The sequence below is a fragment of the Saccharicrinis sp. 156 genome, from assembly GCF_050589685.1.
In the GTDB taxonomy this organism is placed as follows: Bacteria; Bacteroidota; Bacteroidia; order Bacteroidales; family Marinilabiliaceae; genus Saccharicrinis.
In genome coordinates this window covers 1-57,671 of sequence record NZ_JBNGOS010000015.1, presented here as the reverse complement: position 1 = coordinate 57,671, position 57,671 = coordinate 1, and the positions used below count along the sequence as shown (strand labels likewise).

At 40.7% G+C, this 57,671-nt stretch carries 35 protein-coding genes (1 of these 35 running past the window's edge); all 35 read left to right on the top strand.

Annotated elements, in window-relative coordinates; all coding sequences use genetic code 11:
- Nucleotides 1-1,863, top strand: partial view of a T9SS type A sorting domain-containing protein gene (locus tag ACRD64_RS11285; RefSeq protein WP_430933458.1) — the 3' portion only. Its footprint begins 411 nt before the window's first position; 1,863 of the gene's 2,274 nt are visible here — the last part of the coding sequence; the start codon falls outside the window, past its left edge; the stop codon is at nucleotides 1,861-1,863.
- A 9-nt stretch (nucleotides 1,864-1,872) separates the two neighbouring features.
- The gene (locus ACRD64_RS11280; RefSeq protein ID WP_430933457.1) at nucleotides 1,873-4,149 is read left to right on the top strand and encodes a T9SS type A sorting domain-containing protein; all 2,277 of its coding nucleotides are present in this window, start codon (nucleotides 1,873-1,875) and stop codon (nucleotides 4,147-4,149) included.
- 95 nt (nucleotides 4,150-4,244) lie between these two features.
- The gene (locus ACRD64_RS11275; protein ID WP_430933456.1) at nucleotides 4,245-6,611 is read left to right on the top strand and encodes a right-handed parallel beta-helix repeat-containing protein; all 2,367 of its coding nucleotides are present in this window, start codon (nucleotides 4,245-4,247) and stop codon (nucleotides 6,609-6,611) included.
- Between the two features lie 36 nt (nucleotides 6,612-6,647).
- Nucleotides 6,648-8,318: a GH39 family glycosyl hydrolase gene (locus ACRD64_RS11270; protein ID WP_430933455.1), complete on the top strand. Its 1,671-nt coding sequence runs from the start codon at nucleotides 6,648-6,650 to the stop codon at nucleotides 8,316-8,318.
- 17 nt (nucleotides 8,319-8,335) lie between these two features.
- A complete protein-coding gene (locus tag ACRD64_RS11265; protein ID WP_430933454.1) occupies nucleotides 8,336-9,151 on the top strand; it encodes a DUF1961 family protein in 816 nt (271 codons plus the stop codon).
- 192 nt (nucleotides 9,152-9,343) lie between these two features.
- Nucleotides 9,344-10,729, top strand: coding sequence for an alpha-L-fucosidase (locus ACRD64_RS11260; protein ID WP_430933453.1), 1,386 nt, complete (start codon nucleotides 9,344-9,346; stop codon nucleotides 10,727-10,729).
- A 226-nt stretch (nucleotides 10,730-10,955) separates the two neighbouring features.
- Nucleotides 10,956-14,438, top strand: a complete 3,483-nt coding sequence (locus ACRD64_RS11255; RefSeq protein ID WP_430933452.1) for an alginate lyase family protein — start codon at nucleotides 10,956-10,958, stop codon at nucleotides 14,436-14,438.
- 3 nt (nucleotides 14,439-14,441) lie between these two features.
- Nucleotides 14,442-16,094: an FAD-dependent oxidoreductase gene (locus ACRD64_RS11250; protein WP_430933451.1), complete on the top strand. Its 1,653-nt coding sequence runs from the start codon at nucleotides 14,442-14,444 to the stop codon at nucleotides 16,092-16,094.
- A 3-nt stretch (nucleotides 16,095-16,097) separates the two neighbouring features.
- Nucleotides 16,098-16,682, top strand: coding sequence for an SGNH/GDSL hydrolase family protein (locus ACRD64_RS11245; protein WP_430933450.1), 585 nt, complete (start codon nucleotides 16,098-16,100; stop codon nucleotides 16,680-16,682).
- Nucleotides 16,679-16,849 (top strand): hypothetical protein, encoded by a 171-nt coding sequence (locus tag ACRD64_RS11240; RefSeq protein WP_430933449.1) that lies wholly within the window; start codon nucleotides 16,679-16,681, stop codon nucleotides 16,847-16,849. Before ACRD64_RS11245 ends, ACRD64_RS11240 begins: the two co-directional genes overlap by 4 nt.
- Before the next feature lie 4 nt (nucleotides 16,850-16,853).
- The gene (locus ACRD64_RS11235) at nucleotides 16,854-18,428 is read left to right on the top strand and encodes a glycoside hydrolase family 43 protein (protein WP_430933448.1); all 1,575 of its coding nucleotides are present in this window, start codon (nucleotides 16,854-16,856) and stop codon (nucleotides 18,426-18,428) included.
- A gap of 116 nt (nucleotides 18,429-18,544) precedes the next feature.
- Complete coding sequence (locus ACRD64_RS11230; RefSeq protein WP_430933447.1) at nucleotides 18,545-19,498, top strand: family 43 glycosylhydrolase; 954 nt, start codon at nucleotides 18,545-18,547, stop codon at nucleotides 19,496-19,498.
- A gap of 19 nt (nucleotides 19,499-19,517) precedes the next feature.
- Complete coding sequence (locus ACRD64_RS11225) at nucleotides 19,518-22,997, top strand: hypothetical protein (RefSeq protein WP_430933446.1); 3,480 nt, start codon at nucleotides 19,518-19,520, stop codon at nucleotides 22,995-22,997.
- 102 nt (nucleotides 22,998-23,099) lie between these two features.
- Nucleotides 23,100-23,231 (top strand): hypothetical protein, encoded by a 132-nt coding sequence (locus ACRD64_RS11220; protein WP_430933445.1) that lies wholly within the window; start codon nucleotides 23,100-23,102, stop codon nucleotides 23,229-23,231.
- A gap of 263 nt (nucleotides 23,232-23,494) precedes the next feature.
- Nucleotides 23,495-26,206, top strand: a complete 2,712-nt coding sequence (locus tag ACRD64_RS11215) for a glycoside hydrolase family 3 C-terminal domain-containing protein (RefSeq protein ID WP_430933444.1) — start codon at nucleotides 23,495-23,497, stop codon at nucleotides 26,204-26,206.
- A 237-nt stretch (nucleotides 26,207-26,443) separates the two neighbouring features.
- Entirely contained in the window at nucleotides 26,444-27,868 is a 1,425-nt protein-coding gene (locus ACRD64_RS11210; RefSeq protein WP_430933443.1) for a glycoside hydrolase family 30 protein, read from the top strand.
- 10 nt (nucleotides 27,869-27,878) lie between these two features.
- Nucleotides 27,879-28,976, top strand: coding sequence for a glycoside hydrolase family protein (locus ACRD64_RS11205; RefSeq protein WP_430933442.1), 1,098 nt, complete (start codon nucleotides 27,879-27,881; stop codon nucleotides 28,974-28,976).
- A 37-nt stretch (nucleotides 28,977-29,013) separates the two neighbouring features.
- Nucleotides 29,014-31,650: a TIM-barrel domain-containing protein gene (locus ACRD64_RS11200; RefSeq protein WP_430933441.1), complete on the top strand. Its 2,637-nt coding sequence runs from the start codon at nucleotides 29,014-29,016 to the stop codon at nucleotides 31,648-31,650.
- A gap of 258 nt (nucleotides 31,651-31,908) precedes the next feature.
- Complete coding sequence (locus tag ACRD64_RS11195) at nucleotides 31,909-33,897, top strand: glycoside hydrolase family 97 N-terminal domain-containing protein (RefSeq protein WP_430933440.1); 1,989 nt, start codon at nucleotides 31,909-31,911, stop codon at nucleotides 33,895-33,897.
- Nucleotides 33,898-33,923: 26 nt separating this feature from the next.
- Complete coding sequence (locus ACRD64_RS11190) at nucleotides 33,924-35,276, top strand: right-handed parallel beta-helix repeat-containing protein (RefSeq protein ID WP_430933438.1); 1,353 nt, start codon at nucleotides 33,924-33,926, stop codon at nucleotides 35,274-35,276.
- Nucleotides 35,277-35,306: 30 nt separating this feature from the next.
- Nucleotides 35,307-38,057 carry a hypothetical protein gene (locus ACRD64_RS11185; RefSeq protein WP_430933437.1) on the top strand — a complete coding sequence of 917 codons (2,751 nt, stop codon included), beginning with the start codon at nucleotides 35,307-35,309 and terminating at the stop codon, nucleotides 38,055-38,057.
- Between the two features lie 74 nt (nucleotides 38,058-38,131).
- On the top strand, nucleotides 38,132-39,592 hold the full coding sequence (locus tag ACRD64_RS11180; protein WP_430933436.1) for a sulfatase-like hydrolase/transferase: 1,461 nt from the start codon (nucleotides 38,132-38,134) through the stop codon (nucleotides 39,590-39,592).
- 53 nt (nucleotides 39,593-39,645) lie between these two features.
- Nucleotides 39,646-41,244 carry a sialate O-acetylesterase gene (locus ACRD64_RS11175; protein WP_430933435.1) on the top strand — a complete coding sequence of 533 codons (1,599 nt, stop codon included), beginning with the start codon at nucleotides 39,646-39,648 and terminating at the stop codon, nucleotides 41,242-41,244.
- 48 nt (nucleotides 41,245-41,292) lie between these two features.
- Nucleotides 41,293-41,958, top strand: a complete 666-nt coding sequence (locus ACRD64_RS11170; RefSeq protein ID WP_430933434.1) for a DUF6250 domain-containing protein — start codon at nucleotides 41,293-41,295, stop codon at nucleotides 41,956-41,958.
- A gap of 191 nt (nucleotides 41,959-42,149) precedes the next feature.
- Nucleotides 42,150-43,592 carry a sulfatase-like hydrolase/transferase gene (locus tag ACRD64_RS11165; protein ID WP_430933433.1) on the top strand — a complete coding sequence of 481 codons (1,443 nt, stop codon included), beginning with the start codon at nucleotides 42,150-42,152 and terminating at the stop codon, nucleotides 43,590-43,592.
- 46 nt (nucleotides 43,593-43,638) lie between these two features.
- On the top strand, nucleotides 43,639-44,769 hold the full coding sequence (locus ACRD64_RS11160) for a glycoside hydrolase family protein (protein ID WP_430933432.1): 1,131 nt from the start codon (nucleotides 43,639-43,641) through the stop codon (nucleotides 44,767-44,769).
- Nucleotides 44,770-44,781: 12 nt separating this feature from the next.
- Entirely contained in the window at nucleotides 44,782-46,590 is a 1,809-nt protein-coding gene (locus tag ACRD64_RS11155) for an arylsulfatase (RefSeq protein WP_430933431.1), read from the top strand.
- A 1-nt stretch (nucleotide 46,591) separates the two neighbouring features.
- The gene (locus tag ACRD64_RS11150; RefSeq protein ID WP_430933430.1) at nucleotides 46,592-48,589 is read left to right on the top strand and encodes a NosD domain-containing protein; all 1,998 of its coding nucleotides are present in this window, start codon (nucleotides 46,592-46,594) and stop codon (nucleotides 48,587-48,589) included.
- A gap of 57 nt (nucleotides 48,590-48,646) precedes the next feature.
- Complete coding sequence (locus tag ACRD64_RS11145; protein WP_430933429.1) at nucleotides 48,647-49,141, top strand: hypothetical protein; 495 nt, start codon at nucleotides 48,647-48,649, stop codon at nucleotides 49,139-49,141.
- 74 nt (nucleotides 49,142-49,215) lie between these two features.
- Nucleotides 49,216-50,016 carry an SGNH/GDSL hydrolase family protein gene (locus ACRD64_RS11140; RefSeq protein ID WP_430933428.1) on the top strand — a complete coding sequence of 267 codons (801 nt, stop codon included), beginning with the start codon at nucleotides 49,216-49,218 and terminating at the stop codon, nucleotides 50,014-50,016.
- A gap of 3 nt (nucleotides 50,017-50,019) precedes the next feature.
- Nucleotides 50,020-51,561 carry a sulfatase-like hydrolase/transferase gene (locus tag ACRD64_RS11135; RefSeq protein WP_430933427.1) on the top strand — a complete coding sequence of 514 codons (1,542 nt, stop codon included), beginning with the start codon at nucleotides 50,020-50,022 and terminating at the stop codon, nucleotides 51,559-51,561.
- A 105-nt stretch (nucleotides 51,562-51,666) separates the two neighbouring features.
- The gene (locus tag ACRD64_RS11130) at nucleotides 51,667-53,271 is read left to right on the top strand and encodes a sulfatase family protein (protein ID WP_430933426.1); all 1,605 of its coding nucleotides are present in this window, start codon (nucleotides 51,667-51,669) and stop codon (nucleotides 53,269-53,271) included.
- Nucleotides 53,272-53,287: 16 nt separating this feature from the next.
- Entirely contained in the window at nucleotides 53,288-54,568 is a 1,281-nt protein-coding gene (locus ACRD64_RS11125) for a bile acid:sodium symporter family protein (RefSeq protein ID WP_430933424.1), read from the top strand.
- A gap of 20 nt (nucleotides 54,569-54,588) precedes the next feature.
- The gene (locus tag ACRD64_RS11120; RefSeq protein WP_430933423.1) at nucleotides 54,589-55,473 is read left to right on the top strand and encodes an alpha/beta hydrolase; all 885 of its coding nucleotides are present in this window, start codon (nucleotides 54,589-54,591) and stop codon (nucleotides 55,471-55,473) included.
- Between the two features lie 1,378 nt (nucleotides 55,474-56,851).
- Nucleotides 56,852-57,610, top strand: coding sequence for a hypothetical protein (locus ACRD64_RS11115; RefSeq protein WP_430933422.1), 759 nt, complete (start codon nucleotides 56,852-56,854; stop codon nucleotides 57,608-57,610).
- Nucleotides 57,611-57,671: the final 61 nt, after the last annotated feature.

Sequence of the window (57,671 nt, the reverse complement as noted above, 5' to 3'; positions counted from 1 at the left end):
GGTTTATATGGTGGTAAACTATTGGATGCAGCAGAGATTATTCGGCATACTTATGATGGTTGGGAAGAGGAAGATATTAAGAAGTTCGAGGATATGTTGCTTTATCCAGGATATTCATCAACTACCGTTCCTGCAGGAGCCTATAATGCTAATAACTCGGGTAATGGTTCCTCTTTTTATTGGCGTACCTATTTTGGGGACCCGGGTAGAGCAGGAAATCAGGATGCTTCATGTTGGCGAACTGTGATGGCAATTGGTGTGTTTGTAAATAATGATACCATTTATGATAGAGGTTTGAATTATCTTACGCGACAACCTACCCGATCAGACGATGTGGCTAACGAATCCGGACCAAAGGCACAAGGTGATATTATTGAATCAGGAACACATTCTTATTTAACCCAATATAATTCATTAGGTTCTTCAAATCAAATACAAGACTATGGTTACGATGGTGCCATAGAGCACTATATCCGCCCTAGCGGACAATGTTTAGAAAGCTCAAGGGATCAAGTGCATAGTATTTTGGGTATTGGTTTATTGGCCAATGCCGCCGAAATAGCCTGGAGTCAGGGAGATAATATGTATGGTCATTTAGATAACCGTATATTAAAAGGTTACGAATTTACACTTAAGTATTGTTTGTCGTATTATAAATCTTTTGATGATCAACTAACACCTTGGGAACCAACGCTGGAAAATGGATTGTACGAGGAGATGGACGCCAGAACGGGTCGTTTCAGAACACATAAAATTAATCCCTATGTAAGTACCAATTATGATCGTTGGTCGAGAAATGGTCCATTGACCATGAATGTTATGGAAGCAACGTTGGCACATTACAAACAAAGAATGCAAGTGGATAGTGAGGATTATAAATGGTTGCAAAGAACCAGGGATTATGCTTTTGAAGAAGAAGGTTACGAATCATGGGAGGAAGATGGATTTATTGGCTGGGGAAGTTTAACTGATGTTAGAGTTGATTACTGTCCTGGAGATGCCATTCAAGGATTTGAGGAAGCTGTTACACCTGTTTATGGAATTACTGAAGTTCCTCAATTAATTGATTTAGAAAATTACGATTATCTGCCTTTAAGTGCCGGAGGTGGTAATGGGAAAAGTTATTATAAAGCTTCTTCGAATACGGTTGTGAATACTTACCGTCCAGAAGAAGATGTGTATGCCGATTTTAGTACAAATGATAAAGGTTATTACCTGGCTGATTTAAATAGCGGAGATTGGTACAACTATACAATATCGGTGCCTGAACAGGAAAACTATGACATCTACGTGCATTATCTGGCAAATAATAGCAATGCATCGGTTAAGATTGATTTTAATGGGGAGGAAGTGATATCCGCTTATGCTCTGCCTGAAAGTATACAGGAAGAAGCAGATACTGTTATTTGGAGTACGGAAAAAGTAGCTGAAGCTGTAGCGCTTAAACCATTGGTGCAATCTATGCGCCTGCATATTGTTAATGGAGATAATACGTTAAAGTTAGGTGATATTATTATTGTACGTGAAGGTACATCTGAATCTACTGTAAACTACTTGCTAAACCAACGAAGGGAAGCTTATGAAACGAATGATGATGTTGGAATTTTTACCCCAAGTATAAGAAAGAAAGTAAAGGTATACCCTAATCCAACGCAAGGATCTTTTAGGATTCAATTGCCGGAAACTAATGGGGCAAAAGACCTTGAAATAGGTGTATATAACCTGATAGGTAGGTGTGTAAAAAAGGTAGTGAATTATTCTGACCTTGATAATGTCGATATTAGTGAGTTACCAAAGGGTATTTATGTAATTAAAGTAAATGACGGTACTTACGATTATGTAAATAGAATTACCAAGTTATAAGAAAATAGGATGAATAAGTTTCTTACTGTATTAATATCGATCATATTAATATCCTTAACATCTGAGGTGATTGCTCGTGAGTTCGTTCACCCAGGTGTTTTTGTTACCCGTTCCGATCTGGATAGAATGAAATATGCCGTTAAGAACAAGATGGAGCCATGGTATTCATCTTACCAAAATCTAATGGCTGATACCAAGTCGAGTTTTAAATATGCTACACAAGGAGATCCCTCCTGGACAGAAGTTAAAAAGACCATTCCCAATGCAGTGCATAAACACGAGTATGAGGCAGATATTCAGGCTGCCTACCAAAATGCGCTGATGTGGTATATTACCGAAGATACCCGTCATGCGGAAAAAGCGATTGAAATTATTGAAACTTGGAGTAACCTGAAACATACCAGTGGAATACCTCTTTCTGCAGGTTTATATGGTGCGCCTATAATAAGAGCAGCTGAGATAATCCGGCATACTTATGACGGATGGTCAGAGGAGAGTATCAAGAAATTTGAAGATATGCTCGTATATCCAGGTTACTCTGCTACGGATGCTGCTTATGGGGCAGAAGGTACTTCTTCATCCGGAAAAGCAGATGTATCTTTTTATTGGAAAACCTATTATGGTGATCCTGCCCGTGCTGGAAATCAGGATGCATCGTGTTGGCAAACACAAATGGCCATGGGTATATTTCTTGATAATGAAAAGATATATGATAGGGGATTTAATTATCTGACTAGTCAGCCTACCAGAGATGACGATTTGCCAAATGCACCTGGACCAACACCTTCTGGTCCTAAAATAGAGGAAAGCTCTACCATTTACAAAACGGCATTTGAATATGGTACGCAATTAAATCAAATTAAGGATTATGGTTACAATGGTGCCATTGAACACTATATCTATGAAAATGGACAGTGTCAGGAAAGTTCCAGAGACCAAACCCATACCGTTTTAGGAATTGGACTTTTAACCAATGCGGCCGAAATAGCTTGGAGCCAGGGAGATGATATGTATGGTTTCTTGGATAACCGAATCTTGTTAGGATATGAGTTTTCATTAAAATATATATTATCGTATAACAAGGCTTTCGATGACCAGCCTACCCCATGGGAACCGACTGTGGAGAATGGTTTGTATATGGAAAAACTGGATCGTACAGGGCGTAATCTGGCACATAAAATTAATCCATATGTGGATCAGGATTTATCTGAAATCCAACGGAAAGACATGCTTTTTATGAATGTTTTCGAGACTCCGCTGGCGCATTATAAAACACGCCAATCGCTTCCAAGTGAAAAATATCTTTGGCTCGAACGTTCAAGAGATTATGTTATTGAAGAAACAGGAACATATGAAACAAGTGGTGGAGACGGAGTTGCTTTTCTGGGGTGGGGGGTATTAACCTCTCGTCGTATCGCTCATTGTCCCGGCGATCCGGTTCGGGATTTTAAAAATGGGGTTACACCCGATTTTAGTTTACCTGAATTGCCAGGATTGGTAAGTGCCGAAAACTTCGATTATTTTCCGGTGAATGCGGGTGGAGGAAATGGTAAAACTTATTTTAATACAGAAACGAATAAAACCAATTCTTACCGGCCTGAAGAAGATGTAAATATTGAGTATAGCGATCAAGATGAAGGTTATTATATTTCAGGGGTAAGCACAGGAGATTGGTATAACTATACCATCTCTTTACCTGAAACCGGAGATTATGATATCTACTTGCATTACCAGGCAAACAGCTCTTCAAAATTAAAATTGGAGTTCAATGAGGAGATGGGAACGGGAGATATTGTGCTTTCTGAGACTACTTATGGAGAATCGGAAACCTGGCAAACTGTTCAGATAACAAATGGATTAACTTTGGAAGGATTAGTGCAGGCCATGAGATTGCATATTGTTGAAGGCGAAAGTTCGTTAAAAATCGGCGATATTATAGTTGTTCGTAACGGTACTCCTAGTTCTACAGTAGATTATTTGATTGAAAATCGCCGTAAAGCTAATATGGCTAAAAAAGATGTAAGCGTTAAAAATATATTGTCTTCTAACCAGGTAAAAGTTTATCCCAACCCAACTAATGGCATTTTTAGGGTTGATTTGAATAATAATATTGGAGAAATTACTCAGTTGGATGTATTTAACTTATTGGGCCAACTTATTAAATCAGGTGTAGATGTAAACAACTTAGGTTCTTTTGATATAAGTGATTTGCCTAATGGTCAGTATATTATTAAAATTAGTATAGGGAATAACTTATTTAATACTAAAATTTTGAAGAGTTTATAGTTTAAGTTTTATTAGAGATATATCAATTGTCTGTTAATGGATAGGATATATCAAAAATAATAAATGGAATATACATATTGAAAATTAAAGATTATATGAACAAGATATTTCTGATAGTAATCTGTTTACTCGTAAATGTTTTTGTAACTTCTGCTAAGGATACCAATATTTACGTATTTAGTAAAATAGATGACTTAAACACATGTAAATCTAAGTATAAATTCACTTCAATCCATGAGGCTGTAAGCCAAGCTTATAAACTTAAGGAGTCGGGGATAAAGGGTACGATAGCTATTAAAATACAACCCGGGGAATACTATTTAAAAGAAAGCATAATAATAGATCCTAACTTAAGTGGTATAAGCATACAAGGATTAGGTAATAATAAAGTTACCTTAAAAGGTTCTGTACCGTTAAGACTAAAATGGGAAAAGCAAAAGAGCGGTATATATGAGGCTACTATAAAAGATGACGTAAATTTTGATCAATTGGTAGTAAACGGTCAACCTCAAATATTGGCACGTTACCCCAACTACCATGAAAAAGGGGGGTATTGGCAAGGATATGCTGCCGATGCCATCTCTGCTGAAAGAATTAAAAACTGGAAACATCCCGAAGGCGCCATCTTTCATGCCATGCACCGCGGAAAATGGGGAGGGATGCATTATAAAATAACGGGTGTTGATGAAAGCGGTGAAGCTATTCTTGAAGGAGGATTCCAAAACAACCGCCCTTCGAACCCACACCCGGAATACCGCATGGTGGAAAACGTGTTGGAGGAGCTGGATACGCCAGGCGAATGGTACCTCGATGAAGAGACCGATAAAATATATTATTGGCCAAAAGAAAATGTAAATGTTGAAACGGCTACTTGTGAAGGAGTTGTTTTAAAAAGCTTGATTGAATTAAAAGGAACAAAGGCAGAACCGGTTCAAGATATTTCCATTGAAGGAATCAAATTCGAACACACACAACGTACTTTGTTTGAAGAATATGAGCCTTTGCTTCGTAGCGACTGGACCATGTACCGTGGAGCAGCACTTTTTATAGAAGGCGCTGAAAACTGTCAAATTAAAAACTGCGAATTCACCAACCTCGGCGGAAACGTAATTTACGTAAGTTCATACAACCGGAATATTGAAATTGCAGGTAACCATATTCACGATTGCGGAGCCAGTGCCATCTGTTTTGTAGGCGAAGCTTCTGCCGTTCGTTCTCCTTCGTTTATCTATGGTCAGTTTGTTCAATTAAATGACATGGACACCATAGCTGGCCCAAAAAACGATTTGTATCCGAAAGACTGTATTGCCAAAGATAATCTGATCCATCGCATCGGTCGTGTTGAAAAACAAGTAGCAGGGGTGCAGATTGCCATGGCCATGGCCATAACTGTTAGCCACAACAGCATTTACAATGTGCCGCGCGCAGGTATCAACATTGGCGACGGAACCTGGGGTGGACATATCCTGGAATACAACGATGTATTCAACACTGTGCTCGAAACCGGCGACCATGGCTCGTTCAATTCATGGGGCCGCGACCGTTTCTGGCACCCAAATCGCAACATAATGGACAGCATAACCATGGCTAACCCGGAAATGCCTTTGTGGGATGCGGTACACACAACCGTTATTCGCAATAACCGTTTTCGTTGCGACCATGGTTGGGACATTGATTTAGATGACGGCTCCACCAATTACCATATTTATAATAACCTGTGTTTAAACGGTGGAATTAAACTTCGCGAAGGATTCTATCGTGTGGTTGAAAATAATGTGACCGTTAACAACACGCTTCACCCACATGTGTGGTTTGCCAACTGCGATGATGTTTTTAGCCGCAATATCGTGCGCGATTCTTATAAAGATGTGAATGTTTTAAGTTGGGGAAAAGAAATGGATTACAACCTCTTTCCCAATGAGGAATCGATGATGAAAGCACAGGTTTATAATATTGATGCCAATAGTGGTTTTGGCGATCCTATGTTTGTAAATCCGAAAAATCTTGATTTTAGTGTGGCAGAAAGTTCACCGGCATTAAAACTCGGGTTTAAAAACTTCCCAATGGATGAATTTGGTGTGGTAAGCCCCGATTTGAAAAAACTGGCAAAAACACCTCCTGTTCCTGTTATAAAGACGGCAGAAGAAATGGCAGGAAATACTAGCGCAACGGTTTCATGGTTGCGCAACGAAATCAAAGGAGTTGACTCAATGGAAGAGCAATCAGCTTACGGCTTAAACTCCGCCGAAGGGGTAATAATTTTAAAAATGTGGAAAGGAAGCTTGGCTTACAAGGGCGATGGTTTAAAAAGCAAAGATGTAATCCTTGCCGTTGAAGGCGAAAAAGTGAACAATGTCAAAGAGTTCTTTGGAGCACTAAAAAAATATAATTACACCGAAACAGTGCAAATGTTAGTAATGAGAAATCAAGCAGAAAAGAAACTTACGGTGCGGGTGAAGTAATAATAATAAAAACATCTGCGAAAATCAGCAAAATTCATGCGAAATAAAATAGACATGAACCAACTACTAAAAACAACAACTATTCTAATTTGTGCCATCTTCCTGTTTTCAGGAACAATTACCGCACAAGAAAACATAGTCGTTGATGTTAATACCAATGGCGAACAATTCGACCATTTTTGGAGCAAGTGTGTGGGGGCTGGTCGTGCCAACGAGGCTTTACGTGCTGGTTGGCTGGAGCAGATGGATAAGGTGCATAAAGAGTGTGGTTTTGAGTATGTTCGCTTTCACGGCCTTTTCCACGAGGATATGTTTCCTGTTTTTGAAAAGGATGGTGAAATGGTCTACAACTGGCAATATATCGATGATGTATTCGATCGTTTGTTAGCTATGAATGTACGCCCCTTTGTGGAGCTTGCCTTTTTCCCAAAGCAGTTTGCCGCTGAGAATTCTAAAACCGTTTTTTGGTGGAAAGCTAAAGTGACTCCTGGACCTGATTTTGCGAAGCAATGGCATGATTTAATCAACGCCTTCACGCAGCACGTGGTCGATCGTTATGGAATGGACGAAGTGCTAAACTGGTATTTTGAGGTATGGAACGAGCCTAACCTTTATCCATTTTTCTTTCATGGAACTAAATCGCAATATTTTGAGCTATATAAGCAATCCGCGCTGGCGGTTAAATCAGTAGATGAACGGCTTAAAATTGGCGGACCTTCCACCAGTAACTATGTGCCTGATAAACGTTTTGATGGCGAAATCATCAATAACGAGGTATCCATGGAAGTGTTTAAAGTTGAAGATATCAACACACTGGAATGGAATGGCGTGTGGATTGAAGACTTTTTAAAGTTTTGTGAGAAAGAAAAATTGCCGGTTGACTTTGTATCCACCCACCCTTATCCAACCGATTATGCATTTAACCCCGAAACAGGAAAAGGAAGAGGTCTAACTCGTTTCGTACCTTCTACCAAAAATGACATTGAATGGTTATATAAAATTATTAAAGAAAGTGCTTATCCAAATGCTGAAATCCATTTAACAGAGTGGAATACCAGTCCCAACAGTCGGGATAAAATGCACGATTTTCTGCCACCGGCTGCTTATATCGTAAAGACTAATCTCGATTGTATTGGCCTGACCCACTCTTTAGCTTTTTGGACCTTCACAGATATTTTTGAAGAAAAAGGCGGTGGAGCCAGTATTTTTCATGGCGGATTTGGCATGATTAACTACCAGGGTTTGGTAAAACCCAGTTATCATGCCTATAGAATGTTGCATCACTTGGGAGAAGAGAAGTTATTTAAGAACGACTATTTGATGGTCACTAAAAAGTCAGGTAATGGAAAAGTAGTAGCCCTGGTTTATAACTATCCAGATGATTATTTAGATGCGGTACCATCGAGTATTCAACGTTTTAATAAAATAGAAGATGGTGAAGCCAAGGAGTTGAACTTAAGCTTAACAGCTTTAAAACCAGGCACTATGTTTAAGATTGAGGTTTTAGATAAAGACCATGGTAATATTTATAACTACTGGGAGAAAATGGGTAAGCCAGAACCTCCTTCGCGCGAGCAAATTAAAGTAATGAAGAAAGCAGCGCATCACCTGAAAACGGAATTGGTTACAGTAGATAATGACGGAAACTTAAACATTACACGAGAAATATCACCATGGAGTTTGGTGTTAATTGAACAAGTAAACTAACCATAAAATTGCAACTTATGTCGACTAAAGTTTTAACTAAACACGTAGCTTATCTATTCCTGGTAGTGTTATTTATAATCGGGTTCTGTTCCTGTAATAGGAATTGTACTGGCAATTATAAAGAGTTAAAGGAATGTAATGATTGGGAAGTGAAGTTATTGGACGAGTGTACCGGTAACTGGAAAGATAACTGGATGCTGGATGGGTTAATCGCAACGGTTGAAAACAGTGACTTAGGAATGAACTTTTCTGCGGGTCCTGAACATAGAAATAATGCACACCATGCGGTTTTGTGGACTAAGCAGTCTTTTAAGGGAGACATTAAAATAGAATATGATTATACACGTACTGACAGCCAGTTGATTAATGTAAATATTCTTTATATCCAGGCACAAGGGATTGGAGAAGGGCCGTACGATAAGGATATTGCAAAATGGAATAAACTGAGAGAGGTTCCGGAAATGGGTATTTATTATAATTACATGAATCCTATTCATATCAGTTATGCAGCTTTTCCCATGGAAAACAATGACCCAACGAAGGACTATATAAGAGTAAGAAAATATCCGGTTACCAAAGACAGAACATTTCACCAAATGGAAGCTGAGCCATCATATTATAATATGGGTTTGTTTTTACCTAATATAACCTATAAAATAACAGTGATAAAAGCCAATAAAAAGCTTTACATGCAGGTTGTTGGCGACGGCAAAAACAAATTGTACGAGTGGGATATGTCAGATAAGGAACCATCAATTGAAGGTAGGGTAGGTTTACGACATATGTTCACCCGTTCCGCCAGGTACAAGAATTTTAAAGTATCCGTTAAATGATTAAAATTCTAGCACATAAGCCCAACGGGTTAAAGATTTTTACTCCAAGGTTTAAGCCCTGCGCATAGATGTAAAAAACAAACCGAAGCATCGCCAATTAAGATTGTATGTGCAGTGACTTTGCGTCGGAAACTAGATATAAAATACAGGATAATAACATACGAACAAGTAAAACATATAAAACATATAGAGATGAACAAATTAGCACAGGTAATTATGGTTGCACTCCTTTTAATCAACATAGGATGTGCCTTTAAATCCAAACAGAAATCGGAATCATCAGATAAAAAGGAAGTTGTGAAGTTGTCGGACGATGAACGTATGGCATGGTGGCGCGATGCCCGCTTTGGTATGTTTATTCACTGGGGGCCTTATGCTATCCCGGGAGGCGAACGTAACGGTGAGATATGTAAAGGTGGTGCCGAATGGATCATGGATAAGCTGGATTATACCATTGAAGATTATGAGGAACAAGTCTCTTCACAATTCAATCCGGTTAAATTTGATGCCGTTGCATGGGTAGCCATGGCAAAAGATGCAGGCATGAAATATTTGGTACTTACATCTAAGCATCATGATGGCTTCTGTATGTGGGATTCGGAAATTACGGATTATGACATCATGGAAGCTTGTCCTTTTAAGCGCGACGTGGTGAAAGAATTATCTGAAGCCTGTAAGAAAGCGGGTATCCATTTTTGTTTGTACCATTCTATCGTGGATTGGCATCATCCTCAGGCTCAAGCACCTCTGTACCCCAATTACAATGCCGGACAAAAAGACCAGACGGTAGTGAATCCAGAGTTTCCAAAATACTATGAAAACTACCTGAAACCAATGGTGGGAGAGTTATTAACCAAATATGATAATGTGGATGTGGTTTGGTTTGATGGTGATTGGATTGCAGATTATACCACCGAGATGGGTAAGGATTTTTATGCATATATCCGTGGTATCAAACCTAATGTTATCGTGAATAATCGCGTAGACAAAGGCCGCATGGGAATGGAAGGAATGGATAAAGAAGGTAACTTTGCCGGCGATTTTGGAACACCGGAGCAAGAAATACCGGCAACCGGTATTGATTCGGACTGGGAGTCTTGCATGACTATGAACGGTTCTTGGGGTTATAAGCCTTCGGATACCAACTGGAAGAGTGATACCGTGTTAATTCAAAATCTGGTGGATATCGTTTCTAAAGGGGGAAACTTCCTGTTAAACATTGGTCCTGATGCGCAAGGATTATTCCCGCAGCCAAGCATCGACCGTTTAAAATCCATGGGAAAATGGACAAGGACTAACGGTGAAGCTATCTATGGTGCTAAGGCAAGTCCGTTCGAACGACCTGAGTGGGGAAGATATACAAGCAAGCCAGGTGTTGTTTATGCCCATGTTTTTGATTGGCCTGAAGATGGGAAACTGATTCTAGATCCTAACCTTAAGTTGAAAAGCGCCAGTATGTTGGTAAATCCTTCAATGAAGCTGGTTGCAAAAAGCACTGCGGAAGGTGTTTCATTGGAATTACCGAAAGATGCACCTGATGAAAAGGCAAGTGTTATCAAAATTATAGTGGAACAATAAATGAAAATATTGTAAGGACGATAGACAATTCCGCTTATTAAGGTTTTAATAACATGTGCGAATTGGATGTATACCTTCCTGACCTGGACAAGCTAAAACCATATTTGGTATTGGCTTGTCCAGGTCAATCAAATGTCTCCTCATTGTCCGAGTGCAAGGTACCCTGCTTATGTACAGGTGTACATGTGCTGTATATAGGGACTTTTGGGTAAACCTTTATGTTATAATGAAAAGTATATCTATTGTATTATTGTTATTTTTTGCCTTTAGCGTGCAGGGGCAATTAAAGACTTCTATCGGGAAACCTGATTTTTCGGACTGGTCAGGAGCTTTGGAAATAAAAAACAACACTGCTGTAATTAAGTCTGGTGCTGTAATATCCTATCGTTATCCGGATGGAGAAAACTGGTCTAAAGGCTACCGGGATTTTTACCACGGCTACGATTGGAGCATATATAAAGGTTTATCATTAGAGGTTTACCAAAAAAACGAATCATCTGCGGAAATAGATATCACATTTAATGTTGCCAAAGAAAATACAGGAAAGCTCCAATGGGAAACTAAAGCAACAGTGCAGTTTTTTGGTAGTGGCTGGCACAATGTTTATGTACCTTGGAAAATGTTCAATTTGGAGGAAGGTCGAAGAGGAACACTGCAAGGTGTAAAAGAAATTAAACTGATTCCTAAATCAGATAAAAACACGCAACTGCAAATCCGTAATGTCGTTTTAACCAAAGGTGATGTGATCTCGTTAGAGGCTCCATTACAGGGACTTTCTACTGAAGCGGGTGGAAAAGTGCAATATGAAGTTGAAATAGGAAATGCGACAAACAAAACACAAAGAATACAACTCTTAATTCCGAGAGTGGGATGGGAGGCGATGGAAGCTGTTGCAAACCCATCAACCATTGAACTAAAACCTGGAGAAACAAAAAAATGCATGGTGGAAGTAAGTGTTCCGGCTTCTTTACCGCAAGGAGTTCGTGAAAAACAGGTGTTGAAAGTTGTACCCAACGGGAACGGAAGCGCATCTGCTACCTTGGCGTTTACCACGGCAGTTAAAGTCCCGTCACCGTTCATGGTGCATACGCTCGAAAATTGGGATAAAGTAATCGATAAAATAGGTAAATATGATTGGGCCAAAGAAGGGTTAGCTGAATATGAGGCAAAAGCCCAAAAGTGGAACGTGCCTGAATATACTACTGCTACACCGCCAATTGATGCCTTCCGCGGACCATACCTTTTTCATAATAACGAGGCTGGCAACATGATGAATTGTGCCATCGCCTATCGACTGACAGGAAATATGGAATATGCGCGAAAATGTGTCGAATTTTTGCGAAAACTTTCTGACGAGGAAAAAGGGTATCCTGTAACCTATCGTGTAAACCAAAACAACTTTGTGAAAGAGGGTGGTGTATTTCAGGATATTGCCCGAGGGTATGATATGATAATGGACTGTGGCTTGTTAACTAATGAAGACCACAAAAAAATGGAGAAAACTTTACGCTTATATATCGAAACAGCCATGTTGGGCAATGACAATGGCGGAATTAACAATTGGGATTTAAGTGAATTGGCAGGTGCGTTTTATGCTGCACTGGTCATCCAGGATTGGCACTTGGTAGATGGGTGCTTAAATTCACCATCCGGTATTTATCGCCAGTTTACACAAGGGGTAATGAGTGATGGTTGGTGGTACGAGTGTGCCGTAGGTTATAACCTTTGGTGTTCTACCATGTTCTCTGAAATGGCCATTGCCATGCGCCCCTGGGGCGAGAATTTTGTGGATGCACAATTGCCTATTGGTACTACGCCATATTATTCATTGTTACCCGAACGCATGAAACCGGGCTTGTACGGTATGAACTTCGATAAATGGGGTGCCATACATAAACCAAGTGTAGGTATTAAAGATATGTGGGATGCACTGATTCCATTTCTGGATTATCGCGGAGTAATGTTTGCTGTTAACGATGCCAAAGAAAGTTTGGTGGTGGGAGAACCATATGAGCTGGCTTATTACTTATATCGCGACCCTGAATATGCAGCGGTTATACAGCGCAGTACAACAAGAAACCTGTTGTACGGAGTACCCGAAGTGCCTATGGTTGAGTCTGAAAAGATAAAAAAATCGGCCTTTGCCGATAATATGGGGATTGTGCAGTTACGTTCGCAAACCCAAGGCCGTGAGCAGCGGGAACAAATACAGGCCGCCTTACACTACGGGACATTCGGTGGTTATCACGGTCACTTCGATAGAACCAACTTCTTAAGCATGATGCGCTATGGCCGCAGTTTCTATAACCCGGAAATGTATTGGTATGGGTATAAGTCGTATTTATATAAATTTTTGGTGCAAACATCTATCAATAAAAATATGGTGGCGGTTGACCAGAAAATGCAGGAGCCCAAAGAGAGTTTTCGTACGCTGTTCTATACTGGCGATATGATGCAGGCTACCGCAGTTGAAACCCAAGCACGGTGGAGCAACCCTCCCTATGGAGGAATGATTTATGGAGACAAAGCAGATTATACCTTTGCACAAAAGGCATGGGAAGAAGGCCGTTCGATACCGGTACCTGACAATGCACCTGAATATAGCAAACTCACTGACTTTACTAAGCCTGTTCTTCAGCGTCGTTTAATGGTCATGATGGACGATTACGTAGTATTGGCAGATTATATAAAAGCCGGGGAAGAACATACATACGATTGGCTATTTCAGATGAAAGGATTTAAAGAGATTATTGCGGATAAAGTCGAAATCAAAAAGCACGAAAATCAGATGAGCTTTGACCCGTTAAGCAGTGCTCAGTTTACCACCGATTGCAACTGGTACGCTACCGAAGGAACCTCCCGTGCTGTGTTCGAGATGTGTTTTGGCGACGGGTGCGATAATGACGGCGCACGAATGGAACACAGCGAAGATGGCCCTCTGAAAATAGACGTGTTTACCGCATGGCCCCAAAAAAATGAAGTCATGATTGGTACCGCCCCCGAATCCTTTGGGGTGAATAAACAACTTTGGTATTCCGTAAAAGCGGATGATGAAACACTGTTAAATGATAGTACCGGTGCATGGATATTGGGCAGCAAAAATATAGAATTAAATATTGAAGGCAAAAAACAACTTGTACTATCTACTCAATTAAAAAGCAAAACCAAAAACAATACCATTTTTTGGGGAAATGCCAGGTTGGTCCTGAAGGACGGTTCTGAGGTATCCATTTCTTCTCTAGATGCTAAATACAACAATATAATCCAACCGGAAAAAGGTCTGGATTACTATGGCGGACCAATTAAAGTTGGGGGGGAACCAATGCCTAACTCCACCCCGGGTATGCCCAAAAAGCATAGTGAATCGGGTGAAATTACGATCGATTTATCAGGAATGGATGCGGTAAGACTAGAAGCAAAAATTGGCGGTGATTTCCCGCTGGGTGATGAATCTTCACGAAGAAAAACGATGGCTGTGCGAACACAGGGACAAGATACAAGATACCTATCGGTGATTGAACCCTACGAAACAACATCGGTCATTAAATCGGTAACAGCTAAAAGCGCTGATGTATTAATAGTAGAATTATTAGATGGAAGAACGCAAGAAATTGTTATCACAGGTTTAAATGGAGATGGAAAGGATATTCAAGTTTCTTCAAAAGAATTTTTGAATGGAGAGCTTATTCGTGAGGAATCAAATAAATAAAAAATGAAAAAGATAAAACTAGCAGCAATACTAATTATTACACTGTTAACGCTGGCTTGCACTGATTCAAAAAACACAAAACAGCAGGACGTCCTAATATATGGAGGAACATCAGCAGCCATTACTGCTGCTGTGCAACTGGCACAAATGGATAAAGACGTGCTAATCGTGTGTCCCGAAAAGCACATCGGAGGCTTATCCGCCAGTGGTCTGGGTTTTACCGATGTAGGCGATAAAAGTGTAATTGGCGGTTTGTCGCGAGAGTTTTACCACCGCGTTTACATGCACTATCAAAATCCTGAAGCCTGGAAGTGGCAACCACGTAATGAATATGGAAATGTTGGCCAGGGAACCACTGCCATCAACGATAGTATGCAAACGATGTGGACTTTTGAGCCTCACGTAGCAGAAAATATTTTTGAAGCGTTGGTGGCGGAAAATAATATTACAATTTTACGCGACGAATGGCTCGATCGTGAAAACGGTGTAGTGGTGGAAGATGGTAAAATTAATTCCATCACCATGCTAAGCGGTAAAAAATTCAAAGCAGAAATATTTTTGGATGCCACTTACGAGGGCGACCTAATGGCTGCGGCTGGTGTAAGTTACCACGTTGGTCGTGAGGCCAATAGTGTTTATAACGAAACTTGGAATGGTGTTCAGTGCGGGCATTATCACCACAGTCATAATTTCCAGCAATTAAATATTAGTCCTTATATAATTCCCGACGACCCAACAAGCGGCGTCTTACCACGTATTTCAACCGAACCTCCGGGCGAAAATGGTTCTGGCGACAAACGTATTCAGGCTTATAATTACAGATTGTGTACCACCAGCGCCGAGGGTAATGTCGTTCCTTTTGAGAAACCGGAAAACTACGATCCTGCGCAATATGAGTTGTTGCGTCGTGTTTTTAGGGGTGGACGTACTTCCATGTTTGGAGGAGGCATAATTCCTAATGCAAAACGTGATGTGAACAATGTAGGGCCATTTAGTTCCGATAACATTGGAATGAATTACGATTATCCCGAAGCTTCGTACGAAGAAAGAAAGGTAATTCTCCAGGAACATATCGATTATCACAAAGGATTACTGTATTTCTGGTGTTACGATGAAAGCGTTCCTGAAAGCTTAAGGCTTAAAATGAGAAAATGGGGCTTGGCAAAAGATGAATTTGTGGATAACGGTCATTGGCCCTACCAAATTTATGTGCGCGAAGCCCGCCGTATGCTTGGCGATTTTGTAATGACCGAGAACGAAATAATGGGACGCCACAAAGTGGACAAACCTATAGGAATGGGCTCTTATACTATGGACTCGCATAATACACAGCGTTACATCACCGAACAAGGGTATGTACAAAACGAGGGAGATTTAGGTGTGGATGCCGACCAACCCTATCAAATTCATTTGGGAACAATAGTTCCTAAACGAGAGGAATGTAAAAACTTGTTGGTGCTAACAGCCGTTTCCAGCTCTCATATTGCATTTGGTTCAATCAGAATGGAGCCTGTGTTTATGATTTTAGGACAAAGTGCCGGGGTTTTAGCCGGTATGGCAGTAGAAAAAGGCGTGGATTTACATGAGGTTGCTTATGGTGAATTAGCTGATGAGCTTCACCATGTAGGACAGATATTAGATATTTCAGATAAATAATATATGATGCATAGGGCTTTTCAGTTGGTAGTATGGTTGTTATTAGGGTTGATACATATCGACGCACAGGTCATTAATGCCGGAATTGCAGGTAATACATCAACTCAATTGCTGGCCCGTATTGAAAACGATGTGTTAAAACATAAACCTGATTTGGTAATCGTAATGGTGGGCACCAACGATATGCTAAATTCGAGAAGGATGAATACTTATAAACAATATTCATCCAACCTTTCAGAAATTGTAAATAAATTAAAGCAAAACAATGCTCAAGTGGTTTTACTCGCTCCTCCACCTGTAGATTCTATCTACCTTTTTGAACGACACGACCGGACTGAATTTAAGGAACTGCCCAATGTAAAATTGGATTCAGTACGACATATTGTTGCACGAACTGCAAGAAAGAACCAAGTTTATTTTATCGACATATTCCAAAAATTTCAGGATCTGAATTTACCAAAGCACAATGAAGATGTCTTTATCATGAATCCGAATAATAGTGCTTATCGCGATGGCGTTCATCCTACGCGTCTGGGAAATTTTTTTGTTGCTGAAAATGTTTTCAATTTTTTAAGAAAAATGATTTGATAAAAAAAGGAGATAGGGTGGTTTGTTTTGGCGATTCGATAACCAAAGGCTCAAAAGTGAAAGGAAGCGGTACTTCCGAAGGGGAAACTTATCCGGCGTATTTGCAAAAGAGTATTATGGATTACGTAGCTTCTGAGAAAATAACAGTAAAAGACAAACAAAATTGATATAATGAAAAAGTGGACAAAAATTTTTATTTTACAGTTTGTTGTTGGGTTGGTTTCTGCGCAGCAGTGGATACCCGACTTGGGAAACGGGAATTTTAAAAATCCCATTATTTATGCGGATTACTCTGATCCTGATCTAATAAAAGTAGGCGACGACTTTTATATGGTGTCTTCCAGTTTTAACTGCATGCCGGGCATACCCATCCTGCATTCCATGGATTTGGTAAACTGGGAAATCATCAATCACGTATATCAGAAATTGCCATTGGAAAAATATGATAAACCAGTTCATGGACAGGGTTGTTGGGCGCCATCCATCCGTTATCATAAGGGAAAATTTTACGTCTACTTTTGTACCCCTTACGATGGGTTATTCATGGCAACAACCGATGACCCGAGAAATGCATGGGAATTGACACATGTGGTTAAAACCGAATTGTGGGAAGATCCATGTCCACTTTGGGATGATGATGGCAATGCCTATCTGGTAAGAAGCCAATTATGCGGAAATGATCTTATTCTTCACAAAATGAGTACGGATGGCAAATCGCTATTAGACAATGGTGCTTTAATTTATCGGGACAGAGAAAATGATCCGACCATTGAGGGGCCTAAATTCTTAAAAAAGAATGGTTATTATTATATTTTGGCTCCGGCTGGCGGTGTAGGTCCGGGTTGGCAAACCGTTCTTCGTTCAAAAAATATTTACGGCCCCTACGAGCGTAAAACCGTATTGCATCAGGGCGATACCGAAATTAACGGCCCACATCAGGGCGGTCTGGTTGATTTGGAATCCGGCGAGTCGTGGTTCGCCCATTTTCAGGAACTTAAGCCGAATGGTAGAATTGTACACCTGAATAAAGTGGAATGGGTTGATGGTTGGCCAATGATGGGGAAGGACCTTAATAACGATGGTATTGGCGAGCCTTTAACAACTTATAATATGCCGGATGTGGGCAAAAAGTATCCCGTGAAAATTCCACAAACCACCGATGAGTTTAACGCTAAAAAAATCGGACTGCAATGGCAATGGCATGCCAATCCCCGGGACGATTGGTACTCAATGCGTGATAGCAAAGGTAGTTTAAGGTTAAATGCGGTGCAGAACATCACAAAAGCAGGGAATTTGTGGTACGCCCCCAATTTATTATTGCAAAAATTCCCTTCACCAAGATTTAAGGCCACCACCAAACTGAGCTTTAATGGTGATTTAGTGGGAGATAAAAGTGGCCTGGTTGTGATGGGCAGAAAATGGACAGCTTTGCAAATTGTCAAAACAGATGACGGTCTGAGCCTGGAGATGGTGAAGGGCGATAACGATAAGTGTGATGGAATTGCCAGTGTTGCCGAGAGTGTGGATATTGAAACGCAGACTGTATATCTGAGAGTTGTCATTGGTGATGATTATCTGGGTAAATATCAATACAGTTACGACGGTAAGGATTACGAGGAAATTGGTGAGGGCTTCAGAGCCAAGGAAGGGGTATGGATTGGTGCAAAAGTGGGCGTGTTCTGTGTCAATCCAAATATTTACGAAAGCGCTGGCTATGCCGTTTTTGATTGGTTTAGAGTGGAGTAATTATCAGTATGTCAGTGTGCGATATTGAAAATCGAGTATTTGATAAGGTGGCACTGGAGCAGGAAAAGTGAACACCGGAAATGAAAAACTAATACGTGTGTAAAAAATATATTGAAATGATAACGAATACGTTAGTTGGTATTGTTGTTTTTGTAATGTCTTTGCAGATAGGCCTGGCTCAAAACAATCCCATCGTAAAAAAAGGAGAACCCGGATTTTTATATGTAGCCGATCCTGCAGCCGAAGTGTACAATGGCAAAGTTTATGTATACTGTTCACACGATCAGGATACGGCTGTAAATTACAGTAGCATGCAGGATTATGTGGTGCTGGAATCGACTGATTTGAAAAACTGGATCAATCATGGCGTGGTACTAAAACCCCGTGAATATTCCTGGGCACATGGACAAATGAATGCGCCTGATGTGGCTTACAAGGATGGTTGGTATTATTTCTATTTCCCGTACGACAAAACACACATTGGGGTGGCCAAAAGCCGCAATCCCCAAGGACCCTGGGAAGAAGCCGTTACGGATAAAATTTCTTCTATTTTCGATCCCACCGTTTTTGTGGATGATGATGGACAGGCTTACATATACGGAAGTGATAACAAAATCAATATTGGGGACAAAGGGCGCCATGTTATGGGCGCCAAACTCAAGGACAATATGATTGAGCTGGATGGTCCCTGGCATAGGCTGAGTGAAGAACAGGTGAGTGAAGCAGTTCACTGTTTTAAGCGAAACGGCAAATATTACTTCATGGGTCGGAAAGGTTGGAGAACAGGTTACTGGATGGCCGACTCACCGCTGCCAACAAAGCCTTATGCCGAATTTAAAGGCTACATCACACCAACACAAAAAGATGCACCGGCACATATGTCAGCCATTGAATTTAAAGGGCAATGGTACTTTTTTTACCAACGTGGCGATGTGAATAATGGTACCTTCCACCGTCGTTCAGCTTGTTTTGATGAAATGAAATTTAATGAAGATGGGACGATTAAACCTGTAAAATACACCTTAGGGAAAGGTGTCGTAGTAAATGAACCTGTAACACCCATTAAATAAAATGATAAAAATGAAACCGATGCGAATTTGGATATCAGTTATATTACCTTTGGTAGTTGCTGCAGCTCAGGCACAATTCAGGCAAAATATTGGCGGATACGACTTTTCCGATTGGTCCGGAATAGAAAAAGTAAAAAAAGGGGCCGCCATAGTTGCCGGTGGAGATACCATTTCCTACACTTATGCCAATCAGAATCGGGTTTATTTCCCGGGAATTAGCCGGCCTTTCAATGGAGATGCTGCTGATTGGACAGAGTTCACAGGTCTGGCTTTTGACATTTATTTAAATTCTGAAACAGCAACACAGTTGGCTGCAATTCTAAAAGTCGATGAGCTTGATTATAACGAGTTAAATCCAGTGAGTACGGCTAATTTTCGTTTAACAGGCAAAGGCTGGCATACAGTTTATCTTCCCTGGGACCGGTTTGATGTGGATGTAGGACAAAGAAGGGGAACGCTTTTCGCTGTAAAACATGTGTTGCTTACGGCTGCAACAAATAAAGACTGGCAGGTGCGCAATGTAAGAGTTACAAGGGGACTTACTACTTCATTAAAATCTGATATTCAAGGCAAATCCTCCGATGCCGGAAAAAAGGTAATATACGAATTTGATGTGGGTAACACCACCGATTACAAACAAGGTGTGCAGTTGATGTTGCAAACGCAGGGCTGGGAATCCATGGAGGCTAAACTAAGCGAAGAGGCTTTCGATTTAGTGCCAGGCGAGATTAAAAAGCTGCAACTTGAGGTGACTATCCCTGAAAATCTGCCAACAGGAATCCGCGAAAAGCAAGTGGTAAGAGCCATGTCCAATGGTTTTGGTGCTAGCGATGTGAAACTGGAATTCATAACAGCTGTGCGCGTCCCAACACCCAATATTGTTTTTACTGCCGAAGGTTGGCAGGAGGTAAATGACAAAGTAGCGAAATACGACTGGGCCAGAAAAGGTTATGAAAACTATATAAGAAAAGCTGAAGGATGGAGGGTACCTGATGGGAACGATTTTTCTAAGATTGAAGGAAGACCGCTGGGAAAATCGGTATTTAACACGAATGGGGCGGAAATTTACGATTGTGGTATCGCCTATCAGTTGACAAAAAACGAAGAATATGCTGCTAAATGTTTGAAGCTCCTACGTCGATTATCAGATCCAGAGACTGGTTATCCCGCCACATTGGTAGGTGGCAGCAACTCATTTGTTGGAGAAGGGAAATTCTGGCAGGCCGTAGGTCGCATGTACGATCTGGTAAGGGATAGCAAGCAATTCACTGAACAAGATCATAAACAGATACTGGCAACCTTCAGATTATTTGCCACACAAACCATTAAAGGAAACAGCAAAGGGGCGATCAGTAACTGGAACGTGGCCGAACTGACCGCTGCTTTTTATTGTGCCATGAACCTGCAGGATTGGCATTTGATAGAGCAACTGCTTTCCGGCCCAACTGGAATTTATAAGCATCTGGAACATGGTATTATGAACGACGGTTGGTGGTATGAATGTGCTGTAGGCTATAATACCTGGGTGGCTTCCGAATTTTCGGAAATTGCCATCGCCCTACAACCCTGGGGAATCAACTTTAAAGACATGCAATTTCCTTTGGGAACCTCAAAACATTTCTCGCTCTTAGCCAGCCGCCGACAAGGTGGCATCATGGGGATGGAGTTTGAAAAGTGGGGAAATATGGAACGCAATTATGTGCGCATAAAAGATATGTGGGATGCATCCATCCCGTATATTGATTTTAGGGGAGTACTACCTGCGATCAACGATGCGGTGGAAGACAAAGTATCGGGAAAGTCTTATGAATTGGCCTATTACCTCTATCGCGATCCTGAATACGCCGCCATAATAAATAGAGGCAATGGTCGTGACTTGTTGTATGGTGTAACTGATTTGCCAGATGTGACATCCGAAAAAATGAAACAATCGGCTTATGCGGATAACATGGGTGTTGTTATGTTGCGTTCACAAACCAAAGACCGCGAACAGCGCGAACAAATACAGGCAGCACTTCATTACGGTTCGCATGGTGGTTACCATGGTCATTTCGACCGTACCAGTTTGGTAAACATGACCCGTTATGGACGTAGCTTTTACGGAACATTGGCCTACTGGTTTCGTTACCAAAGTTACTTGTACAAATTCTGGAAGCAAACGTCTGTCAATAAAAATATGGTGGTGGTGGATGAGAAAATGCAGCTCCCTGTGCAAAACGCAAGAACTTTGTTCCATTCGGGCGACATGATGCAAGCCACTGCAATTGAAACCAATTCCAGGTGGAGTTATCCTCCTTACGGTGGTATTCCTTCCCCAGACCGTACTTTCGCTCAAAAAATGTGGGACGAAAGCCGTACCATTGCCATGCCCGAAAATGCGCCCGGCTTCGGTGAGGTTAGCGGGTACACCGAACCTGTGATGCAACGACGTGCTTTGGTGGTCATGGACGATTATATTGTATTGGCCGATTACCTGGAAGGAGAAGAAGAACATCAGTTCGACTGGATGTTACAAATTAAAGGATTCAAGGACATCACAGCCGAGAAAATAGAATACGCACGCCACACCAGCCAAATGAATACCGATCCGCTTGGTAGTGCCCAATTCATCACCGATTGCCATTGGTGGAAAACAGAAGGAACTTCAAAAGCGATGTATGAAATGTGTTGGGGCGAAGGATGTGATAACAAAGGACTTCGTTACCCACACGGACTGGAAGGGCCTCTGAAAATTGATGTTCACAATGCATGGCCTTTAAAAAAGGAAGTGATGGTAGGGACATCTACCCAAAGTATTAATGTCAATAAAAAAATGTGGTATACTGTAGCTGCCGATGGAGAAGAACTGCTTAACGACAGCACCGGTGCCTGGATTTTGGGCAGCCAGGCAATTGAACTGAACCTTATTGGGAAAAAGCGACTGGAGCTTATAACAAAAACAGAGAAAAAGATAAATAACAATACCCTTTTCTGGGGGGATGCGAAACTGATACTCAAAGATGGATCTGAAGTTTTTGTATCCTCGCTTCCTGTGAAGTACGAGAATGTATTGTTGCCTGACGCAGAAGGCTTAGATTATTACGGTGGCCCTATAAAAATACAGGGCGAGTTGATGAGCAACTCCACCCCGGCTATGCCAGAGGATTTAAAACAAGCCGCAAAAGTAGTGGTTGATCTTACTGGATTGGATGTAGTCGCTTTTAAAGCTAAAGTAGGGGGAGACTATCCATTAGGAAACGAAGCAGCCAGACTTAAAAATATGGCAGTGCGTACCTACGGCAAAAAGGCGCGCTACCTGGCCGTGATTGAACCCTACGAAACTGAAGCTTTGGTGAAATCTGTGACAGCAAAAAGCGAAAATGAGCTGGTGGTTGAATTAAATGATGGACGAGTTCAGGAAATTACCATTTGGGGTCTTGAAGGTGATGGGAAAAATATAAAAATTTCCACAAAAGAATTGTTGAATGGTGAAGTAATAAGAGAAGAAGAATCTAATTAATCATCTGGGGTGACTAATGATAAAATGAAAAAGTATGTTATTATTCAGAATGTTTTTATTGAGTGTAATCAAACCTTTTGTGCATGCTAAGTTCAGTTGTTTTTGAATAATCTGGTAATTGACAAAAACAAAGAATTTCCCGATTTGGAAGAAAATGGGTACTCCATTATCAACATCAATGTTGGTGCGGATAAAATAAAGTTAGAGCCTATTCCTTTTGAAAAAAAGGATTGAGAGATAAGTAATGAAAGCGAAGCATATCAAAATAATTAGTGCCTTTGGCAAAGTGGGTTTAATACGAACATGATTGCAACATGTATACCTGCTTACGCATTGTTTATATTATATATAACAAATATTTCAGTAGACACAAGTAAAAAGATTAAGGAATTTGAATGCAGATGAAAATAAAATTACTTGCACACAACAATATGTTTGAATATGTGATGCATTAACATACAACATAGAAAACATTGGTGATAAAATACAATATTAATATGATACACAACTTAACTCCTGTAATAATTATTTTAATGGCACTTTCAGTCAGTGCTCAGACAGAATCGAATGGAAAATTTAAATATCAAGATGTTACCATTGATTTTGAAACAAGGGCAAAAGATTTGGTTAGCCTAATGACTCTGGATGAAAAGATTGCTCAATTAGGAGACCATGCTCCAGCCATTCCTCGATTAGGTGTGCCGGAATATAACTGGTGGAATGAATGTTTACATGGGGTGGCACGTTCAGGAATAGCCACCATGTTTCCCCAGGCCATTGGTATGGCTGCTACTTTCGATACCGACATGATGAAGAAAGTAGCCGATGTGATTAGCGATGAAGCACGTGCAAAACATCACGACGCTGTTCGTAAAGGGAATTTCAATAGATATTATGGCTTAACCTATTGGTCGCCTAATATTAATATATTCAGAGATCCTCGCTGGGGGCGGGGTCATGAAACTTATGGTGAAGACCCTTACCTTACCGGACAAATGGGCATACAGTTTGTGAAAGGTTTACAGGGCAATGATTCAAAATATATGAAACTCGTTGCTACGCCTAAACACTTTGCGGTACACAATGGGCCGGAACCGGAGAGACATGTTTTTAACGCTACACCCAATTCGCGCGATTTATGGGAAACGTATTTACCTGCATTCGAGGATCTGATTGTAGATGCCAAAGCATATTCTATTATGGGGGCTTACAATCGTGTGGATGGGGAATCGTCTTGTGCAAGCTGGTTGCTTCTCGAAGATATTTTGCGTAATAAATGGGGCTTCGAAGGCTATGTGGTTTCCGATTGTGGGGCGATTAGAGATATTCATGCCTTCCATAAAATTGTAAATACGCCCGAAGAAGCCGCTGCAATTGGCGTACGCAAAGGCTGCGATTTAAACTGTGGATCAGTGTATCAAAAGTATCTGAAAAATGCGGTTGAATTGGGTTTGATCGATGAAGGTGAGATCGATTTGTCTGTTTATCGTTTGGTATTGGCAAAAATGAAATTGGGTATGTTTGATCCGGCAGAAAGTGTGCCGTATGCCAAAATCCCTATGGCGGTTAATGACAGTAAACCCCATGATGAAATGGCCTTAGCCATGGCGCATAAATCGATGACTTTATTGAAGAATGATGGAATCCTTCCTTTGAATAAGCGTAAGTTAAAAAGAATGGCAGTAGTAGGTCCAAATGCAGATAATATTAGGGCGTTACGGGGCAACTATTTTGGAACAGCATCTAACCCGGTTACCGTGATTGATGGTATAAAGAAAGCTGTTGGCGCAGATGTAAAAGTGAGTTATGCAGAAGGAGTTCCACTGGTAATATATGATATCTCTAATAAAAAGTTTCCGGTAATTGATGCTAAGTACCTATCTACAGTTGATGAGAACGGGGAAATGGTAGAAGGCTTGACCGGGCATTATTTTAATAACATGAACCTGGAAGGAGAAACCGATTTTATGCGAGTAGATCCTCAAATAAAATTTAAATGGACCGGTGAAGTATCACCAACAAGTACGGAAGTCGCTCAGGGGATTATCAGTCCGGATAAAGCGATAGCGGATGATGCCTTTTCTGTTAGCTGGACGGGTAAATTGCAAGCGCCAATGACAGGTACGTATAAACTGGGGGTAGCCTCAGATGATGGATGTCGTCTTTGGATTGATGGTAAAAAGATGGCTGATGGTTGGTCTAATCATGCTATGGAGCCATTTGTAGGAGAGATTCATTTGGAAAAAGGACGCTCTTATGATATTAAGGTAGACTATTACGAAAATACAGGTGGTGGTGAGGTGAACCTTATTTGGGAAACACCAGAACATCTTGCTAAAACTACGATTGATCCTACCGTCTTATCTAAAGAAACTTTAGCGGAAGTTAAAAATGCAGATGTTGCCATATTTGTTGGAGGATTAGATGCTACATGGGAGGGTGAAGAGATGAGAGGACGAGACAATATTGATGGTTTTAATCGGGGTGATCGTACTAAAATTGAACTGCCACAAACCCAGATGAAAGCTTTAAAAGCGATGAAGGAAACCGGAACTCCTGTCATTTTCGTCTTAATGTCAGGCAGCGCCATGTCTTTCGATGGATTGGAAGAAGAATTAAATGCGATCCTAATGGCCTGGTATCCCGGTCAACGAGGCGGGGATGCTGTGGCAGATGTGTTATTTGGTGATTACAATCCAGCAGGTCGCTTGCCCATTACCTTTTACTCCTCAACCGATGAATTGGCAGATTTTAAGGATTATAACATGCGTGCCGGTAAAGGTTTTACTTATAGGTATTACACTGGAGAAGCATTATATCCATTTGGGCATGGTCTGAGTTATACCAGTTATCAATATTCCGATCTAAGTGTAGATAAAACTACCCTAAGCAGTTCCGATATGCTGTCGGTATCGATAAAGGTTAAAAATACAGGAAACTTGGATGGGGAAGAAGTGGTGCAGCTTTATATAAAAGATGTAAAATCGGATACATGGATGCCGGTAAAACAAATGCGAAAATTTGAACGGATATCTCTTAAAAAAGGAGAAACAAAAACAGTTAATTTTGAATTAAATGTGAACGAAGATTTTCGGTATTACGATTCCATGTGTCGCGAATATATGGTGGAACCCGGAGAGTTTGAAATTCAGGTGGGCGCATCCAGCGAAGATATCCGATTGAAAGAAATTATTACTGTTGAGGAGTAAAAATCTTGATTGCAATAATCTGATACTCCCGTTAAATAGAGGTCAATTATCAACTGAAGGGAGAATTGGTTTGCTGCATATGTACACCGTTCTGCACGCTATAAGAATTTTAAGGTTAGGACGAATTGAAATTTGGAGCATGAGCCTTTCCCCTCCTTTTTGAGGAAAGGATACCAACGAACCTGGTGGGGTGGTAAAAATAATACGAAAAGAAATATGCCAACTATAAATACTAAAATGAAAAAAGTACAAATCATTCTGTTAAGCACCATACTGATGGCTGCAAATTTTGTTTACGCACAAAAAGCAACCCTAATCTACACCACGCCGGGTGAGCGCTGGGTGGAAGCAAAAAAAGCAGTCAAAATTAACAAAGCTGTTGAAGAAGCAGATATCACTGTTTTTACCAATGAAAAACTTCAGGTGATGGATGGTATCGGGGGCGCTTTTAACGAGTTGGGATGGACGGCTATTCAGGCACTTCCAAAAGATAACCAAAAAGAAATATTCAATGCCTTGTTTTCTGAAAGGGGTTGTAACTTTTCGATGTGCCGTATGCCGTTAGGTGCCAGCGATTATGCCCTGAGTTATTATTCCAGCAACGATGTCCCGGAAGATTTTGAAATGCGGGATTTTAATATCGATCGCGACAAATTTATCCTGATTCCATACATCAAAGAAGCCTTAAAAGTTCGTCCCGATCTATTGGTTTGGGCTTCTCCGTGGTCGCCTCCGGCCTGGATGAAAGTGAATGAACATTATGCCATGACTAGCGGGGAATTTGGAAATGCTATTGCAGGAAATAAAATGGTGGAGGGAGCTCAAATTTTCAACAATGCTACGGCTTTTAAAATGCAGGAGAGATATTTAAAAGCTTATGCTCTTTATTTCTCGAAATTTGTTCAGGCGTGCGAAAACGAAGGCGTATCGCTGTTTGCCATTCAACCTCAAAATGAAGTGGCTTTTCAACCCAACTGGCCAAGCTGTACCTGGAGACCAGAAGATATGGCCTATTTTATTGGCGAATTTTTAGGGCCACAATTTGAAAAAGATAATTTGAATGCTGAGATTTGGCTGGGTACCATCAATGCCGGGGATCCACAGTATGTGCGCACGATTCTTGAACACAAGACGGCTCCAAAGTATATTGCAGGTGTTGGTTTTCAATGGGGGGGTGCTCGATCAATACCTACCATCAATAAAGAATTCAAGAACCTTAAACTTATGCAAACCGAAAATAAGTGTGGTGAGCACGAAAATGATTGGACTTCTGTGGAACGGTCGTGGAAAGATATGATGCATTATTTCCGCAATGGGGCAGGCTCATATATGTATTGGAATATGGTTCTCGATGAATCAGGGAAAAGTGCCTGGGGCTGGCCGCAAAACTCAATGGTGGTTGTAGACCAGGATGCACAGGAAGTTATCTATACCGACGAGTTTTACTTATTTAAGCACCTGTCTCATTTTGTGCAGCCAGGTGATTATATGCTGAAGTCGGAAGGTGAGAATCACCTGGCCTTTGACTTGGGTGATGGAAGAATTGTGCTGATGATTTACAATCCTGAAGAAACAACAAAAACAGTTAAGGTTAAAGTTGGAGAAATAGATATCTCGGTTGAATTACAATCTACTTCGATAAATTCGGTAATTGTACAGTAAAACTAAGTTTATGAAAATTAAAGTCAGTATACTTTTGTTTGTTCTTGCTGTAACAGCAGGTGCTCAAAATAAAATTTACAACAATTTGGGTGAAGCCCCCGTTGATGGCGGGCTTCAAATGGAAGACTACTGGGTTTGGGGTAGTTCGGTAATTAAAGGAGAAGACGGCAAGTACCATATGTATGCTTCACGTTGGCCAAAATATTTGAAATTTCATCCGGGATGGATGATAGCTTCCGAAATTGCACATGCTGTTTCAAATACACCAGAGGGGCCTTACAAATTTAGTGATGTTGCACTTGGTGATCGCGGAGCTCAGTTTTGGGATGGTCGCTCATGTCATAATCCTAAAATCGTAAAGCATAAAGATGAGTATATTCTCTATTATATGGGCTCAACACATCCATTTGAAGAAGTTACCCGGGAAAATGCAAATGAACTCACCTTATCCAGCAAATGGTGTATTACAGGTCGTTGGGGTAAACGTGTGGGTGTGGCAACATCCAAAAGTCCGTATGGACCATGGAAACGTTTGGATGCGCCCATCCTGGATGTAAAACCCAATTCTTTCTACAGTTATCTGACCTCCAATCCATCACCTCTGATTAAAGAAGATGGATCGGTGGTGTTACTTTTTAAAGGTCGCAGCTACCAGGAGGATGAAATAAGGCATACCAATATGTTTATTGGGGTTGCTACAGCACCTTCCTATAAAGGACCATATGCAGTTAAGGGAGCTGAACCGTTGTTCTCTGAAGAAAAATTTGGTGTGGTTGAAGATCCGCACTTATGGAGCGATGACGAGGGGTATCATATGATTGCCAAGGATATGTCTGGTAAAATTGGAGGTAGCCATCATGGAGGGATTTTGGCTCACTCAAAAGATGGTATTGATTGGGTCTTGGATAAAAGTCCTTTAGCCTACACGCGCGAAGTGACCTGGAGCAATGGTAAAACAATTAAGCAAGGGCAGCTTGAACGTCCATTTGTGTTTGTTGAGGATGGTAAGCCCACCCACATATTTTTTGCTGCCATGGATGGCCCGGGAGGATTTGGTAACGGAACCAAAACGTGGAATATCGTAATTCCGTTAAATAAGAACCAATAGATTCGTCAAAGACAATTTATATAAAAAATATATCGTTATGTCTCGACCATATAAATTATCAACATATTTTCTTTTTGGTTTGCTGCTTGTGTCTTCCTCGTGTGGTAAATTTAAATATGCCTTAGAAACCAAGGATCATGCAGTTAGCATTCAGATGGATAGCCTGCACATTCATATCCAAATGATAGATGAGTCCATCATTCATGTTCAAAAAAGCTTGTCCGGAGTTGAAGTTCAGGAACTCCCGGATTATGTGACCGTTCTTGAACCTCAAAATGTTGACTGGGAATTGACGGAAACCAATGATCAGGTGGCCATTAGTACAGATGCAGTAAAGGTTCTGGTAAACAGCGATGGTACTATAGAGTACCAGGATGCCGATGGGAAGCAGTTACTATCTGAAAGCAAGCAGCTAACATATATACTTCCAGCCTCTGAAGACGGAAACATGGTTTCGCAAGCCTTTGTGGCAGGTGAGGAGGCGCTGTACGGTCTGGGACAGTTCCAAAGTGGCGTGATGAACTGGAAAAATGTCCCCATTCGCCTACAGCAGTACAACCAGGAAATTGCCATCCCATTTTTGGTCTCTACAAAAGGCTACGGTATTTACTGGCACAATTATAGTCTTACTGATTTTAACGAGCCACAAAATGAAATACAGTTTGCTATGGAAGTGGCTGTTGAAAACAAGGTAGAAAAGCAGTTGGTGCCAAGCGATGGCGAAAAAGAAAATGTGGCTGCCTATGCTTCCAAAGAGGCGATAGAAAAAAATATTCGTGAAACCACCTTCACGCCGGGCAAATCCGGGGAATACACTTTTATGGCACTAAGTGACCATACAGGACGCATGCGCGGGGAGATTAAGGTAACCATAGATGGGGATGATATCATCAACTACTCCACGATATGGATGCCCAGAAGGTATTCGGGTAAAAAGTATTTGCAAGCCGGCAAGACCTACAAGGTGACCTTCCAGAACACCGGAGCACGAATTCCGGGGCGATTGTTCTACAATGAGCCCGATTTCAACCTGACAGTTTTTAGCAGCCAAATAGGAAATAACATTGATTACTATTTTGTCCATGGCGAAAACCCGGGAGAAGTGATTGCCCAAAACCAAAAGCTCACCGGAATGGCGCCAATGTTCTCCAAAGCCGCCTACGGATTCTGGCAGTGCCGCGAAAGGTATCACAACCAGGCAGAGTTATTGGAGAATGCCAGGGAAATGAGGGAAAGAAAAATTCCAGTAGATTATATCGTGCAGGATTGGTTTTATTGGCCTAAGGGAACAAAGGGGCCCGAATGGGACCGGAATAAGTTTCCGGATGCAAAAGCGATGGTAGATGAGTTAAGTGATTTGAATATGAAGCTGATGGTTTCTGTATGGCCCGAGATAAAAAACGATCCTTTGGTAGATAAATATGACCTTGCAATAATCCCTACCAGCAATTACGTGGATATATACGATTCGGGAGTTAGCAAACGCTTTTATCGCATGTTGAGCGATTCCATGTATCACCTGGGCGTAAGTTCTATTTGGCTGGACGGAACGGAACCGGAAGGTGTTAAAAATACAAAAGCCAAAACAGCTGTTGGCCCCTTCGAGGTAGTGCATAACACCTATTCGCTGGAGGTTACCAGGGCCATGTACGAGGGCCGGCGCAAAGAATTCCCCGACGAGCGGGTTTTCAACCTTACACGTTCGGCATATTCCGGACAACAGCGATACGGAGCCACCTCGTGGTCCGGAGATACAGAAGCTAGCTGGGAACAATTTTCGGAACAAATTGTTGCAGGCCTCAATTTTACGATGGCAGGCGTACCTTACTGGACACATGATATCGGAGGCTTCTTTAGAGATTCAAAATCAATAAACCCGCAGTTTGACAGTCAATATACCAATCCAGAATTTATTGAGTTGTTGACCCGCTGGTTTCAGTTCGGTGCTTTCTGCCCTGTTTTTCGAATCCACGGCTATGTGTCGCAGACTGAGATCTGGCGTTATGATGAGGCTTTTGAAAACACGGCCCGAAAATTCATTGACCTGCGTTATCAGCTCATGCCTTACATCTATTCCCAGGCTTGGCAAATTACCCGTAACAGCCGACAATTAATGAGCCCGCTTGTTTATCACTACCCGAAAGATAAAAATACCTGGGAAATCAAAGATCAGTTGTTTTTTGGCGAATCGATCATGGTTGGGTTGGTGACAGAGTATAAGCAACGTGAAAAAGACATTTACCTTCCCCAAGGTGATTGGTTCAACTTCTGGACGGGGGAGCAATTGCAAGGAGGCCAAACCGTAACGGTTGATGCGCCACTCCATGAAACACCGGTGTTTGTGAAGGCGGGATCGATTATCCCAATGGGGCCCAAGGTGCAGTATGCAACACAGCCTACCAATGAGCCTATCCGAATTAAGGTGTATCCCGGAAATGATGCAGCGTACACACTTTATATGGACGACAGTGAAAGCTACGATTATGAAAAAGGGGAGTATTCAGAGCTTGTTCTCTCTTATTCAGAAGAAAGCAAAGAACTAAGCATCAAAAATGGAGAAGGGGATTTCATCAATTTTAAAGAAACGCCAATAGATTTAATCGTTGAAGTGATTGGTTACGAAAAAGAAAATAAACTGACGTATAGCGGTGTTGATAAGGTGGTTAAATTGTAGTTGCTGAAATTTAAACCGGAAGATCGATGAAAAGACCCATGAGATAAGTTTCTCTCACCACTTTCCAAATTGAGTTCGGGACAGGTAGTCCCGATGAATCGGGAAAAGAAGCATTGTTGGGGAATACCATTGAAATGAACTTGCGAATTCTATCGAATGCAAATCAAACTAATAATAGAATGAGATCGATAAATTTGAAAGTTAATATTATAATGAGATGAAAACAAATAATATAAAACAACTTAATATAATTAACAGATGATTTTAAAAGAAAAGATAATCTACTTGAGTATTTTATTGGTATTATTTTCTGCTTGCAATAAGCAAGCAGAAATTCTAATACAATCTCCCGACGGACAAAAGACGTTAACTGTTTTTCCAATATCCGAACCAACCGAAACTGGGCAAGTCTCATTTTATGTAAAATACAATGATCGTGAAATTATCCTGCCTTCCGTGCTCGAAATTAAATCTCACGATATCGACTTTAGCCAAGCCTTTGCCGTAAAAAATGTGGAAGAGAAATCGGTTCAAAACGAGTGGACAACAAATTTAGGTGAGCGCAGCATTGTTCCCGACCACTATAAGGAAGTAAAAATTTACCTGGAGAGTTCAACGGCAAAACTCAATCTGATTTGCCGTGCTTACAACGAAGGTGTAGCTTTTGCCTACGAAATACCGGCTCAAAACAACCTTTCAGAAATAAAAATCGACGATGAACTAATAAGTTATCGGTTTGCCGAAGACTATCCTGTTTGGTCAACTCCTGAGCGAAAACCCAGAAGATTAACTGCCCAGGGCGAAATCCGTAAGATTCCTTTGTCGGAATTAAAGGAAGGCTGCGAACGTCCATTGCTGGTGGAAGTAGCGGACGATATAAAAATAGCTTTGGCTGAGGCCCGATTGGTAGATTATGCCCGTTTAAGTTTCGACGCAAACGATCAGGTAAAAAACAGCATCGTTTCCAGCCTCGATGGAAAAATTAAAGACACCAAACAAGACCTGGTAAGCGGTGCTGTTGAAAATGTGCGAAGCGAGGTAGCAAAGGTGGAAATAAAATTGCCTTTTCAGTCGCCATGGCGCGTGGTTATGATGGCCAAAAGCTATGGCGAACTGCTGGAAAACAACTACATCATTCAAAACTTGAACGACCCAAGTGCCATTGAGGACGAATCGTGGATTACACCCGGAAAGGTGTTGCGCGAAGGCACATTAACCACAAAAGGCGGTATGGCAGCCATCGATTTTGTAGCCAGTCATAACATGCAGTACGTGCACTTCGACGCAGGTTGGTATGGCAACGAAATGGATAACGAGTCTGATGCAACCACCGTTACCCTGGACCCCAAACGCTCTAAAGGTCCTTTTGATATAGAAGCAATTACAGCCTATGCCAAAGAAAAAGGGGTAAAGGTTATGTTGTATGTCAATCGCCGTGCCCTCGAAAAGCAGTTAGATGATATTTTGCCTTTGTTCCAGGAATGGGGCATTGCCGGTATTAAGTACGGCTTTGTGCGGGTGGGCGACCAACATGCAACTGCCTGGATGCACGAAGCGGTGAAGAAAACTGCCGAATACAAAATGGTTATTGACGTTCATGACGAATACCGCCCAACAGGTTTTTCAAGAACTTATCCAAACTTGCTTACCCAGGAAGGAATTCGTGGCGATGAGGAAACGGTACCCAATAGTCACACCTTAATTTCGATGTTTACTCGTACGCTTGCCGGAGCTTCTGATAACACGGTTTGCTACTATAACAAACGTGTTGAAATAATGGGCTCGCATGCCTCGCAACTGGCAAAAACAGTCTGTATTTTCAGTCCTCTGCAGTTTTTGTATTGGTACGATAAAGCACCGGCAGCTCCGGTAAAAGACGATGCACTTTGGGGCAACACCAATACCATTGGAAACGAACCTGAATTGGAATTCTTTAACAATGTGCCAACCGTTTGGGACGAAACAAAAGTGCTTACAGCAGAAATTGGTGAAATTGGGGTAATTGCCCGTCGCAAAGGAAACGATTGGTGGATTGGCGGAATAAATGGTGAAACTGCTCGTAAGGTTGATGTTGACTTTTCTTTCCTGAAACAAGGAGCAAACTACAAAGCTAAAATCTACACCGACGATGAAACGGTAAAAACAAGAACTCACGTTCGAATTGAGGAAAAGGAATTAAATGCTGATTCTTCATTGACATTTGATTTGAAAGCCAATAATGGTTTTACCATGCACATTCAATTATAGCTTAATTAGTACAGAAAGGATTCAACATGATAGTAAAATTCAAAATACTCATTGTTCTAATTAGTTTGGTAACTATGTGCCAGGCCAGGGATAAGAATGTTTTCGAAATCGATAACCTTGCCGAGCTTCAATCATTTTCAAAAAGAGACAACATAAAAGTCAAACTCTTACCGGGCAACTACCAAATAAACGATGCCGAAAGTATTCGTTTCATACAATTTACCGGAAACAATTCCCACTTCGATTTAACGGGCTGTCGTTTTATGGTTGATACCCGGTTGTTTAACAGAACCGACCTAAAAAAGAGCGACGACGGAAACAGCATGTATTGTGCCATCGAAATATCGGGGACCAATGTAGTGCTGGAAGGTTTATACATGGAAACCTACGGCGATCAACCGGGCCGCCAAAGCAAAAACAAAATGTTCAATATTGTTGGACAAGACGTTACGGTTAAAAACGTAGAGGTACGAACTGCCGGCTCAAGTCCGTGGGGTTATGGCTACCTTTATGGTTTGGGGGGTGGCGATGTGCGAAAAATGAATGGGATTCGTGTGGGGTATCCTGCAAAGAATGTAAAACTAATCGGATGTAAGGTTCATATGCGCGCCATGGGACATGCCATATTTTTGCAAGGGGCCGATAACACCTTAATCGAAGATTGCCATGTGGATGGATTGCTGCGAACCACCGATGCCATTCTTGCAGAAACTTCGGGCTATTGTTTTGATAAAAATTTTTATGCCGGTAAAGGCGGCTATATCGAAGGAACGACTGTGGCTGATGACGGAAAAATATTGCCCGGAGAAATCATCTCCTTAAGCGAAGATGGAATACGCATGTACCCTGAATATAAAGGGCACAAAACAAAAAACACGACTGTGAAAAACTGTACGGTTTTTCAAATGCGTCGGGGAATTTGCACTGGTCTCAGTACTTCGGGCGATAAAGTAATTAATTGCCAGGTGAAAAATTGTGTAGCAGCTGGATTTAACGTAGGTAACAACGATACCCTAATGAATTGCAGTGCCGATGCCAAATATGCCGAAGCTTTTTGTTTACCATATGCAAAAGCAAAAAACGCATTTATTGAAATGGAAATTCTGGATTCCAGAAACGGTGTTGCAAACAATTTGTTGGCGGCTATAAACGGAACAGGCCATAATGTGATTATTAAAACTTCCAATCTTTCTTTTATTCCAAAATCTTTTAAGATAGAACTGTCAACCAGTAATGGGTATGCATACTATCAACGTTCTGGTATAGTGGCCACCGATATTAAGCTGGAAAACCAAACAGAAACAAGCGTATTGCTTCTGCCGGGAACTGAGAATGCTGATGTGGAAAGCAAAGGTCCTGTATTTCACAATTATAAATAACCTTGGTTGTGCAAGATAAATTTAAAAAATATGATGATACATAGATTATTAACGATTGTGATTCTTATTGCTTGCCTGCTGAATAGGGCAGATTCACAGGTGAATAATGTTATCCCTGTTCCGAATTCATTGGAACAGGGGTTTCCTCGTATTTATATAACGCAGGAAGAGAAGGCTGTGTTAGAATCTACCATTGAAAATGAAGCGTGGGCCAAGGATGTATTAAGTGGCATTCATGAACGAATCGATTCATATGTAGAGCGTCATGTAAAGGATCCTGATTGGATGCCGTCGCGCCTGCAAATGTATTGGAAAACCAAAGCGACAAACGTATATGTGAACGGTATTTATTACTCGCATGCCGATGGGGAAGCTCCGGTGCCAACCGTTCGTTTTACCGGTTCGCGCGACTATACCACCAATTATGCCATGCCCGATCTGGAAGATATTATACCATACATGGACGACGAGCGGGGGCTGTATCTTCGCAACAAAAACAAGGAGGGGAAACCTTTGGAGTGGGTTAAACAGTCGAAAACCGGGGGAGTCATTCACCGACACAATCAAAAAATTATTGGATTTGCCCGTGATGCAGCATTCGTGTATTGGCTCCAGGGAGATGAAAGCTTTGCCAAGTTTGCTTTCGATATTTTCGACACTTACATGATGGGAATGTATTATCGTAACGAACCCATCGATTTGTTAAACGGTCATATACAAACTTTGGTGGGCTTGTCCTGTTTTCAGGTGATACATGAAAGTACTTTAATCGAGGCGGCCGAACTATACGATTTTCTGCATCAATATATTGAAGTTAACAACAGGGATAAAATTAATATTTACGATGCCACCATAAAGAAATGGATCGACGTGATTATTAAAAACGGGGTGCCGCAAAACAACTGGAACCTGCACCAGGCAAAAACGATTTTAAAAGCCGCCATGGTTTTGCAAAATAATGCCGACTATAACGACAAAAAAGGACGCGGGTATTACATCGATTATATTCTAAACGTAACCTCGGCGCGCCAGTGGTCGCTAACCAAATTTATGGATTATGGGTACGACAAAAACAATGGCGTTTGGGCTGAATGCCCGGGTTACTCGCAAGGCGTTACCAAAGACCTCACCAACTTTATTCGGGATTTCTACAATGCCTTTGATCACAATATTTTGCCCTACACCCCGGTAATGGAAAAAGCCGTAAAAATGTTGCCGCAATATCTTTTACCGAATGACCGGATAGTGGCTTTTGGCGATACCTATTACGGACCTCTGTATACGGAACCCATGAGCGACATGGTACGCATCGCACAAAAAAGCGGCGATAAAAGACTGGAAGAAAAATTTACGGCCATGTACCGATTGTTTGAAAATGATATGAAAGTCTCGGATAAAAACCGTAAGCCACGAGCGTATATTTCATCCTTTTTTACCAGCAAGCCTTTGGAGCTGAATGCTGAATACAAAAAAGGTAAATTGAACGATTATGTGACCCAAACTTTTTACGCACCCAACGTAAGCTGGCACGTGCAGCGCATGGGCTGGGGGACCAACGGAATGATGGTTTCTTTGAATGCATCATTAGGTAACCATATGCACGCCAACGGAATTAACATGGAACTGTACGGAAAAGGACTGGTGCAGGGAGCAGATCCGGGTAAAGGTGCCGGTTATCTTCAACCCATTTATTTGGAGTATTATTCGCAGTTCCCGGCACACAATACGGTAATGGTAGATGGCGTTTCTTCCTACACCGAAATGTTAAGTTATCATGCTTTTGATTTAATGGGCGAATACCCGAAATCGGAACAAAAAGAAGGCTATTATCCAGATGTTACCTATTCCGATGTTTATTTTCTGGAACCCGAAACCCAAAGCGACCAAAACCGGACGGTTAGCATTGTGAAAACTGGCGAAACCACCGGATATTATGTCGACGTTTTCCGTTCGAAGAAACAACGCAAAGGCGATAAGTTCCACGATTATTACTACCATAACCTGGGACAAAGTATGCGCTTGTCAGGAACGGATGGCACGCCTTTGGAAGTAAAGCCAAGTGAAGAAATGGGCTTTGCAGGCGGACATCTTTATGCACTGGATTATATGTGGGATAAAAAATCTGTACGAACCTCTGATGATTATATGGCAGAATGGAAGATTGACAGACCCGAGGGAGAGGAGGATGTATTGATGAACCTTTGGATGAAAGGAACCGAAGGGCGCGAGGTATTTACCGTTAAATCACCTCCTTGCAAATCATTCAAAGATAAAACAGGTATACCTTACGATATAGACCATGCTCCATATCTGACCATGGTGGCCCGTCAGCACGGAGAAGCATGGGAACATCCGTTTGTATCGGTCTATGAACCCTACACTTCAAAGGAAGGAAGAAGCATATCGTCCATACAAAGTTTTGAGGATGAGAATGGCAATAAAGATTTTGCAGGTTTACACATCACACATAAATCGGGTCGCGAAGATTTTGTTTTGTCATCCTATGAAATGAGAATGGCCATTTATGAGGATATGAATACCAATGCCGGCTATGCGCTGGTAGGAAATGAGAAGAATGGGGATTTTGTGTTGTTTATGGGTAACGGAACCAAGCTTGAAGCCATTGGCACGATAATTACCACTGCCGAAAAAGGAAATGTGGTACTGGAGAATAAAGAAGGTAGTTTATGGTTGCATAACGAAGTGCCGGTTATCATTCAAAAAGGTACTCAAAAAGGAACTTTTGCAGCAGGCAACTTAAGAGTTATAAAATTAAAGTAATCTTGCGTTAAATAGTTCGATCTGTTGGTATGTGTGTTTGCGGAAAGCGCAAATAATAATTTAAAAATTAGTATATGAAGTTATTTTTTAAAATTTCGGTTATTGTATTAAGTGCCTCTGTCTTTCTGGGATCTTGTGCTAAAGAAACCAAAAATAAGCCCAACTTCCTTTTTGTTCTGGTAGATGACCAATCAGCATTTGATATAAAATTGTACAACCCCAATTCCATTTTAGAAACCCCTAATATTGATAAACTGGCAAAGGGCGGGATGATTTTCGAAAATGCCCGTCATATGGGTTCCATGAACGGTGCAGTGTGCACCCCTTCGCGCCATATGATTATGAGTGGCCGCACCGTCTGGCACTTGCCTCCAAGTGCGGAATTTCAAAAACAAACCGATCCGAACCCCATTGATACGATGACTATCGGTGCTGTTTTTAACCGGGCCGGTTATAAAACCATGCGTACCTGTAAGAAGGGAAACTCGTATCCCGGCGCAAACAAACAATTTTCAATAGTAAAAGATAAAACGAAACGGGGAGGTACTGAGGAAACAGGCAGTGCCTGGCACGCCAAGCAAGTGTTGGAATATTTAGCTGGGAGAGAAAGTGACAAGGAGACCGACCCATTTTTTATTTATTTCGGTTTCTCGCACCCGCACGATGTCCGCAATGGTACGCCGGAACTGCTTGAAAAGTATGGAGCGGTAAACCATAAAGATGAAAACAGTTTGCCTCCCGAAAATCCTAAACAACCCCAATTACCCGAAAATTATCTGTCTGCTCACCCGTTTTTTCATGGCCACCCGGGTTTGAGGGACGAAGAGCGTGTTAGTGGCGTGTGGAAAAATCGCGACGAACGAACTATCCGCAACGAGCTGGGACGCGAATTTGCTTGTTCCGAGAATATTGATATTCAGATAGGAAAAGTATTGAAGAAACTGGAGGAAATGGGCGAATTGGACAATACGTATGTTATTTATACTGCGGACCATGGAATAGCAATTGGACGCCATGGGTTGCAAGGTAAACAAAATTTATACGAACATAGCTGGCGGGTTCCTTTTATTGTTAATGGACCAGGAGTTAAAGCCGGTACACGGGTTGAAGGGAATGCATATCTGTTGGATGTTTTGCCAACCCTATGCGATCTGGCCGAAATAGAAATACCTGAAACGGTTGAAGGAAAAAGTCTCAAACCAATCTTAACCGGTGAACAAACAACAGCCCGTGATGTGATGTACGGTGTGTATTGCGGAGGGACCAAACCGGGCATGCGTAGTGTTACAAAAGGTGACTGGAAACTGATTAAATATGATATGATGGATGGGGCAGTCAGAGAAACACAGCTTTTTAATCTGGCCAGAAATCCACACGAATATCTGCCAGAACATGGTAAAGAAGGAGTGTTCTTAACCGATTTAGCAGAGAACCCAATGTACGCAGATAAACGAAAAGAGATGGAAACGCTGTTATTGGAACAAATGGTTCAACATGACGATCCATATCGTTTTTGGGATCAAAAGCAACAATGAATAAAATTAGTAGATACGCTCGGTAAATAACAATATTAGTAAAAAATAAATATATGATGTACCCATATAAAATACTATTTGCCTTCCTCGTGTTTTGTGCACAGATAATGAATGCAAATGTTTCTGTAAATGCTCTTTTTTCTAATCACATGGTGGTACAGCAAAAAACCAAAATTCCTGTGTGGGGATGGGCAGATCCAATGGAAAAGATAACTGTGGTAGCAGGTTGGGGGCAAAAGGCTGAAGTTGTTACCTCTTCGGATGGCACCTGGAAAGTGGAAATTAAAACGCCTAAGGCAGGAGGACCATTCAATATAAGTATTTATGGTAAAGATACGCTTAAAATCAGTGATGTTCTTTCCGGCGAAGTATGGTTATGTTCAGGGCAGTCAAATATGGATTTTGCGTTAAACAAGTTTGTGAATGATGCCAGAGAAAAAGAATATCAGCCATTGGTAGAATTTATCCGAAATGAAATAGCGACAGCTGATGATTCTTTATTACGGCACATTGAAATACCTCAAACACCATCACTATACAATAAGAAGCATAATTTTAAAGCTAATTGGGGAAGTGCCACACCCGATAATACCGGAAATATTACGGCCACAGGCTATTTTTTTGCTAAAGAATTGCGAAAAAACCTGAATGTCCCTATCGGTATTATCGAATGCTCATGGGGAGGCACGCGCATCCAGCCTTGGATTTCTGTTGATACATACATGAAGCATGAAACCACGAAAGCCTATTACGAACATGAGATGAAGAACGCGAAGGGAAAAATCGTTGAAATGGCTCAGGAAGGTTATGAAGATACCGTGTTTCAAAATAAGTATAATGAGTGGATTCAAAGTGGTAAAACAATTCCAAGGCCATGGCCAACAGTTCACCCCGAAAAAAGTAAGCAAATTCCTGCAACGCTGCATAATGGAATGATTTCAGCGATTAAGCCCTATGCCATAAAGGGTGTGATTTGGTATCAAGGTGAATCTAACTCCCATTATATGGAGGAAAGTTATGGATTTTATCTGAAGGAGTTGGTAACCAGCTGGCGCGAAGAGTGGGGGCAAGGTAATTTTCCGTTTTACTGTACACAATTAGCGGCATTTAAAGTAACCGATGAGCGTTCTAATGTAGGATGGGCCGCTGTCTCGGACCAAATTAGAACGGTATGTACCACTTTGCCTAAAACAGGAATGGCGGTGTTACATGATATAGGTGAGGCCATAGATGTACATCCCCACAATAAAAAGGATGTCGGTAAGCGATTGTCTAAATGGGCCTTGAAAAAGGATTACAATAAAAAAGTGCAGGCAGTTAGCGGTCCGCTTTTTAAGCGTATTAAAAAAAGCAACAATAAAATAATAGTTAAATTCATTCATGTGGGTTCCGGACTAATGGTTGGACATAAACAGCTTATGGATGATGCAGTCCCGGTAAGTGAATCTTTAAAATGGTTCGAGGTAGCTGGCCAGGATGGAGTATGGAAGACAGCGAATGCTCAAATTATTTCCAAAAATATGGTGGAGGTTTCCCATCTGGATGTTCTAAAACCGATTAAAGTACGTTATGCATGGTCATCCAACCCCGAAGGTGCTAATTTATACAATAAGAATGGGTTACCGGCTGCTATTTTTACAAGTGATCAATGATAAAAGGATACAGATATTGTTATTGTAATAACTAAAAATATGATAAAAATGAAGGCAATAAAAACAATACTTACACTCGTTGTAACCATACTGCCAACATGTTTGAATGGGCAGGTCATAACGCCCGAAGAACTAAACAGCTGGCCGTTTTATGGGCAAGGAACGAAGTTAGTTGAAAGTCATAATATGTTTTTTATGAAGGAGGCCAAAGAAAGTAACGGGGTGATGATCGTGAGCCCGGAAAGTTATGGAGCAGATGTGGTGGTAAAGTACGATATAATGACCTTGACACCGGCATCTGTTTTAGTAGCTATATTGTCAGCTTCAAATCCGGGTAAGGATGCCAGCCTATCTATTCCGGAAAATTATGATGGTTCCATGAAATTATGGATCGAAGATGTGGAAAGCTATTTCTATGCCTTTAGAAATGGCCCACATAATTACACCCCGTTTATCAGAAAATATCCGGCACCTAAAGGACAAGATCCTGCCCTGGTTTCGTACGAAAAAAACATTATGCATCCCGGTGTTTTCTATTCTATTGAGATAGGCCGAAAAAAAGATGTCATCTGGCTAAAGCTAGATGGCGAAAAAATACTGGAGACAACCGATAAAAAAGCTTATGGTGGCGGTCATTTTGCATTCAGAATTAGAGGAACTGCTGGCGAGTATGCGGCTTGTCTGATTCGGAATGTGGAGGTTGTTCGCGAATAGTTGAATCTGGAAGAAATGTTATAGGAATAGATATGATTGTGATGATTGTCAGTGTGTTGTAATGCGGATTTATTCTTGTGTTGGTTCAAGAAAAAATGATATAATGTTTAAAATAGATATAAAAATAATGAAACTGAACATTTCATAAATTCCTGTAATTGGCCAATTTTAGCTTCCTTTAATTTTAAATCATGAAGAATTACATTTTTTTACTATCCGTATGGGCGCTGGCCCTACACTTTACAGCTTGTAATCAAGAAATCTCACAACCCAATATTGTGGTTGTTTTGTGCGACGATTTAGGTTATGGCGATTTGTCATCCTTTGGGCACCCGATTATTCAAACACCGAACCTGGATCAACTAGCGGAAGATGGTATAAAATTGACCAATTGCTATTCTGCTGCTCCTGTTTGTTCTCCTTCCAGAGCAGGGTTGCTCACTGGTCGCAGTCCCAATAAGGCAGGGATATATGATTTTATCCCCGGCACCAGAAAAAGTAAGGATTGCAGGGACTTGGTTCATCTGCAAAAGCACGAACAAACCATTCCGGCCATGTTGAAAAATGCGGGATATACAACTTGCTTGTCAGGAAAGTGGCATTGTAGCTCAAGGTTTAACAGCAATGTGCAACCCAAACCTGATTATTTTGGTTTCGACCATTGGTTTGCCACCCATAATAATGCAGCGCCTACCCATCAAAACCCTAAAAATTTTATAAGAAACGGTGAAGAGGTTGGGGAAATAGCAGGTTTCAGTTGTCAGATTGTGGTGGAAGAGGCAATTCAATGGCTGAAGAAGAAAGAAAAAGATAAACCGTTTTATCTGCAGGTATGTTTTCACGAACCACATGAACCAATTGCATCACCGCAAAACTTAGTAGATAAATATCTTCCTGATTCTGAAAATGAAAACCAGGCGCAGTATTTTGCCAACGTAGCCAATATGGATCAAGCTGTAGGTCGCCTGGTTCAATATCTAAAATATAGTGGCAATGATGATAATACACTCATCTTCTTCACCTCCGACAATGGACCTGAGACATTGAATAGATACTACCGTGCCACCAGATCTTATGGTTCACCGGGAGATCTAAAAGGGATGAAACTGTGGACAAATGAAGCCGGATTTCGTGTACCGGGAATTTTACATTGGATGGGACAAAATACGTTTAAAGGAACTACAGATGCAGTGGTTTCATCACTGGATTTGATGCCGACATTCGCTGAACTGGCCGGGGCAACGCTTCCTGATAGAAAACTGGATGGAGAGTCAATTGCAACCCTTATTAAAACAGGTAAACAGGAAAGGGCAAAACCTTTGATTTGGGCATTTTATAATGCGCTGAACGAACACAGGGTGGCCATGCGTTCAGGTGACTGGAAAATCTTATGCCGGCTTAAAAACGATACTTCTTATATGCCACAACTCAATAATATTTATGAAGGCAATGCAACGTCAGTGAAAAATGCAATCATGACAGATTTTGAGTTGTATAATATGAAAGATGATATTGGGGAATCCGAAAACAAAGCTATGGAATATCCCGAAGTATTCAATCGCATGAAAAAGCAATTGGAAAAGGAGTATGCCGACTTATTGGATGAAAGTTTTGTCTGGAAAAGAGAGGAGTAATAGTTAGTTGTAGATTTGTATCATTCATAAAAAAAAGAGGATAAAAATGAAGAGAAGGGATTTTGTGATAAAGTCAGTTGGTGTAAGTGTTGTTTTTACTTTGTTGTCGACTTTATGTATTTCATGTAAGGAAAAAGTGAAGGACATTGCGTTTGTCGACCGCATCTTACCTGCACCAAAGAATGGAGGCTATCAGGATTCGGCATACTGGATTTGGGGTTCTTCCGTAATTAAAGGTGAAGACGGACGGTACCATATGTTTGCCAGTCGTTGGCCACGAAATGTAAACTTCGGAAATTGGGTGACAAACTCTGAAGTGGTTCATGCCGTAGCAGATACGCCAATAGGTCCGTACGAAACAGTCGGTGCTGTGCTGCCTCCGCGAGGTAAAGAATATTGGGATGGAATGTGCACACATAATCCAAGAATAGTGAAATATAAAGATCAGTATTTGTTATATTATTTTGGAACCACCTACGATTTTGAGCGCCCTACTCCGGAGAACCCAAAAGTAGAGCGGGATAACTGGAGCAGAGCATGGCAGAATAAAAGGATTGGAGTAGCCATTAGCAATAGTGTTTATGGACCATGGAAAAGACTGGATAAACCTGTTATTGAACCAAGGGAAAAAGGACATTGGGATGCCTCCATCACTTCCAATCCTGCTCCGGTGGTAAATGAAAAAACAGGTGAAATATTACTCATGTATAAATCATCGGCCGATGCCAATAAACCACCTTTGTTGTTGGGAGTCGCCAAAGCCAGTAATCCTCAAGGACCTTACGAAAGGTTGAGCGAAGAACCTATATTGAGATTCAAATCAAAAGATAACGAAAGAATCGATCTGGAAGATCCTTATGTTTGGTGGAATGGCGATAAATACGAAGCTATCATAAAAGACCGAACCGGGGTATTGTGCGGAGAAGAAGGGGGGGGCGTCCATGCCTGGTCTGATGATGGGGTGAAATGGCAATTGTTTGAAAATCCTAAAGCCTATAGCAGAAGTATTAAATGGGATGATGGCACCACTTCGTATCAGAATCACTTCGAACGACCTTTTCTGTTGATTGAGGACGGGGTGCCTACACATTTTTTTGCCGCCACAGGAAATGGCGAAAAAGCTTGGAGTTTTGATAAGACCTGGAATATGGTCATACCTTTAAAAACAGATTTGTAAATTTTTAGTATAATGATAAGATCAAAATACATATATACGATCATTGTTTCTGCTTTAATAATGTTATCGTGTAATCAACCAGAAAGTAAAAAGCCCAATGTAATCCTTATTATGGTGGATGATGTGGGATATGGAGATTTGGCGTGCCATGGAAATCAATATATTCAAACGCCCAATATTGACGCGCTGCATGCAAAAAGCACACGGTTAACCGATTATCATGTGAGCCCAACCTGTGCACCTACGCGTGCCGCAATTATGACAGGGCACCATAACTACAGAACCGGGGTGTTTTTTACCATTAAAGGCCGATCTCTAATTCTGGAAAGAGAAACTACCATGGCTCAAATCTTTAAAGATAACGGGTATAATACAGCTATGTTCGGTAAATGGCATTTGGGCGACAATTACCCGTTCCGCCCCCAGGACAAAGGCTTTGATGAGGTTTTGATGAATAATGGTGGAGGTGTTGGGCAAACCATGGATCATTGGAACAATGACTATTTCGACGATATATACATGCACAATGGCAAACCTGAACAGTTCGAAGGTTATTGCACAGACATCTGGTTCGAGAAAGCTAAAAAATACATTGATCAAAAGAAAGATGAGCCATTCTTTTGTTACCTGTCTACCAACGCTGCACACTCGCCGTATTGGGTTGCCGATAAATATTCCGATCCTTATAACGACAATGAAAATATCCCAAATGCGTCGTTTTATGGCATGATTGCCAATATTGATGAAAACGTTGGGAAGTTGGTTGAATACTTAAAGTCCATCGATTTGATGGATAATACCATCTTAATTTTCACAGCTGACAATGGATCGGCTGCGGGTGCAAAAGTTGATCCCAAAGGTGACCGTTTAGATGGTTTTGTGATAAAAGGAAATAATGCCGGAATGCGCGGAATAAAGGCCAGTATGTATGAAGGAGGTCATCGTGTTCCCTTCTTTATTCATTGGAAAGATGGTGGCATAAAAGTAGGGAAAGATATTGACCAGCTAACCGCTCATTACGATATATTACCAACCCTGATAGATTTGTGCAAGCTTGAATTGAGTGCCGATTTAAAATTTGATGGTCAGAGTCTTGTGCCTTTGATAAATGGTGACAAATCTAAGTTTGAAGACAGAACAGTTTTTGTAAATACACAATTTTCTACCGACCCGGTTCCATGGCTTAGAACTGCGTTACTGCACAAAAACTGGCGCTTGGTTGAAGGAACCGAACTCTATGATTTAAATACCGATCCTGAACAACGGACGAATATTGCAGAGAAACATCCCGAATTAATGAAGAACTTGCTTGCTAAATATGATGCTTGGTGGAACGAGATTTCACCAACTTTTGTTGAAAAACCATTCTTTATTATTGGTGATGAAGCAGAAAATCCAACAACATTATTTTGCCACGACTGGCATTCTGAGAAATTTACACCTTGGCAGCAGAACCATATTCGGATGGGAATGGTTAATAATGGCTTTTTTAGAGTTAAGGTTGCTCAAGCAGGGACATACAGTTTAAAACTTCGCCGTTGGCCTGAAGAATCGCATTTGGCCTTAGGCGCAGAGGCTCCTGCTCGTCCGGCTCTGGAAGGAACAAGTGTTACGGCAAGCAAAAAAGGGAAGGCTTTAAATATAAAAACAGCACGTGTAAAGGTGCAGAACCATGACTTGTCGGAGAATGTAGACTTGGACGCTGAATATGTGGAATTTACCCTAGAGCTAAACAAGGGAGAAAATCACCTGCAAACTTGGTTTACATTGGATGACGGCACTGAATTTGGGGCTTATTATGTGAAAATAGAAAAGTTATAACATGAGCTCAACGATACGCATTAATGGATTGTATTGGATGAGAATTAAAGCGCAAATTTTAATTGTATTATTCGTTTTTATAGCCATCGCCACAAATGCAACAGAATATCACGTTGCTAAAGATGGAAACGATTTTAATAATGGTAGCAAAGATGCCCCATTCAATTCAATCTCAAAAGCAGCAAGAATAGCGCAGCCGGGAGATGTAATTACGGTTCATGAAGGAACTTACAGAGAATGGGTCAATCCCTATTACGAAGGAAGGAACAATCGGGACAGAATTATATATCAGGCTGCAGCAAATGAAGAGGTCTGGATTAAGGGATCGGAAGAAATAAATTCCTGGAAGAAACATAAAGGTCATGTTTGGAAAGTAGAAATAGAAAACGCATTGTTTGGTGATTTTAATCCTTACCAAGAAGTTATATATGGCGATTGGTTAACAAGTACATCAGGAAGAGATCATCATTTGGGCGAAGTCTACTTAAATGGAAAAGCACTCTACGAAATCAATAAGTTGTCTGATGTGCTAACGGAGACTCCACTGAAAAATGCGACGGATACCGAAGGTTCTAAGTACAAGTGGTATTGCGAAAGTAACCAGGAGACAACAACTATTTATGCCAATTTTAAGGGCTTAAACCCCAATAAAGAACTGGTTGAAATAAATGTTCGTCCAACCGTGTTTTGGCCCAAAAAAACAGGCATTAATTTTATTACGGTACGCGGATTTAAGATGTGTCATGCGGCTACGCAATGGGCACCTCCAACAGCAGAACAGATTGGTTTAATTGGCCCAAACTGGAGTAAAGGATGGATCATTGAAGATAACCTTATTAGTGATTCAAAATGTTCAGGCATTGTGATCGGTAAAGAAAGGTCTTCGGGGCAGAACCAGTGGAAACGTGATAAGCGGAAGCAGGGAACTCAGTATGAGCGTGAGGTTGTTTTTAAAGCCTTACAATTGGGTTGGTCTAAAGAAACCATCGGATCTCATATCATACGTAACAACACCATTAAAGATTGCGAACAGGGAGGTGTTATTGGGCACTTAGGATGTGTATTTAGCGAGATAAGCAATAATCATATTTATAATATAAATGTAAAAAGCCAGTTTGGTGGATGGGAGGTAAGTGGCATTAAACTACATGCTGCCATCGATGTTTTAATTAAAGACAACTGCATACATGATAACCATCGTGGGCTATGGCTCGATTGGCAGGCGCAAGGCGCACGTGTAACCGGGAATCTATTTTTCAATCATACAGACAACGAGGACGTATTTGTTGAGGTAAATCATGGGCCAATGATTATTGATAATAATATTTTGCTCTCTGAAAAAGGAATTCTGAATGCTTCGCAAGGAACAGCTTTTGTGAATAACTTAGTTGTGGGATATGTGCAAACCCGTGCGGCAAGTAATCGATTTACACATTACCATTTCCCACACTCTACGCAGGTTCTGGGGATGATGACCGTCATTCTTGGTGATGACCGATTTTATAATAATATTTTTGCTGCCAATAACGAAACGCTAGATAAAAGTCAATTTTACGGTTTAGATGGGTATAACGATTTTCCACCTGCCGAATACAAATGGAAATCTCCTGGTAATTTAAATGCCTATAATGCGCAGAAATTTCCAATGTTTATCGATGCCAATCTGTATTTAAATAAAGCCCTGCCATCAACCATTGAAACCAATTTTGTTGAGAATAGAACATTAAAACCAGAGATCAGTATTTCTCAGGAGGATGATGCTTATTATTTGAATATTACCATTGATGAAAGTTTAGAAAGCGTAGAAACGAAAGTTGTAAATACTGAATTGCTTGGTTACGCATTTCAGTCGGAAACACCTTTCGAGAATCCTGATGGATCTCCCGTGACCATTGATACTGATTATTTTGGAAACGCAAGAAATACAGATTCACCTCTGGTAGGTCCACTTCAAAACCTGAAAGTTGGAAAAAATAAGATTAAGGTCTGGGGCAAGTAATAAGAGTTGTGAGCGTGATCATAACTTGCTGAAGTATTCAAATCGAATTTCAAGATAATGATGAGCAGGATTAAACACGGCATTTATATATTAATACTGATTTTTGCGTCCTTGACATGCTCCAGTAATACTTTGGGACAAAAGGTTTTAATATATTGTTTATCAGATATTCCTGCTGTTCATATTACAGCGGTCGATCTCCAGCAGTCCTTAAAAGGTAAAGGGTTAAAAAGTAAAATAGCTCCGATCTCAAAGTTAAGTGCAAAGCAAGATAAAGTTCAAATTGTGATCGGCCTTCAAACCGACGAAACCTTATTGAAGCAGTTGCAGGTTGCTGGAGGTAAAAATTCGGGAGAGCTTGTGATAGAAGGCTATGCCATTGGATTGACTCAAACCAACAATCACCTTACCATTTTAGCCATTGGTGCTGATGCAATAGGAACAATGTATGCTGGACTATCCCGCGCGGAAACCATTGCACAAGATGGAATAAATCAAGCAAAAAGAAGATGGAACAGTTTTATTGCCTGCACAAAAATCGGTTATAAATAAGTAGATTAAAAGAAAGTATTGCGCTGTGAAATGTTCGAAAGATATACTCTGATTTGATAAATTTATTGTAATAAATGGAAAGAAAAGAATTTATAAAAGTTGTTGGAATTGGTGTTCTAGGTATGACTGTAGCCCCAGCGGCCTATGCACGAGGTTTCAAAAAAAGAAGCGATTATAAAACGTGCAAGGAAGCATGGGATAGTTTGTGCGGCAATATTGGTAAGACCTATAAAACGGATTGTTTTACTTACGTTCATCCCTTCAGCAAAACAACTAATGTTCTTATCTATGGCGATTCTATTTCTATTAAATATGGTTATAAAGTAAGGGAAGAGCTCGATGGAAAGGCAAACGTAATTCGTTTGTTTAAAAATGGTGGGTCGAGCCATGATTTTATTCCTAATATGAATAAAATGAATGAAACCATGTTTCAACCTCATTTAAAAAAAGGATGGAAGTTCAATTGGGATTTAATTCATTTTAATGTGGGTTTACATGACCTAAAATACCTCAAAGGCAAACACCTGAATAAAGCTGGAACACAAGTTTCTACCATCGATATTTATCAAAAGAACCTGGATGGAATTTGTAGGTACCTGAAATCAAATTATCCGAAAGCGAAATTGATTTTTGCAACAACAACCCCTGTTCCTGCTAACGCAAAAGGACGCTTCAAAGGAGACAGTATAAAATTTAATATGGCTGCCCTGGAGGTCTTGAGAAACCATCCTGAGATTGTTATTAACGATCTTTATGCATATACATTTCCACATATGGAAGAATGGGCACAAGAACCCGGTAATGTACATTATAACGAATTGGGATTCACCAACCAGGGGATAGAGGTTGCCCGGGTGATTCGTAAATATTTATAAGATATGAGCATATTGTTTAAGCATTTATGCATAGCGATTGTAGCTGCTAATTTTTGTTGCAGTGGTTACGCCAAGGCTAAAGATCATAAACAACCCAATATCATCTTTCTTATGACCGATGACCAACGTTGGGATAATTTAGGATGTTATGGAAGACCTGAGTTTAACACCCCGAATATCGACAAACTTTCGGAGCAGGGTGTTACTTTTGATAAAGCCTATTATGCGGTTGCCATTTGCATGCCCAGCCGGGTAACCATGATGACAGGCCGGTACAATTCCAACCACCGGGTGGGTTTTGTTGCCCCGGATGATTATACCTTATCGCGCGCTGATTTTGCCAAAGGTTACCCTGCTATACTTAAGAATGCAGGATATCGTACCGGCTTTATTGGCAAAGTCGGATTTACGGTTACCGAGGAAGCGACAAGGCCTAGTACACCTAAGGAGCATTACTATAAAAAACATATGGGCGATATCTTTGATTTTTTTGCCGGTAGCGAAACGCATGACAGAAATGGTATTGTCATGTGGCCTGAAGACGATCCTAAACTACAGGAGATCTATAAGGCCGGCCGACAAAATTCAGGGAGAACCCTGAGAACTGGGGAAGCGATGTTACGTTTTATTGAAACCCAGCCTACAGGTAAGCCGTTCTGCTTATCGGTCAGCTTCTACGCAGTAAAGCACGATCAAAACAGGGATATGTATGCACCCCATTTTGAGCAGTTTAAGGATTACGATCTGTCCGTACCGGGGAACTGGGTGAAAGAAAACGATCAACTACCAAAGGTTGTAACCGAACATGCACGCGGCGTACGCCTGCATCGTCAACGATCATCAACGCCCGAGCTGTATCAGAAACTGGTGCGTCGTTTCGCTACACAGGGTTATAGCGTCGATCAGCAGGTGGGGCTTTTGGTGGAGAAGTTGAAAGAGAAAGGAATACTTGATAATACCATCATCATTTACACCAGCGATAACGGGCGTTTTCAGGGTTCGCACGGACTTTATGACAAATGTCTGCTTTACGAAGAATCAGTGAAAGCACCGTTAATTGTATTTGATGGAAGGGCATCCGAAGCCAAACGAGGGTTTCGGGTGGATGCACTAATTTCATCGGTGGATATGGCGCCTACTATTCTTTCGCTCGCGGGACTCAAAGCACCCAAAAGTATGCAGGGAAAGGATTTTAGTGGAATCCTGAACAAAACACAGAACATGAAAAAATGGCGGGATGCCGTATTTATGGAAGACTTATTTCTTGCTGCTATGTTCGGCGCCCGGACTAAGGAAAATGTGGACGAGATTAACGAGAACCTGATAAAGGCCAATAAATCGTATCGCAGCCATGGCATTCGGACAGATCGTTACAAGTATTTTGTTTATTACGAACATACACCAAAAATAGAGGAATTGTATGATCTGGATAATGATCCATTGGAACAAAACAACCTGGCGTATAGTCCGGAACATGCCGAACTTTTAAAGAAGTTGCGAAAACAAACCGGGGAAATGTACAGGGAGGTTACGAAGCAAAAATAATATTAGTAAAATATAGTTATTAACAGTGTGGTTACGATTAGAAAAGTATCCAAAGTTGACTTAGACTTTCCTATATCGCGCTATAAAAATAAAAATTTAATACAAATGAGAAAATACAGTCTGCTTACAGTATTAAGCCTTTTTATAATAACTTTCGTTGGTTGCAATCAACCTAAGGATAAAAAGGAATCTAAAATTACTCAAAAACCAAATATACTAATTATTTACACTGATGACCAGGGCTATGGTGACGTAAGTGCGCTAAACCCTGAGGCCAAGTTTAAAACCCCAAATATGGATAAACTGGCTAACGAAGGGGTAGTTTTCACGGATGGACACAGCAGCGATGCGGTCTGTACGCCTTCCCGGTATTCGCTTTTGACGGGACGTTACAGTTGGAGAACTTCTTTAAAGAAAGGTGTTTTAAGAGCTGATGGACCCTGTTTGATTGAAAAAGGACGTATGACCATCGCATCCATGTTAAAAACGAAAGGTTACAATACCGCCATGGTGGGTAAATGGCATTTGCAAATGGATTTTGCCGGCCAACCGGGAAAAGACCGTGATTGGTCGCAACCTTTTACGGATGGGCCTATTGAGAAAGGCTTTGACTACTTTTTCGGTCTCCCTGCCTCGATGAACTTTGGGGTGCTGACTTTCCTGGAAAATGATAGGGTGCTGGATCCTCCTGTACTTTGGACCAAAAAGAAAAAGAATACAAACCCGCGAACCTATAAAGATGCCAGCCCTGCAGATTATAGAATGACTCCGCCTTATCAGGACGAAAAAATGAGAGGTGGTGTCGAGGTGGCGCCTTCGTTTAATGACGAACTGGTGTTGGAAACTTTTGCGAATAAAGCGGTTGAACGTATAAATAGGTTGGCGCAGGATGCGAAAAAAGGAACCCCATTCTTCTTGTATGTGCCCTTAACCAGCCCACATTTGCCACATTGTACACATCCCGACTTTCAGGGTAGAACAGAATGTGGTAATTATGGCGATTTTATGGAAGAGACCGATTACAGGGTAGGGCAGGTGTTAGATGCTTTAGAGGCAAATGGGCTTACGGAAAATACGTTGGTAATATTTTCTTCTGATAACGGTGCGGAAACCAATTATACTTATCATCGCGACACTTACGGACATTATAGCAATTTACATTTTAAAGGAGGTAAAAGGGATATCTACGAAGGAGGACACCGTGTGCCTTTTATAATGCGTTGGCCTAAAGGTATAAAGGCGGGTTCCAAAGTGAACGAACCGGTGTGTCAGGTTGATTTTTTGGCAACAATAGCCGATATTGTAGGTGCTTCTGTTCCTGATAATGCAGGAGAAGACAGTTATAGTTTGTACCCGTTTATCACAAACGAAGCATCTAAATACAAATCGGAACGGGCAGTAATACATCATGCTGCCTCAGGTCATTTTGCTATCCGTCAGGGAAAATGGAAACTAAATATGTTACGTGGTTCAGGAGGTTCCTTTCAGCCTACTTTTGTTGAACCTGGCGAAGGTGAGGCCTCATATGAGTTGTACGATATAGAAAATGATCCGGGAGAAACAACCAATTTATTTTTCGAACATCCTGATGTAGTGGAGAGATTAAAAAATAAGATATCTAAAATCATAATAGAAGGTAGATCTACAACCGGTGAACCTCAAGAATTTGTCAAGGAAAACTGGGAGCAGGTAACATGGATGAAACTCTAATTTAAATTAATATGTTATGCAGAATATGAAAGTCTATAAAATCCTTTTGCTATTTGCGGCAATCTCTTTTTGTCTTTTTGCTGGTGCTTATTTAATGGAGCAAAATCAATTTACAGGCCCTTTTTTAATAAGTGCATTGGTTGGTTTGGCTATAGCAGTGAGAGGTTACCATAGGTTTAAAGGCTTTTCTTATTCCATAATGATTCTATCGGCCGTTACTATTTCATTGTATTATCCTCAGTATTTTATTGGCATAGGTGGTTTTCAGTTTAAACTGCTTATCGTGCCCTTACTGCAAATCATTATGTTTGGAATGGGCTCGCAGATGAGTTTAAGCGATTTCGTAGGGATTATTAAAATGCCCAAAGGAGTAATCGCCGGTGTCATTTGCCAGTTTAGTATTATGCCGATAATTGGTATTTCAGTGGCTACTTTATTTAAGTTTGCTCCAGAAATAGCGGCCGGAATTGTGCTGGTGGGCTCCTCACCAAGCGGGATGGCATCAAATGTGATGTCGTTTATCGCCAAAGCAAATCTCGCATTATCCGTCACACTAACAGCATTTGCTACTTTATTGTCACCCCTTATGACGCCTTTCTTAATGAAAGTTTTTGCCGGTCAACTTATCGAGATTGATTTCTGGAATATGATGACGGGAATCTTTAATATGGTGATTCTTCCAATATGTGCTGGATTAATTTTTAACTTGTTTTCTCAGGGATTTAGCTTTAAAAAGACTCAGGTAATTCAGCTGGCTAGTTTTTTAGGTGTAATATTCCTGAAAAGTGTTATCAATTATTTTACGGCTGCACATGTTATCTCCGTATTACTAAACAACTATTTATGGGATATTCTATTGTTCGCGGTTGCTCCGGTAATGATGGCTTTTGTTTTTAAAATTCTAGCAAAAGGAAACAAAGAACTTCTGGATAATATATTGTCATTTGTTTCGATGACGGGCATTGGTTTAATTATCACTATAATCACCGCCGCAGGAAGAGACAGTCTTTTGGAAGTGGGCCTATTGCTCATTGCAGCCTGCTTTCTGCATAATATTTTTGGATACTCCTTGGGGTATGGCGTAAGTAAGCTGCTCAAATTAAAGGAGCAGGATTGTAGAACAATTGCGCTTGAGGTAGGCATGCAAAATGGAGGCCTGGCTTCCGGCCTGGCACTTCAAATGGGTAAAGTGGCAACAGTGGGTCTGGCACCTGCCATCTTTGGGCCGCTAATGAATATAACCGGATCATCACTGGCCACTTGGTGGCGAGGGAGATCTTTAAAACAGAGTAAATAAAAACACATAAATATATGACAATGAAACAATTCAATTACTTATTATTATTATTATTATTATTTGTTATTTCCGTAAATATTATCGGGCAAAATAGTATCGCCGAAATTAAAGATGCAGATAAAAACCAACCTATTACCCTGACCTATAAAACTATTGACACCGTAAAACTTGACTTAACTTTTAGGTATCCACCTGAATTTAAAAAATCGAAGAAATATCCTACCATTGTTTTCTTTTTTGGAGGAGGTTGGAATGGAGGAACAGTAAAGCAGTTTGAACCTCAGGCCGAGTATTTTGCTTCCAGAGGTATGATCACTGTGTTGGCCGACTACCGTGTGAGAAGCAGGCATAAAACCACACCCTATGCATCCGTTGCAGATGCTAAGTCAGCCGTGCGGTTTTTACGCAAACATGCAAAGGAGTTAAATATTCATCCTAAAAAAATTGTGGCTTCGGGAGGCTCTGCAGGTGGACATTTGGCTGCCGCTTGTGGCACCTTGCCCGGTTTGGACGAACCCGACGAAGACTTAAACATCAGTTCAAAGCCCAATGCCCTAATACTCTTTAATCCTGTTTTCGACAACGGCCCCGAAGGTTTTGAGCATAAAAGAATGGGAGAACGCTGGCAGCAAATATCACCTGCTCACAATATTACTGAAAAAGCACCACCTACTATCGTGTTTCTAGGTAAAGAAGACCACTTGATACCGGTTTCATCTGCTGAAAACTATAAAGCAAAAATGGAGGCTTTTAACAGAAGGTGCGACCTGCATTTGTACGATGGTGCCGGTCATGGTTTTTTTAACAACTACAAGTACGATGGGAAGTTTTATACATTAACAGTTCGGGAAGCTGATCAGTTTTTAAAGTCTCTCAAATACATTAAAGGGGCTCCTGAACTTTAACAAGTTCGTAAATTTCGTGAGAAAATAATCAATAGCTGCCGGAAGTAGTAATTATTCATAAATACTAATCCGTTAGGTCATCAATAACACTTGGAGACACCATAAATAAGTTTATCATATTTAGGTGTTTCGGTGTTTTGGCGGTATAAATCACTTAAAGGCTATCGTTTATTTTGTATGTTTGTTTAAACCTCAATTTAAAATGAACAATAAAATAAATCTGGAAATAATAATTAATGAGCTTGCCCTTGATAATGAAGCTTCGCTGTAAGAGTTATTTAATTATTATTACCCCAGATTATAAAGAATATTTTACTGGTACTCCCTTCTATTTCGTATATGAAAGAATCTCCGTCTATGGGTGAAAATGCTCCATACAAATAGGTATTCTTGAATGCATGTTGATACGTTACATTAGGCTTAACTCCCTTTGTTGTTAGGCACCTTCCTATATGAGTCGTTAAGCCAAATCTACTTTCATCTTGAAAGTATAAATTCAATGACTTGTACATACTTTTATTTAGACCTATTCTAATTGTCTCACTTCATTAATGAGTTTTTAAAAAGGCTTCAATAGCCTGTTCGTCTTTTTTATAATGAGATTTTCGTGGGGATTTAATTTTTTGTTTTAAAGTGCCTTATTAAGTAATCTCTTAAAGTGTGGTAATTTATGTCTAAACTATGTTTTTCCTTAATCCACAGAACAGCGTCCCAGTAGCCTAATAGAGGTTCTTTTGAGTCGTTTAATTTTTCTTCATACTCTGATGAATATCAGAAGGAATAACACTTTTGCGCCTACCTCCACTTTTTAACTTTAGTAATGCATTAAGCCCCTCGTCCTTATATTGCTTAAGCTATCGTTTAATTGTCGCATGGTCTACCCAAAGATGCATAGCTACCTCTAATTGACCCTTAAACTTTGATTCTTTTATTAGAATTAAGCTCATAAGTCTTGCACGTATACGGTGATTTTTCTCTTTGAAATGTATTTTTTTAAGTATTCTATACTTTCTAAAACCGTTAGTCCAGATTGTCTTGCCATGCATTAAAGACATTAATATTTAAGCGCATTATAAACTTTACCTGGTATTACTTTATTTATTGAGATAACAGTAATATTACCAACTTTAGGTTTCCATAAACCTTCTGTGCATCATTTATTGCATTTATTAGGATCATGATACTATTGACTGAATTAGCTATAGCTTATTTTTGTTATGTAATTATTACTATTCGCCCTGTGGAACATTTGTTTGGGGAATCAACACCCATTTTGGTAATGGGTTGAAATTAAGTATCTTGTAAGTAAGACTTTTATCTCTTATATCTAATCTAAAAAATTAACAATAAAATTCTGCTCATTTAAATGCCATCAATAATGAAATTAAGCCGAGGATTAACCTTAATAGGGTTCTGGTTATGTTGCAACCTTGTATGTAACGCTTCACTAAATGAGAAACCGAACCATAAACCAAATACTTATCTGAGCACCAACGCCCAATCTAAACCAGGCTTTAACGGGGATACTATCTCGTATATATTCCAGGTAAAAAATATCTCAGATAAAACACAAACCATTCATTTAAATATACGCAAACCCAGGGAATTGGCTTGCGAAACTATTCTTTCAGAAGAGAAGTTTATCCTAAAGCCGGGAACTGAACAGACCGCCGGTATATCCGTGATCATGAATGACCTTATTCCGGTGGGCGGATACGAAAACGCCATGTTGATCGCAAAAAACGAAAAAGGAGAAGAACTGGCTTGTTTAAAGTTCAGTACGACTCATGCTAAAGCTCATCCATTTTTACTGACAACCAATCAATTATTTAAAGAAGTAGCTAATAAAGTTGAAAAATGCGATTGGGCTAAAGATAACTTCAATAACATGCTAAAGGAGCTGGATAGTTTTGAATTCCCGGAACAAAAGGTAATTACAAAACCTCGGCCAACAAAAGTTTGGAGTAGCCTTAATTATGTGGCAAGTGATGGTGAAAAAGCTTTTAAACTGGCCATTGCATATCGATTGACCGGAGAGAAAAGATATTACAATAAGCTCATAGCTTTTATTCAAGAACTTACCGATCCGAAAAATGGTTATCTTTCGGTTGGTGCAGCCACAACAAATAGAATATAATTAATCACGATGCACCGAAGAAAGTCCCAACTGTGGGTTCGGGTGATTAAATATATTCGTT

Coding starts and splice junctions, on each gene's coding strand:
- ACRD64_RS11130 (WP_430933426.1), top strand. CDS start 51,667: ATGAGAAAATACAGTCTGCTTACAGTATTAAGCCTTTTTATAATAACT.
- ACRD64_RS11215 (WP_430933444.1), top strand. CDS start 23,495: ATGATACACAACTTAACTCCTGTAATAATTATTTTAATGGCACTTTCA.
- ACRD64_RS11275 (WP_430933456.1), top strand. CDS start 4,245: ATGAACAAGATATTTCTGATAGTAATCTGTTTACTCGTAAATGTTTTT.
- ACRD64_RS11175 (WP_430933435.1), top strand. CDS start 39,646: ATGATGTACCCATATAAAATACTATTTGCCTTCCTCGTGTTTTGTGCA.
- ACRD64_RS11255 (WP_430933452.1), top strand. CDS start 10,956: ATGAAAAGTATATCTATTGTATTATTGTTATTTTTTGCCTTTAGCGTG.
- ACRD64_RS11170 (WP_430933434.1), top strand. CDS start 41,293: ATGAAGGCAATAAAAACAATACTTACACTCGTTGTAACCATACTGCCA.
- ACRD64_RS11195 (WP_430933440.1), top strand. CDS start 31,909: ATGATTTTAAAAGAAAAGATAATCTACTTGAGTATTTTATTGGTATTA.
- ACRD64_RS11155 (WP_430933431.1), top strand. CDS start 44,782: ATGATAAGATCAAAATACATATATACGATCATTGTTTCTGCTTTAATA.
- ACRD64_RS11235 (WP_430933448.1), top strand. CDS start 16,854: ATGAAAAAGTGGACAAAAATTTTTATTTTACAGTTTGTTGTTGGGTTG.
- ACRD64_RS11145 (WP_430933429.1), top strand. CDS start 48,647: ATGATGAGCAGGATTAAACACGGCATTTATATATTAATACTGATTTTT.
- ACRD64_RS11200 (WP_430933441.1), top strand. CDS start 29,014: ATGTCTCGACCATATAAATTATCAACATATTTTCTTTTTGGTTTGCTG.
- ACRD64_RS11245 (WP_430933450.1), top strand. CDS start 16,098: ATGATGCATAGGGCTTTTCAGTTGGTAGTATGGTTGTTATTAGGGTTG.
- ACRD64_RS11115 (WP_430933422.1), top strand. CDS start 56,852: ATGAAATTAAGCCGAGGATTAACCTTAATAGGGTTCTGGTTATGTTGC.
- ACRD64_RS11250 (WP_430933451.1), top strand. CDS start 14,442: ATGAAAAAGATAAAACTAGCAGCAATACTAATTATTACACTGTTAACG.
- ACRD64_RS11210 (WP_430933443.1), top strand. CDS start 26,444: ATGAAAAAAGTACAAATCATTCTGTTAAGCACCATACTGATGGCTGCA.
- ACRD64_RS11135 (WP_430933427.1), top strand. CDS start 50,020: ATGAGCATATTGTTTAAGCATTTATGCATAGCGATTGTAGCTGCTAAT.
- ACRD64_RS11190 (WP_430933438.1), top strand. CDS start 33,924: ATGATAGTAAAATTCAAAATACTCATTGTTCTAATTAGTTTGGTAACT.
- ACRD64_RS11205 (WP_430933442.1), top strand. CDS start 27,879: ATGAAAATTAAAGTCAGTATACTTTTGTTTGTTCTTGCTGTAACAGCA.
- ACRD64_RS11160 (WP_430933432.1), top strand. CDS start 43,639: ATGAAGAGAAGGGATTTTGTGATAAAGTCAGTTGGTGTAAGTGTTGTT.
- ACRD64_RS11230 (WP_430933447.1), top strand. CDS start 18,545: ATGATAACGAATACGTTAGTTGGTATTGTTGTTTTTGTAATGTCTTTG.
- ACRD64_RS11125 (WP_430933424.1), top strand. CDS start 53,288: ATGCAGAATATGAAAGTCTATAAAATCCTTTTGCTATTTGCGGCAATC.
- ACRD64_RS11120 (WP_430933423.1), top strand. CDS start 54,589: ATGAAACAATTCAATTACTTATTATTATTATTATTATTATTTGTTATT.
- ACRD64_RS11225 (WP_430933446.1), top strand. CDS start 19,518: ATGCGAATTTGGATATCAGTTATATTACCTTTGGTAGTTGCTGCAGCT.
- ACRD64_RS11260 (WP_430933453.1), top strand. CDS start 9,344: ATGAACAAATTAGCACAGGTAATTATGGTTGCACTCCTTTTAATCAAC.
- ACRD64_RS11165 (WP_430933433.1), top strand. CDS start 42,150: ATGAAGAATTACATTTTTTTACTATCCGTATGGGCGCTGGCCCTACAC.
- ACRD64_RS11180 (WP_430933436.1), top strand. CDS start 38,132: ATGAAGTTATTTTTTAAAATTTCGGTTATTGTATTAAGTGCCTCTGTC.
- ACRD64_RS11140 (WP_430933428.1), top strand. CDS start 49,216: ATGGAAAGAAAAGAATTTATAAAAGTTGTTGGAATTGGTGTTCTAGGT.
- ACRD64_RS11265 (WP_430933454.1), top strand. CDS start 8,336: ATGTCGACTAAAGTTTTAACTAAACACGTAGCTTATCTATTCCTGGTA.
- ACRD64_RS11280 (WP_430933457.1), top strand. CDS start 1,873: ATGAATAAGTTTCTTACTGTATTAATATCGATCATATTAATATCCTTA.
- ACRD64_RS11270 (WP_430933455.1), top strand. CDS start 6,648: ATGCGAAATAAAATAGACATGAACCAACTACTAAAAACAACAACTATT.
- ACRD64_RS11185 (WP_430933437.1), top strand. CDS start 35,307: ATGATGATACATAGATTATTAACGATTGTGATTCTTATTGCTTGCCTG.
- ACRD64_RS11150 (WP_430933430.1), top strand. CDS start 46,592: ATGAGCTCAACGATACGCATTAATGGATTGTATTGGATGAGAATTAAA.